Origin of the sequence: Methanobrevibacter sp., from assembly GCF_015062935.1 — an archaeon.
GTDB lineage: Archaea > Methanobacteriota > Methanobacteria > Methanobacteriales > Methanobacteriaceae > Methanocatella.
The window spans coordinates 56,736-106,360 of the sequence record NZ_SUTM01000008.1 but is presented as its reverse complement, the minus strand read 5'-3'; the positions used below and the strand labels follow the sequence as shown (position 1 = coordinate 106,360).

General features: G+C 35.4%; 46 protein-coding genes and 2 pseudogenes (1 of these 48 only partly in view). 26 read left to right on the top strand and 22 right to left on the bottom strand.

The genetic code is table 11. From position 1 onward, the window contains the following. The first annotated feature begins 157 nt into the window (after positions 1–157). Entirely contained in the window at positions 158–1,168 is a 1,011-nt protein-coding gene (locus tag E7Z81_RS05430) for an SIS domain-containing protein (protein ID WP_292745102.1), read from the top strand. A gap of 70 nt (positions 1,169–1,238) precedes the next feature. Here the strand turns inward: E7Z81_RS05430 and E7Z81_RS05425 are convergent. After that, positions 1,239–1,445, bottom strand: a pseudogene (locus tag E7Z81_RS05425) (hypothetical protein); the annotation flags it as partial. A 238-nt stretch (positions 1,446–1,683) separates the two neighbouring features. Between E7Z81_RS05425 and E7Z81_RS05420 the strand changes: the two are divergent. Both E7Z81_RS05420 and E7Z81_RS05415 read left to right on the top strand, forming a co-directional pair. Continuing rightward, positions 1,684–1,977 carry a nucleotidyltransferase domain-containing protein gene (locus tag E7Z81_RS05420; RefSeq protein ID WP_292745100.1) on the top strand — a complete coding sequence of 98 codons (294 nt, stop codon included), beginning with the start codon at positions 1,684–1,686 and terminating at the stop codon, positions 1,975–1,977. Beyond that, positions 1,967–2,302, top strand: coding sequence for a HepT-like ribonuclease domain-containing protein (locus E7Z81_RS05415; protein ID WP_292745098.1), 336 nt, complete (start codon positions 1,967–1,969; stop codon positions 2,300–2,302). The genes E7Z81_RS05420 and E7Z81_RS05415 overlap by 11 nt, the downstream gene beginning before the upstream one ends. Positions 2,303–2,507: 205 nt before the next feature. On the opposite strand, the gene E7Z81_RS05410 is transcribed toward E7Z81_RS05415, so the two are convergent. Further along, positions 2,508–3,101, bottom strand: a complete 594-nt coding sequence (locus E7Z81_RS05410) for an Hsp20/alpha crystallin family protein (RefSeq protein ID WP_292745096.1) — start codon at positions 3,099–3,101, stop codon at positions 2,508–2,510. 278 nt (positions 3,102–3,379) lie between these two features. On the opposite strand from E7Z81_RS05410, the gene E7Z81_RS05405 reads away from it, so the two are divergent. After that, complete coding sequence (locus tag E7Z81_RS05405; protein ID WP_292745095.1) at positions 3,380–4,408, top strand: tRNA-dihydrouridine synthase; 1,029 nt, start codon at positions 3,380–3,382, stop codon at positions 4,406–4,408. Positions 4,409–4,638: 230 nt separating this feature from the next. Here the strand turns inward: E7Z81_RS05405 and E7Z81_RS05400 are convergent, their stop codons facing one another. The 6 genes from E7Z81_RS05400 to E7Z81_RS05375 form a co-directional block, all read right to left on the bottom strand. Next, a complete protein-coding gene (locus E7Z81_RS05400) occupies positions 4,639–4,800 on the bottom strand; it encodes a hypothetical protein (RefSeq protein WP_292745093.1) in 162 nt (53 codons plus the stop codon). Between the two features lie 166 nt (positions 4,801–4,966). Then, positions 4,967–6,190, bottom strand: a complete 1,224-nt coding sequence (locus tag E7Z81_RS05395; protein ID WP_292745091.1) for a nucleotide sugar dehydrogenase — start codon at positions 6,188–6,190, stop codon at positions 4,967–4,969. A 192-nt stretch (positions 6,191–6,382) separates the two neighbouring features. Continuing rightward, positions 6,383–7,408 (bottom strand): NOG1 family protein, encoded by a 1,026-nt coding sequence (locus tag E7Z81_RS05390; protein WP_292745089.1) that lies wholly within the window; start codon positions 7,406–7,408, stop codon positions 6,383–6,385. An 8-nt stretch (positions 7,409–7,416) separates the two neighbouring features. Next, positions 7,417–7,974, bottom strand: coding sequence for a TIGR00296 family protein (locus tag E7Z81_RS05385; RefSeq protein WP_292745087.1), 558 nt, complete (start codon positions 7,972–7,974; stop codon positions 7,417–7,419). Next, the gene (locus E7Z81_RS05380; RefSeq protein ID WP_292745086.1) at positions 7,971–9,344 is read right to left on the bottom strand and encodes a TldD/PmbA family protein; all 1,374 of its coding nucleotides are present in this window, start codon (positions 9,342–9,344) and stop codon (positions 7,971–7,973) included. The genes E7Z81_RS05385 and E7Z81_RS05380 overlap by 4 nt, the downstream gene beginning before the upstream one ends. A gap of 138 nt (positions 9,345–9,482) precedes the next feature. After that, positions 9,483–9,917, bottom strand: coding sequence for a hypothetical protein (locus tag E7Z81_RS05375; protein WP_292745085.1), 435 nt, complete (start codon positions 9,915–9,917; stop codon positions 9,483–9,485). Between the two features lie 114 nt (positions 9,918–10,031). Between E7Z81_RS05375 and E7Z81_RS05370 the strand changes: the two genes are divergently transcribed. Next, positions 10,032–11,243 carry an FAD-dependent oxidoreductase gene (locus tag E7Z81_RS05370; protein WP_292745084.1) on the top strand — a complete coding sequence of 404 codons (1,212 nt, stop codon included), beginning with the start codon at positions 10,032–10,034 and terminating at the stop codon, positions 11,241–11,243. Between the two features lie 5 nt (positions 11,244–11,248). Here E7Z81_RS05370 and pyrI read toward each other — a convergent pair whose 3' ends face one another. The 5 genes from pyrI to hisA are packed head-to-tail and all read right to left on the bottom strand — an operon-like array spanning position 11,249 to position 14,485. Beyond that, positions 11,249–11,725 (bottom strand): aspartate carbamoyltransferase regulatory subunit, encoded by a 477-nt coding sequence (pyrI, locus tag E7Z81_RS05365; protein ID WP_292745082.1) that lies wholly within the window; start codon positions 11,723–11,725, stop codon positions 11,249–11,251. Positions 11,726–11,737: 12 nt separating this feature from the next. Continuing rightward, positions 11,738–12,226: a flavodoxin domain-containing protein gene (locus E7Z81_RS05360; protein ID WP_292745080.1), complete on the bottom strand. Its 489-nt coding sequence runs from the start codon at positions 12,224–12,226 to the stop codon at positions 11,738–11,740. A 17-nt stretch (positions 12,227–12,243) separates the two neighbouring features. Then, positions 12,244–13,266 carry an N-acetyl-gamma-glutamyl-phosphate reductase gene (argC, locus tag E7Z81_RS05355; protein ID WP_292745078.1) on the bottom strand — a complete coding sequence of 341 codons (1,023 nt, stop codon included), beginning with the start codon at positions 13,264–13,266 and terminating at the stop codon, positions 12,244–12,246. A 14-nt stretch (positions 13,267–13,280) separates the two neighbouring features. Continuing rightward, complete coding sequence (locus E7Z81_RS05350; RefSeq protein WP_292745111.1) at positions 13,281–13,745, bottom strand: FAD synthase; 465 nt, start codon at positions 13,743–13,745, stop codon at positions 13,281–13,283. Continuing rightward, positions 13,742–14,485: a 1-(5-phosphoribosyl)-5-[(5-phosphoribosylamino)methylideneamino]imidazole-4-carboxamide isomerase gene (gene hisA, locus E7Z81_RS05345; RefSeq protein ID WP_292745076.1), complete on the bottom strand. Its 744-nt coding sequence runs from the start codon at positions 14,483–14,485 to the stop codon at positions 13,742–13,744. Before hisA ends, E7Z81_RS05350 begins: the two co-directional genes overlap by 4 nt. Before the next feature lie 108 nt (positions 14,486–14,593). On the opposite strand from hisA, the gene E7Z81_RS05340 reads away from it, so the two are divergent. The 11 genes and pseudogenes from E7Z81_RS05340 to E7Z81_RS05290 all read left to right on the top strand — a co-directional run bounded on the left by E7Z81_RS05340 (position 14,594) and on the right by E7Z81_RS05290 (position 30,505). Further along, positions 14,594–15,544, top strand: a complete 951-nt coding sequence (locus tag E7Z81_RS05340; protein WP_292745074.1) for an AraC family transcriptional regulator — start codon at positions 14,594–14,596, stop codon at positions 15,542–15,544. A 221-nt stretch (positions 15,545–15,765) separates the two neighbouring features. Beyond that, a pseudogene (locus E7Z81_RS05335) lies at positions 15,766–17,556 on the top strand (ABC transporter ATP-binding protein). After that, positions 17,556–19,301 (top strand): ABC transporter ATP-binding protein, encoded by a 1,746-nt coding sequence (locus E7Z81_RS05330; RefSeq protein ID WP_292745072.1) that lies wholly within the window; start codon positions 17,556–17,558, stop codon positions 19,299–19,301. The pseudogene E7Z81_RS05335 and the gene E7Z81_RS05330 overlap by 1 nt, the downstream one beginning before the upstream one ends. A gap of 49 nt (positions 19,302–19,350) precedes the next feature. Beyond that, positions 19,351–19,932: an MptD family putative ECF transporter S component gene (locus tag E7Z81_RS05325; protein WP_292745070.1), complete on the top strand. Its 582-nt coding sequence runs from the start codon at positions 19,351–19,353 to the stop codon at positions 19,930–19,932. Between the two features lie 9 nt (positions 19,933–19,941). Then, on the top strand, positions 19,942–20,661 hold the full coding sequence (locus E7Z81_RS05320; RefSeq protein WP_292745068.1) for an energy-coupling factor transporter transmembrane component T: 720 nt from the start codon (positions 19,942–19,944) through the stop codon (positions 20,659–20,661). Further along, entirely contained in the window at positions 20,654–22,084 is a 1,431-nt protein-coding gene (locus tag E7Z81_RS05315) for an ABC transporter ATP-binding protein (RefSeq protein WP_367263007.1), read from the top strand. Before E7Z81_RS05320 ends, E7Z81_RS05315 begins: the two co-directional genes overlap by 8 nt. A gap of 440 nt (positions 22,085–22,524) precedes the next feature. Further along, positions 22,525–23,229 (top strand): ABC transporter ATP-binding protein, encoded by a 705-nt coding sequence (locus tag E7Z81_RS05310; RefSeq protein WP_292745066.1) that lies wholly within the window; start codon positions 22,525–22,527, stop codon positions 23,227–23,229. A gap of 4 nt (positions 23,230–23,233) precedes the next feature. Further along, entirely contained in the window at positions 23,234–25,504 is a 2,271-nt protein-coding gene (locus E7Z81_RS05305; RefSeq protein ID WP_292745064.1) for an ABC transporter permease, read from the top strand. Further along, on the top strand, positions 25,505–27,775 hold the full coding sequence (locus E7Z81_RS05300) for an ABC transporter permease (protein WP_292745062.1): 2,271 nt from the start codon (positions 25,505–25,507) through the stop codon (positions 27,773–27,775). An 84-nt stretch (positions 27,776–27,859) separates the two neighbouring features. Beyond that, the gene (locus E7Z81_RS05295) at positions 27,860–28,081 is read left to right on the top strand and encodes a hypothetical protein (protein WP_292745060.1); all 222 of its coding nucleotides are present in this window, start codon (positions 27,860–27,862) and stop codon (positions 28,079–28,081) included. Between the two features lie 234 nt (positions 28,082–28,315). Next, positions 28,316–30,505 carry an ABC transporter permease gene (locus E7Z81_RS05290; RefSeq protein ID WP_292745058.1) on the top strand — a complete coding sequence of 730 codons (2,190 nt, stop codon included), beginning with the start codon at positions 28,316–28,318 and terminating at the stop codon, positions 30,503–30,505. Between the two features lie 109 nt (positions 30,506–30,614). Here E7Z81_RS05290 and E7Z81_RS05285 read toward each other — a convergent pair whose 3' ends face one another. Beyond that, positions 30,615–31,334 (bottom strand): DUF4012 domain-containing protein, encoded by a 720-nt coding sequence (locus tag E7Z81_RS05285; RefSeq protein ID WP_292745056.1) that lies wholly within the window; start codon positions 31,332–31,334, stop codon positions 30,615–30,617. Between the two features lie 273 nt (positions 31,335–31,607). Between E7Z81_RS05285 and E7Z81_RS05280 the strand changes: the two genes are divergently transcribed. The 5 genes from E7Z81_RS05280 to E7Z81_RS05260 all read left to right on the top strand — a co-directional run bounded on the left by E7Z81_RS05280 (position 31,608) and on the right by E7Z81_RS05260 (position 36,949). Then, the gene (locus E7Z81_RS05280) at positions 31,608–31,982 is read left to right on the top strand and encodes a helix-turn-helix transcriptional regulator (RefSeq protein WP_292745054.1); all 375 of its coding nucleotides are present in this window, start codon (positions 31,608–31,610) and stop codon (positions 31,980–31,982) included. An 18-nt stretch (positions 31,983–32,000) separates the two neighbouring features. Next, positions 32,001–34,604: a cation-translocating P-type ATPase gene (locus tag E7Z81_RS05275; protein ID WP_292745052.1), complete on the top strand. Its 2,604-nt coding sequence runs from the start codon at positions 32,001–32,003 to the stop codon at positions 34,602–34,604. 275 nt (positions 34,605–34,879) lie between these two features. After that, positions 34,880–35,209 carry a hypothetical protein gene (locus E7Z81_RS05270; RefSeq protein ID WP_292745050.1) on the top strand — a complete coding sequence of 110 codons (330 nt, stop codon included), beginning with the start codon at positions 34,880–34,882 and terminating at the stop codon, positions 35,207–35,209. 24 nt (positions 35,210–35,233) lie between these two features. Continuing rightward, positions 35,234–35,503 (top strand): DUF6110 family protein, encoded by a 270-nt coding sequence (locus tag E7Z81_RS05265; protein ID WP_292745048.1) that lies wholly within the window; start codon positions 35,234–35,236, stop codon positions 35,501–35,503. A 75-nt stretch (positions 35,504–35,578) separates the two neighbouring features. Beyond that, positions 35,579–36,949 (top strand): MATE family efflux transporter, encoded by a 1,371-nt coding sequence (locus tag E7Z81_RS05260; protein WP_292745046.1) that lies wholly within the window; start codon positions 35,579–35,581, stop codon positions 36,947–36,949. Here the strand turns inward: E7Z81_RS05260 and E7Z81_RS05255 are convergent. From E7Z81_RS05255 to E7Z81_RS05225, 7 genes are all read right to left on the bottom strand, one after another. Next, entirely contained in the window at positions 36,946–37,560 is a 615-nt protein-coding gene (locus tag E7Z81_RS05255) for an ABC transporter ATP-binding protein (protein WP_292745044.1), read from the bottom strand. The genes E7Z81_RS05260 and E7Z81_RS05255 overlap by 4 nt on opposite strands. Then, positions 37,550–38,509, bottom strand: coding sequence for an ABC transporter ATP-binding protein (locus E7Z81_RS05250; RefSeq protein WP_292745042.1), 960 nt, complete (start codon positions 38,507–38,509; stop codon positions 37,550–37,552). Before E7Z81_RS05250 ends, E7Z81_RS05255 begins: the two co-directional genes overlap by 11 nt. A 9-nt stretch (positions 38,510–38,518) precedes the next feature. Beyond that, complete coding sequence (locus tag E7Z81_RS05245; RefSeq protein ID WP_292745040.1) at positions 38,519–39,382, bottom strand: ABC transporter permease; 864 nt, start codon at positions 39,380–39,382, stop codon at positions 38,519–38,521. After that, a complete protein-coding gene (locus E7Z81_RS05240; protein ID WP_292745106.1) occupies positions 39,372–40,364 on the bottom strand; it encodes an ABC transporter permease in 993 nt (330 codons plus the stop codon). Before E7Z81_RS05240 ends, E7Z81_RS05245 begins: the two co-directional genes overlap by 11 nt. Before the next feature lie 66 nt (positions 40,365–40,430). Beyond that, complete coding sequence (locus E7Z81_RS05235; protein ID WP_292745038.1) at positions 40,431–42,056, bottom strand: ABC transporter substrate-binding protein; 1,626 nt, start codon at positions 42,054–42,056, stop codon at positions 40,431–40,433. Positions 42,057–42,316: 260 nt separating this feature from the next. Then, positions 42,317–42,931, bottom strand: a complete 615-nt coding sequence (locus E7Z81_RS05230; protein ID WP_292745036.1) for an ABC transporter ATP-binding protein — start codon at positions 42,929–42,931, stop codon at positions 42,317–42,319. A gap of 2 nt (positions 42,932–42,933) precedes the next feature. Next, complete coding sequence (locus E7Z81_RS05225; RefSeq protein ID WP_292745034.1) at positions 42,934–43,881, bottom strand: ABC transporter ATP-binding protein; 948 nt, start codon at positions 43,879–43,881, stop codon at positions 42,934–42,936. Positions 43,882–44,022: 141 nt separating this feature from the next. Between E7Z81_RS05225 and E7Z81_RS05220 the strand changes: the two genes are divergently transcribed. Continuing rightward, positions 44,023–44,583 (top strand): GNAT family N-acetyltransferase, encoded by a 561-nt coding sequence (locus tag E7Z81_RS05220; RefSeq protein ID WP_292745032.1) that lies wholly within the window; start codon positions 44,023–44,025, stop codon positions 44,581–44,583. Here the strand turns inward: E7Z81_RS05220 and E7Z81_RS05215 are convergent. Further along, positions 44,578–45,270, bottom strand: coding sequence for a 4Fe-4S double cluster binding domain-containing protein (locus E7Z81_RS05215; protein WP_292745030.1), 693 nt, complete (start codon positions 45,268–45,270; stop codon positions 44,578–44,580). The genes E7Z81_RS05220 and E7Z81_RS05215 overlap by 6 nt on opposite strands. Positions 45,271–45,614: 344 nt before the next feature. Here E7Z81_RS05215 and E7Z81_RS05210 point away from each other — a divergent pair, with 344 nt between their 5' ends. The 4 genes in view from E7Z81_RS05210 to E7Z81_RS05195 are tightly spaced (at most 53 nt apart) and all read left to right on the top strand, a layout consistent with a single transcriptional unit that may run on beyond the window. Further along, positions 45,615–47,231, top strand: a complete 1,617-nt coding sequence (locus E7Z81_RS05210; protein ID WP_292745028.1) for an ABC transporter substrate-binding protein — start codon at positions 45,615–45,617, stop codon at positions 47,229–47,231. A 52-nt stretch (positions 47,232–47,283) separates the two neighbouring features. Beyond that, on the top strand, positions 47,284–48,273 hold the full coding sequence (locus E7Z81_RS05205) for an ABC transporter permease (RefSeq protein WP_292745026.1): 990 nt from the start codon (positions 47,284–47,286) through the stop codon (positions 48,271–48,273). Then, positions 48,266–49,120 (top strand): ABC transporter permease, encoded by an 855-nt coding sequence (locus E7Z81_RS05200; RefSeq protein WP_292745024.1) that lies wholly within the window; start codon positions 48,266–48,268, stop codon positions 49,118–49,120. The genes E7Z81_RS05205 and E7Z81_RS05200 overlap by 8 nt, the downstream gene beginning before the upstream one ends. Positions 49,121–49,173: 53 nt before the next feature. After that, a protein-coding gene (locus E7Z81_RS05195; protein ID WP_292745022.1) for a GNAT family N-acetyltransferase crosses the window boundary here: on the top strand, positions 49,174–49,625 show its 5' portion. It continues 55 nt past the right edge of the window; the window shows 452 of its 507 coding nt (coding positions 1–452); it begins with the start codon at positions 49,174–49,176; the stop codon falls past the right edge of the window.

Sequence of the window (49,625 nt, the reverse complement as noted above, 5' to 3'; positions counted from 1 at the left end):
ATTTGACTTAAAACTGAGGTATTGGGATGAGGACAATGCGATTTTCTAAAAATCACTTAAGTTTTTGAAAGTGCCGTAATATTTTTTTAAAAAACCTTTTTATATGTTAATTAACAATATATTAATTATAATATTTAATTTTAAAGGAGTTTAAGCTATGAAATATAAAATGTATGACGAAATGATGGAACAGCCAGATTCACTTCAGAGGACTTTCGAAAGTGAACTTCCAAAAATGGATGAAGTTTCACAGCTTGTCATGGATGCGGATAAAGTTTATCTGGTGGGATGCGGAAGCTCAATTTCCACCTGCTACAGCGTTCGTGACGCAATCAGAATGTCCAGTACAAATATAGACATTGAAGTGTATGCTGGTTATGAATTCTGCTACAACAAGAAATTAATTGAAAACGAGAATTCAATAGCAATATTTACATCCCAGTCAGGTGAAACCGCAGATACTTTAGCAGCATTAAGGAAAGCTAATGAGTATGGACTGCACACAGTTTCTATTTCAAACGAACCTGAAAGCTCAATGATAAAAGAAGCTAAAACTCCAATCGCAACCAGGTGTGAAACAGAAACAGCTATTTTAGGTACAAAAACCTACATTACCCAATTAGCAAGTCTTTATTACATCCTGTTTAAAGCATCAGATTATGAAAACAAGACAGAACTTATAGCTGAATTGCTTGACATGCCGAAAATGCTTGAAAAACTTCTTTTAATGACAGAAGATGAAAACAGAGAACTTGCCGAAAAATATGCAGGTGAAGACATCTTCTACTGTTTAGGAAGCGGTCCGAACTTCGGTCTTGCATACAAGCTTGCAATGACAATGCTCATGGAAGGAGCCATCAAACATGCATGCCCTGAATATTCTGCCGAATTCAGGCACGGCCTTATTGAAAGGGCTGAAAAAGATGTTCCGATTATAATTTTAAGGTCTGATTTGGAATCTGACGTAATAACCCAAAAAGCTATTGACTTTTGTGAAAATCTTGAAGCAAAAACAATATTGTTTGACCTGAAAGACTATGCAGATGTGGACAAACTGTTATCTCCATTCATAATGGTAATTCCACTTGAATGGTTCGTATATTACCTTGCACACTTTAACGGAGAAGATCCAGGTGCAACAAGACACATCGGAAAAGTCAGATACTAAAAAATGTAGTTTTACTACATTTACTATTTTTATTTTTTAAAAAAGGAGTCTGTAAAATTTTATAGGCTTATTTAATTATTTTATGGCTTCCACAAACTGGACAAATTGGATTATTATATTTAAAAGTGTTATTTTCATCTAAAAATAGTTTTTGATTTGTATTTTATATTTTTGGTTTTTTATTGAGTCTTTCTGAAATGATTTTTTCTTGATCAATTTTTTCCTCAGAAAAATCAAAAAGTTTAAGTTGTATAAAGTCTATATTACTATTGAAGATAGATTTGTTTGTTTAATCATAAAATATTATTTATCATAACTTATTTTAGTAATTTACTATTTTTTAATTGTTTATTTTCAAATTAAATAAAAATTAGGAAGAATTTTTACCGAAGTGAAATTTCAAGTGTAAAAAAAATAAAATTTGAAAAAAGCCTATAAAATTTTACAGACTCGAATTTTCAAAGAATTTATTATAGATGAAAATGAATATATTATCACTGAAAAGGTGGTTTTTCATGATTTATACCATTGAAGAAATTAAAGAAAAAGCTATTCCAATCGCTCAGGCATATGGTGTTGATAGTATGAGTTTATTTGGGTCTTATGCTCGAGGTGAAGCTAAAGAGGATAGTGACTTGGATTTTTTCATTGATCGTGGAGACATTAAAGGGTTATTGGATTATATGGGCTTTGTTCAAGATTTGGAGGATATTTTTCATTGTCATGTTGATGTTGTATCAACGGGAATTGAAGATAAAAAATTTTTAGCAATAATAAAAAAAGATGGAGTTCTTATTTATGAAAAATAATGACATTTTCTATATTCAAAAGATTATTGAATACTGTGATATTGTTGACAGTCTATTGGATGAATATGAAAGAGATTATGCAGTATTTCAATCATCAAAATCTTTTCAGTTATCAACAAGCATGTGCATTGTTCAAATTGGGGAATATGTTTCAAGATTATCTGATGAATTTAAACAAGAGAATGATAATATCCCGTGGAGGCAAATAAAAGGTATGAGAAACTTTGCGGCTCATCAATATGAACATTTTGAATTTGAGGTATTATGGCACACCATAACTGATGAACTTCCAGAATTAAAACAAAGCTTGTTGCCATTATTATAGAAACTATTTTTACTTTACTTTCTTTATAAAAGAGTATAAAATCTATAAATTAAATATCAAAAATAACTAATTGAAAATTCATAATGTTACATGAAATAACTGATTGGAAAATCATTTACTTACTACTTTTATGTGTAAAAAATTAAAATAAAATAAGCCTATAAAATTTTCACGCTTAAAAAAAAGAGAAAATAATGTAGAATAATTATTCTACAGTTACTTTATGTTTTGGTATGATTAATTTTGGTAAGGTAATTTTAATAATTCCTTTAGCGTATTTTGCTTTGATGTTTTCAATATCAATGCTGTTTTCAAACCTTACGGTTTTAACACATCTTCCAGTTTTTATAGCTGAAACGATTTCTTCTGCTTCATCTTCTTCATCGAATTCATCAATGAAAGGTTCGAATGTAGCTTCGATAGTAATGTCGTTGTCGCCTGCTTCGATGATTACATCTTTTTTAGCAACGCCTGGGACTGCAGCTTTGATGTAGTAAACATCAGGAGTTTCAACGAGGTCGATGTCTAAGGTTTGTACAGTAGCCTTTTTGTAGTCTTTGTATTTTTGATCAGCATTTTTTTGCATGTTTTTAAGGCTGTCTTTGATTTCATCAATAGTTTTACCTAAATCGTTAATCATGTTGTCAGCAATGTTTTTGCTTTTTTCTTTTCTTTCTTCGTATTTTTCCCATGTTTCTTCTTTCATTTCATCGAATTTGTCTTTAGTTTCATCAACTTTTTCATCAAATTCTTCTTTTTTGTCTGAAATTTTAGTTTCGATTGTTTCGGAATCAACCATAATTTCACATCCTAAATATTAATTATGTTTTATTTACTTTTTGTTAGTATATAAACTTATCGATTAAATTTACTTAAAGTTACTAAAAAATAATTCTATTCATATTTTATCATATGTGGTTGTAGCACTTTATTTTTTTTATCATCTGTGTATTGTAGAGATTACTGTGCAATAAGACATTAATTTGATTTTTTTATTATTATTCATTTTTTTACATAAAATCACATTTAAATAAGATTTATCAAATTCTTTAATATGAATAAATCTTAATTATAATTATGAAAGATTTGTTTGATTACTGTGATTTTGGAGATTTAAAGCTTAACAGCAGAGTCATCAGAACCGGTTTGTGGGAATCAGAAAGGGAATCTGCAGGTAATTTTACTCCTGAAATATATACTAGATATGAAAACATCGCTGCAAGCGGTGTTGGATTGATAATTACTGAACTGTTCACTTTCATTGCCCGTGATGCCTATTCGAAATATGCTCTTACAACCAACTACACCCGTTTTGTGCGTGAAGCTAAGGATTTGACTGAAATGGTTCATATCTATGGAGTTCCAATTTTCGCCCAATTGGGTTTCGTTGAGTGCAACAAAAGACTGGAACAAAACGTTAGTGTGAATGACTTGTCAGTTGAGGATATAAGAAAAATACAAACTGATTTCATTATTGCTGCTCAAAAATTTGATTTTGCAGGTTTTGACGGTATCCAAATTGCAATGGGTAACAGTTTTTTCTTCAGTCATTTTTTAAACCCCTCAGTTAACAGGCGTGAGGATAATTATGGTGGAAACACACTGAATCGCCTGCGCATGATTCTTGAAATAATTAAAGTTTTAAAACAGAACACTAAACTCCATATAAACTGCAGAATCAATGCATTTGATAGAGACGGATTGACCGTTGATGAAGCAATTGAAATTGCAAAATTGCTTGAAAAACATGGTGCAGATTCACTTCAGATTACCTGTCCTCATTCCCAGTATGTTTTAACTCGTGATAATGCTGGTGAAATTCCGCTGGTGGAAGCGGCAGAAAGAATTATAAAAGAAGTGGATATTCCTGTAATTTACGGTGGAGGGCTTAACACCCAAAATAAAATTAATGAAATTTTAAATCAAACAGATATTGATTTCATTTCAATGCAAAGGCCATTTATAGCCGATCCCAGCTTTCTTGTTGAATGGCAGGTCAGCGGGAATGGTGAAAGCTTTTGTCAGACATGTCACAACTGCTATGCGAAAAAAACAAGCACCTGTCATTTAAAGCCATGCAGTCCAGAATATTACAAAAAATCATAATTGATTTTTAATAGGTAGTTTTAAAAAAAGAAAAAAATAAGGAAAATGAATTCCTTAATTTTGAATTTATCGTTATTTTAACATTTGTATGAAAAATAATCAGTTTATCGCAAAATTATGGTAAAAAGAGATATGGAATGAAGTTTAAATAGCCAGAATTTAAATTGTGGGGTGGTGTTGTAAATATGAAAAAAAATAGATTGAAAGTTATTTTTAGTCGATGATTAAGGCTAATTTTTCGGCTTTAATCTCATTGCATTGGCCATGCCTATAAGGGTTAGTATGAGCATTGCAATTGTTCCGGCAGTGATTTTTCCGTTATATATCGCTAAAGCTATTGCAAGTATCAAAAAGAATATTCCTGTAAGCATGCTGCTTTTCCAGCTTTCCATTTTTTTACCTCCATAATATTTTCAATGTTATATATGAAGTTAATAATATTTAAATTATTCATTAATTTGTATAATTTTGACTTTTATGTTCAATAATTATGGTGGGCAGGTGGAAAAAAATAAAAAATAGTTAGTGTTTAAGGGTATTAAACACTTTTAAATTTGTTCAGTCTCTTCTGAATAAATCTCTTGTGTAAACCTTGTCTGCAACATCTCCGAGAATATCTGCATCAAAACGGTTTGCAAGGATTACATCACTTTCTGACTTGAAACGGTCAATGTCATTTACAACTTCTGATTTGAAAAATTCGCTTCCGTCATCAAGTGTAGGTTCGTAGATGATAATTGGTATTCCTTCCGCTTTGATACGTTTCATGACGCCCTGAATAGCGGATGCACGGAAATTGTCACTGTTACTCTTCATGGTAAGTCTGTAAACGCCGACTGTTTTAGGATTTCTTGAAATGATTTGATCGGCAATGAATTCCTTACGAACAGAGTTGGAATGTACTACAGCTTCAATCATGGTCTGTGGAACGTCCTTATAGTTTGCAAGTAACTGTTTTGTATCTTTAGGAAGACAGTATCCGCCGTATCCGAATGAAGGGTTGTTGTAGTGTCCTCCGATACGTGGGTCCATACATACTCCGTCAATAATCATCTGTGTGTCCAAACCTTTGGTCTGTGCATAGGTATCAAGCTCATTGAAGTAGCTGACCCTGACTGCGAGATATGTGTTTGCAAACAGTTTGATAGCTTCAGCTTCTGTTAGATGGGCAAGTAAAATAGGAATGTCCTGTTCAGCCAGTCCTGCTCTTTTTTCCTCTTCTCTTGCACCTTCTAAAAGGAGGTCTGCAAACATCTGTCCTTCTTCTTTCTGGTCATCGTCACATCCGACAACGATTCTGCTTGGATGGAGGTTGTCATAAAGTGCTTTTGACTCACGAAGGAATTCAGGTGAGAATATGATGTTTTTGATTCCGTACTTTTCACGGACGGATTCGGTGTATCCTACTGGAATTGTGGATTTGATAACCATTAAAACATCAGGATTTACTTTAAGTGTCCATTCAATTGCATCCTCAACTGCGGAGGTGTCAAAGAAATGGTTAACGTCATCATAATTTGTTGGTGTAGCAATAATGACAAGATCAGCACTCTTGTAGGCCGCTTCCTTGTCGGTGGTTGTGTGAAGATGTAGTTCACGTTTGCCTTCACGGGTTTCTTTAAAGAATCTTTCTATTTCATCATCCTGAATCGGGCTGTAAAACTGATTTAATTTTTCTGCTTTTGATTCAGTTGTTGTAATTGCAGTAACGTCATGTTTTTGAGCTAGTAGAACAGCAAGGGAAAGCCCTACATATCCTACACCGGCAACTGTAATTTTCATTTTAAATTGTCTCCTTTCATACATTTTATTTTATTCCCATTTTTATTTTTAAATGGAAATATTCATTTGATAGTTTATTGTTCTTATTTTAAAAACTTTATGAGTATTATTTAAGTATAAAATAAGCATTAAAATTGAATGATGTTGAAAGCATGCGATTTTTCAACCGCATACAAAAGTTTCTGAATTTAATCAGTAATATTCATCATCATCTTCTTCATCAACTGTGCGGTCAATTTTCTTTATAGTACGTATGACCTTGTTGATTTCATCAATTCCTTCACCTTCAATTGCAGAGATGAAAATTGAGTTTTCTTCATTGTCAATATATTCATTGAGATACTCTGAATCCTCAACCAGATCCATTTTGTTGAAAAGGTAATATACCGGAATTTCAGAGAAAATCTTTTCAATCTGCTTTAACAGGTTATACTGGTTGTCCAGATGGAAACCGCAGGTCTCGGATGCATCAAATATAAATAAGATTGCATCAGCCAAATGTTCAAGTGCAACAATAGCGTTCATCTCAATGTCATTCATTTCGAGAACCGGCCTGTCGAGAAGCCCAGGTGTGTCGATAATCTGTATGCTTCTCCAGTGCATCTCGGTATGTCCAATCTGAATACCTTTTGTGGTAAACGGATAGTTTGCAACCTGAGGGTCAGCACCTGTAATCTGTCTTAGAAGTGTGGATTTGCCCACATTCGGAAAACCGGCTATTACAATGGTTGTTGCATCAAAATCAATTGTAGGCATGTTTCTTAAATTCTGTTTTGCAAAATCTAAAAAGTCCAGATTCTTTTCAATTTTACCTACAACTGAAGCGATTCTACCGTAAGCTTCCTTTTGAATTGAAGTTGCTCTTTCAGAAGGATTTTTCCTGATTTTAGCACCGTATTCTTTTTCAAGTTGGGTGATAATTCCATAAGCCCAGTTAAGTCCTCCAAGAGCCTGTTTCATATCATCCACTCCTACGGTAATGTCAATGTAGTCCTGATAAAAGGGATGAAGGCTTTCAATTTCAGGAACTGAATCCAGTATTGATTTTAGTTTATCTTTAATAACCTGACAGGAAGTAACAACTCTTCTCTCTTCAATTCTTTTACCTTTCAAGTGTTTAGGTATCTTTTGACCTCTCAATAAGTCAGCTTGTTTTTTTCCTCGACTAAATCCCTTGTCCAACAGTTCTTTAGTCGTAGGTATGGTTGGTATCATCATTTTTATCACTATTTAAATATCTGTCCCTGGAATCTGTACACGTCACAGCTTTCATCCATCCAGCTGTCTGCGCTGATTCCTGCCTTCATGCATGTCTGTTCTAAAAACTCTTCAACTCCAAATGCGTTTTCAACAGCTACCTGCGGAAGTAAAAGGCCTCTTGAATATCCTTTTTGGATAATCAGTCCGTCAACTCCAATTTCAATTTCTTCAAAGTACTGGTCCGGATGTGCCACTTCAATCAGTTCAGGTCTGGTTAAAACGGTCACTTCAAAATCAAGAATTTGGAATTCGTCTTTTGTAACTGCACTGAATCTTGGATCGTTGAAAGCGGCGGCAATAGCCACATCGATTGTTGCATTGATTGCAGTTTCAATAGGTTCTGCATAACCGATACAGCCTCTTAGTGCATTGTTTTTGTTTAATGTAACAAAAACTCCTAGTTTTTCATCCAGTTCAATAGGGTAATCTTCAGGTATTTCCAGTCTTTCTTTAGTTTCTATGTAATGTCCGATAGCCTCTTTAGCTAGGTTCACCAAATAATTTCCTGCTCTTTCTGATATCATTGTCCCATTCCTCCAACTAAAGCGTTCAATATTCTTGTGTGAGGTCCTCCGTCACCTACTGGTGCGGTCTGGCCGTCTTTTCCACAGAATCCTACACTTAATCTAAAGTCATTTCCAATGGCGTCAATGTTTTTCAGGGTTTCTAAAATGTTTCCTGAAAGTGAAACGTCTCTTAGAGGTGTTTTCAACTCTCCGTTTTCAATCATGTATCCTTCTGCAGCATTGAACTGGAATATTCCTTTACCTGTGTCCACTTGCCCTCCTCTGGAACCTTTAAGATATATTCCGTTAGGAATGTCTTCAAGCAGTTCCTCAAAGCTATTGTCTCCAGGCTGCAGGTAGGTATTACTCATTCTGACGATTGGTTTGTCTGCAATGATTGATCTTGCATTTCCTGATGATTGCATGCCTAACTGGGATGCTGTTTCTCTTGAATTTAAAAGGGATATCAGTTTCCCGTCCTTAACCAGCTGGTTAGGTTTTGTTTTTACACCTTCAACATCATACGGGTAGTATCCGAATCCGTCCTTGCGGCTTGCATCATCGAAGATATTGACAATGTCTGATGCTATCTGCTCACCGACTCTGTCTTTAAGGATTGAATCGTTTTGAAGTATTAAATCCCCTTCAGTGGCGTGTCCAAGTGCTTCGTGAATCAGGACTCCTGTAAGTTCTGGGTCAGCCACTACTGTAAACTGTCCTGAAGGTGCAGGTTTTGCATCAAGCAGTCTAACTGCTTTTTCGCCGATGTTTCTTCCAAATTCTTCAATGTCGGTATCTGCAATCACTTCAAATCCTTTAACTCCACCAAGGCTTCCGTGGCCGAATTGGATTATTTCACCGTCAGTTGCAGATGCGTTCAATGCCATTCTGATTCTTGATGTCTTGACCTGGATTTCGGATCCTTCGCTGTTCATGAACAGTTCGTTTATTTCACTGTCATTGTATCCCACTGTGGTACTGTTTACCTTTTCGATAGTGGCGGCATCACTTGCGTCTTTCATTATTTCCTTTTTCTCATCAATTGAAACGTCTTTGAATGGTATTTTTACATCGACTGCAAGTTTGTCTTTAATTACCTCACTTTCACTTAGTTTAACGTCTCCTTTAAGTGATTTGGATAATTTGATTGCAGTTTCAGTAATGTCATTGATTTTTGATAAGTCTGTTGTGTATGCAAATCCCCAAGCTCCATTGTTCAACACTCTTATTCTTGCACCTAAACTCATTCCAGTGTTGATTTCATCTACATTTCCGTCTTTCATCAATATGGATGTGTTATCACTAATTCCGGAACGGATATCAATGTAATCTACTTTGGGGGCTGTTTTTTCTATAACTTTTTCAAATAAAGAAATATATTCATCCATTTAAATCCCTCAAACTTTTATTAATGTAATATATATAGTTTTTAATGCTTAATAAAAGTTTTTTTCAATGATTTTTAGTGATGAATTTGGGTTGAAAAATTAAAAAAAGAAATTGAAATAATGTCAGATGACATTATCTCATAAGGTTGATGCGTCTTCAGGGGTTATGTTGTTTAATTTGTTTACTTGTTCCAGTGCATCGTAGAATCTGTCTAAACTGGTGTCGCTTGAATCGCTGTTGGCCCAAACTTGTATTACGTATTGGTCATCGTTGATTTTTACCAGTTCGCAAATTCCAAATAATTCGTTTACGCCGTCGGTGAAATTATAGGTATTGTTGATTTTTCCAGGAGTAACTGTTAGTTTTGTTGCTGTATCGTTTGTGAAATAGCTTTTCAAGTCAGTATCATTGAATATGTCTATTTCTATGTCGTCTGCTTCATTGCTGTAACTTCCACCGCCTAGGTCTTTGAATGTATCAGGCACTTGCAGGTTAGGTAATTCTGCAGCGGATACGATTCCTATTGCGCAAATTAAAATTAAAGCTGCAATCAATATTTTTGAAATTTTCATTTTATCACCATTTAAATATTTTTAGGAATGCCTAAATAAATTTGCCGATTTGTTTTGCCAAGTTTTTTATATTAAAAACGAGTTATATAACAAGTGATATATACTGGTGAGAATATGATTGTCATTGTCGGGACCGGTGCTGGTGGTGGGATTCTAGCTCGTGAACTAGCCAAAAACGGTCAAAAAGTAGTAATTCTAGAAAAAGGTCCATATGCAGAAACAAGGGATGCGGCCAATTATTATGATAAATATACTCCTGATGTTGATTTGCTGTCAACAACCTGTGTAGGTGGTTCTACAGTCGTATCAATGGCCAATATGGTAAGAGCTCTTGATGAAGAACTCCATGAATTCGGCATAGATTTGACTGAAGAATATGAATACGTGGAAAATTTAATTGGTGTACATGAACTTGATGATTCCCATATTGGAAAAGGCAGTCAGATGTTTTTGGATGCCGCCCGTGATCTGGGTCTGGATGTTGTAAAAATGCCGAAAGCTATCCGTGAAGAGGACTGTATCCAATGCGGTAAATGTGCATTCGGATGTCCTGTAGATGCAAAATGGACAGCAAAGGATTTCATTGACGAAGCGGTCGAAGCAGGTGCCGAACTGATTTGCGGCGCTGAAGTGACAGACATAATCCTGTGCAATATGGCTGCAAGCGGTGTAAAATATGTCAAGGACAATGAAGAGCATCTCATTAAATCCAATAAAATCGTATTATGTGCCGGTGCAATACAGACTCCCGTAATCATGAAAAATATGGGACTGACCGGAATAGGCCGTGAACTTTTCTTTGATCCATTTGTAAGTGTGGGAGGATATCTTAAAGACATCAATTTCAACACTGAAGTTCAAATGACCGGTCTTGTTAAAGGCAAAAACTTCGTTTTGTCCCCTCATTTCTCATCATTCATTAAAGGCAACATTGACAATCCCGATGTCGAAGATAAGGACATATTTTCAATAATGGTTAAAACACCTGACGAGTCCAAAGGATATGTTAGCAGTGACGGATTTGTCCAGAAGGTCAATACAATTGAAGATATAAGATATCTGGCTGAAGGTGTGGCAACAGCAGGTTTTATTTTAGAAAAAATGGGAGTTGACCCTAATACAATCGGTTCAACCGTTTACAGGGGAGCTCACCCTGGCGGAACAGTAAAAATAGGAAAAGCGGTTGACAGCAATCTTGAAAGTGAAATACATAACCTGTTTGTATGTGATGCAAGTGTGCTTCCGGTTTCTCCGGGAAAACCTCCAATTTTAACAATTCTTGCATTGGCTAAAAGACTGGCTGATTATCTATTAAAAAATAAATAAGAAGATTATTCGAATTGTTTTTCGATATCTTCTGTTTTTATTAATTTTTCACAGTAATGACACCTGACAACAGGAGGATTTTTTTCAATTACATTAAAAATAGGTGTTATAGGCTCATTTTCATAATTTGTAATGCATTTAGGATTTGTACACTTAAGGATAGAAGTGATTTTTTCAGGAAGCAGGATTTTATCTTTTTTAACAGGTTCGTAATCCCTGATAATGTTAATGGTAGCCTTTGGAGCAATCAATGCAACCTGATTAAGTTCCCTGTGGTCCAGTTCTCTGTTTTCAATTTTTAAAATGTCTTTTCTTCCAATTTCAGATGAAGAAACATTCATAGCTATTGTAACATTCTGAGTGTCTTCATCTGGAAGCCCTAACACATTAAGGATGTGCAGCGCCTTATTTGCAGTAATGTGGTCTATCACTGTACCGTTTTCAATAGCCTTGATTTTTAGTTCGGATTTATCTTTTGACATTTAATCCACCAGTTAATACATTTTCAAATCTTTTATTTCAATAACCGCTTCGGTATCATGCGCCAGTTTTTCAGGTGTTTTATCTTTTGTTGCAATTGTAAAGCTTTCAATAACTCTTGCTCCACGCATTTTAACTTTTTCTTCAAGCCTTTTAACGTTTGACTCTCCTCTGTTGGAATCCATGGTTGCAAACAGAATAACGTCCTTTCCTTTTAAATCACATCTGTCAATCATGGTTATGATTGCAGGTGTAGGATTCCCGTTCCATGTTGGAGTTCCAAAGTAAATTGTACTGTATGGTGTCAAATCAACACTTTTAGGTGCAATTTCAGTTTTGGTTTCTCTAAATGCATTAATTGAAGCAAATAATTTATTTTTAAAACCTTCACGATTTTTCAAGTCAATGACTCTGAGCAAATCTGCATGCAAGTTTTTAGCTAATGTTCTTGCAACCAAATCGGTTTTTCCTCCTTGCGAGTAATAAATTATTAATTTTTTCATCATATCCCTCTTTTTGATTAAGGATGCAGTCCGAAATGTGTTAAACCTAAAGTTTCGTCAATTCCGAGGATAATGTTCATGTTCTGTATTGCCTGACCGGATGCTCCTTTAACGAGATTGTCGATTACTGAAAGCATAACCAGTCTTCCGGTTTCATCTATTTCAAATCCTCCGATATGTACAAAGTTGGATCCTCTGACTGAACTCAGGTGTGGAATTTCGCCTTCATCCATAAGTTTAATAAAGAATTCTTCACCGTATTCCTTGATGTAAAGTTCACGAATTTCTTCTGCTGTAATATCTATATTTTCATCATTTAAAAAGCTATGGCTTGTAGTTTGAATGCCTCTGATAACAGGTACAAGGTGCGGTGTGAATGATACTTTAACGTCTTCAAAACCGTGAAGTTCCTGCTGGATTTCAGACATGTGTCTGTGTGAAGATATTTTGTACGGATTAACGTTGTCTGCAATATTAGGATAATGTGTGGTTGCTGACGGATTAACCCCTGCTCCGCTAACTCCTGTTTTTGAATCGATGATGATTCTGTCAACCAGATTGTTTTTAACTAACGGATAGGATGATAAGATTGCTCCTGTCGGGAAGCATCCCGGATTTGCTACAAGGTCTGTTTTTTTGATTTCATCCCTGTAAAGTTCAGGAAGACCGAAAACTCCCTTGTTTTCCTTGTCGGTATGTTCCATTCCATACCATTTTTCATATACTGCAGTGTCACGGTATCTGTAGTCTCCGCTTAAGTCAACTACTTTCATTCCTGCATCCAGAAGTTCCGGAACGATTTTCATTGATGCTCCGTGAGGAGTTGCTGTAAATGCAACATCCGCATCCAAATCCCCTGGACTTTTGTTTGTAAATGTGAGTCCTGAATCTCTAATGTGGGGGTGGATTTTATGTGCTGGAACTCCATCATATTGTCTTGAAGTGATGTCTGTTACTTCCACTTCAGGATGGTTTAAAAGCATTCTTAAAAGTTCTCCTCCAGTATATCCGCTTGCTCCTATTATAGCTACTTTAAACATATTTATTTTCCTCCTTAATCATCACAATGATCCATTATTTTTCCTTTAAAATCGGTATTTTGAATTTTACGAATAATCTTGCAGCTGCTGTCAAGCTGGCAGTCCCTGTACTTTTCAATACGCACTGCCTTGGCTTTCAAACCTCTTTTGTCAATAGCTGCCTGCAGTTTAGCAATGTCATGATTTTGATCTGCGCCGACGGTTATGATGTCAGGGTCGATTTCTCGAACTATCTTGAAAACATCCCCATTTGCATCTCCCAGAAATGCGTCAGTAACAGGTTTAAGCATTTTGATTAACTCCAATCTTTGCTCTTCACCTACAATCGGCACTCTTTTGCGTCTTTCAACGGTAGCGTCTCTTGCTACAACAACATAAAGCTCAGCATCTTCTCCACCTAATTTCTTGGATTCTTCCAGGTAAACACCGTGGCCAGGGTGGAGTATATCGAATGTTCCGGTCGCCATTACTTTCATTATATTATCCTCTTTTGATATTTTAAAGCTTCAGTCAAATCAATTTTATTTTTATAAAGGGCGGAACCGATAACTATTCCTTCAACACCACTTTCATTCAGCTTTTTAATGTCGTCTATTGTGGTGATTCCGCCTGAATAAACAATAGGTAAATCCACTGATTTTTTAAGCTCTTCAACAGGGTCTGTGTAAAATCCGCCTAAAAGGCCTTCAACGTCAACGTTTGTAAACAGAATGCTTCCTGCGCCATGTTCCTTGAACTCGGCTGAAAGCTCAACAGGACTTTTGTCTATCTTTTCCTGCCAGCCTTTAATAACAACCTTGTTGTCCTTGCTGTCAAGGGAAATCATTATCCTGTCGGAACCGTATTCATCTGATAATGCAGTAATTGTCTCAGGATGCTGAATCCCCATGGTTCCGATGATTAGTCTTTCTATGTCAAGGTCCAATAGTTGGCGGGCATATTCAAGGCTTCTGATTCCTCCTCCAAGCTGGATTGGAACTGATACTTCTTTCAATATCTTTTTGATAATATCAAAACTTGCCACGCCATTGATGGTTCCATCCAAATCAATAACATGGATGTTTTTAGCTCCCAAATCTTCCCAGTGCTTAGCGACTTTTTCGGGATTTTCTATTTCAACCATTTCACTTCCAGGTTCGCCCTGAACTAGCTGCACGCATTTTCCATTCTTAATGTCTACAGCAGGCATTATTAACATTTCATCGTTTTTAAATGACATTTACATTTTCCCTGTAATATTTTATTATAATATAATTTTTTGTTTTGAAATCATTTATATGTATTGTTTCTGTTCATTTTAAATAAAATCGAACTCAAAAATATTCTCATGAATGAAAATCTCTACAACATGTTTGATGATATTCTTGTTTCTGATTTCAATATTATAGATGAAGGAATCAAAAAGGTTGTTGAACTGGGAAAAAATGCGGAATACGGCAAAATGGAAACCTATTCAATATTTCCCGGAATAATCTTGTCCTATATTGATATGCACGTTGAAAATATGGAAAATGTTTTTTTCGAGGATAACATCTCATCAAGGATGCTTGAAATCAACCACTGTGCTTCAGGCAGATATGCCTATCAGGTCGGGGATGACAGGATAATATACTTTGAAAAAGGAGATTTGTGCATAAGCATTTCCGATGTTACAAAATCTGTTTCCGATTTTCCGCTGGGATATTATAAGGGTTTGGAGATTTTCATGGACATTGATGTTGCAAATGAATACATCAAAAGATATCTTCCCGATTTTGATATAGTTGAGTTTTATGAAGGTTTAATGAAAAACAACGGTTATGTTTTAGTAAGGGCCAATGAACGCATTGACCATGTAATCGGTGAGCTTTATGATGTTGATGAGCGTATTAAACTGGATTATTTCAGACTGAAATGCATCGAGCTGCTTTTGTTTTTCTCAATTACCGAGTTCAGGGACAATGATAAAATCTCTCTTTCAAGAAAACAGGCAGATATTGTTGAAAACGTTAAGAATGATTTAATAAATGACCTGGAAAGTCAAATCACCATTGATGAGCTGGCTTCAAAATATGCAATCAGCAAGACCTCACTTAAAAATTGTTTCAGGGAAGTTTACGGAAAGCCGATTTTTAGATGGAGAAAGGAGTACCGGCTTGATTATGCCTGCAAACTGATTGAACAGGATGAGCTGACAATTTCTGAAATTTCAAAAAGGGTAGGTTATTCATCACCTTCCAAATTTAGTCAGGCATTCAAGGATTATATCGGCTGCACACCTTCCGAATTTAGAAAATAATCTTTTGTCTTTTTGGTATAGTAATCGCCTTTTCAGTTCAAAAATATTTATATACTAATTTTATTCATACTTTAAATTGAATATTGGTTCACCTAATTAATTTTAACAAAACTACTTTAATTTAGGCTTTTATTTCTTTTTTAAGCAATTTTAGTGTTTTGTCTTTTCAGATTAATTTTAATTTTTTAGGTATACCTAAATTAACTTATTAGGAGATTTAAATGTCAAAAACTCAAAGTAAAAATAAATTTATACGATTACTTAACTTTTCTGGTAACTATAAATATCTGTCCATCATTGGGATGGTGTTATCAGCTTTAAGTGCTATATGTTTATTGATTCCATTCATTTATATCTGGGATGTGGTTAATGCATTATTGACTGTCGCCCCGGATTTCACAAAAGCCCAAAACCTGGGAGAATACGCATTCAATGCATTCTTTTTTGCAGTTTTGGGAATAGCACTAAACTTCTGTGGATTGATGGGAACACACTTATCAGCATTTAAAAATGAAAAGAACATGAAAGATGCAGCAGTCAGACACCTGCTCAAACTCCCTCTAGGATACTTTTCAAACCACACAAGCGGAGGACTTAGAAAGGTAATTGACTAATCAACTGCAAAGACAGAAACATTTCTGGCTCACCAGCTGTTTGACCTTACCGGAGCCATTGTAACTCCAATAGCATTTCTAATATTGCTGTTCAGCTTTGACTGGATTTTAGGATTAATCTGTCTTATTCCGATAATATTATGTTTCCTTTTTATGTATCCGATGTTTTCAAAGGAATCCCAGAATATCATGGCCGAATATCAGATGTATCTTGAAAAGATGAACGGCGAAGCGGTTGAATATGTAAGGGGAATACCTGTTACCAAGGCATTTCAGCAAAGTGTCTATTCATTTAAAAACTTCATAACAGCAATCAGAAACTACGGTAAATTCTCAGCAGAATATTCACTGTCCACACAGCTTCCGATGACTGCATTTACAGTATCAATCAACGGATTTTTCGCATTGCTGATTCCTGCAGGAATACTTCTTGCAGGATCTCTGGTGGATGTGAAATTCTTTGCCAATTTCATGTTTTACATAATATTCACTCCAATATGCGCCGTTATGATGAACAGGATAATGACAGTTTCACAGGATTGGATGATGGCAAGCTATGCACTGGACGGCATTGAAGCTATTCTAAACGAAAAACCTCTTCCAGAAGCTATTAATCCTCAAAAGCCTAAAAACCATTCAATTTCATTTGAAGGAGTCTATTTTGACTATGACGATACAGACTCAGATGAACACATCCTGAATGATGTAAATCTCAAGATAGATGAAAACGATTCAGTTGCACTGGTCGGACCTTCAGGTGGTGGAAAAACCACAATAGCATCATTGATTCCAAGATTCTGGGACGTTAAAGAAGGTTCAATCAAGGTCGGTGATGTGGATGTAAGGGACATCTCAACAAGGGAACTTATGGAAAACATCTCATTCGTATTTCAGAACACTACACTGTTCAAGGATTCAATTTACAATAACGTGGCAATAGGCCGAAAAGGTGCTTCAAGGGAAGATGTCAAAAAGGCACTGAGCCTTGCCCAATGCGATGACATTATCGACGAGCTTCCGGATGGAATCGATACAGTTATCGGAAGTGAAGGAACCTATCTTTCTGGAGGCCAGCAGCAGAGAATTGCACTTGCAAGGGCGATACTGAAAGATGCTCCAATAATCATTCTCGATGAAGCAACAGCGCTGGCTGACCCCGAAAATGAATACATGATTCAAAAGGCGATTTCTGAAATTACAAAGGACAAGACTGTAATCATGATTGCCCACAGGCTGTCAACTGTCAGAAACGTGGATAAGATTTATGTTGTTGACAGCGGAAGGATTGTTGAACAGGGAAATCACGATTCATTGGTTGAGGAAAATGGACTTTATTCAAGAATGTGGGATGAATTCAACCAGTCCATCCAATGGAAAGTAAAAAGCGAGGCGATATAATGATATCTGAATTTTTCCAGAAAAGATTCGGACTTACAAAAGACGGATCAGATAACTTAATCAGGGGAATTGTTTACACAATGCTTGTTGACATCTCATTCATGTTTCCTGTAGGATTATATGCCCTTTTAATCTATATGTGGATTGAACCATTGACAGGCGGCGAGATAATCGAACCGAATCTTGGAATGTTTATTCTATTGATATTGATTGTTTTAGGAATAATTTTTGCATTTGCATGGAAACAGTATCATTTCGTTTTCAACACCACCTATGTTGAAAGTGAAAACAGAAGAGTCAATCTTGGTGAAAACTTGAGAAAACTGCCTCTGTCCTTTTTTGAAAACAGGGATCTTGCAGATTTGACATCAACAATAATGAATGACTGCACTGATTTGGAGCATGTCTTCTCACATGCTGTTCCGCAGTTGCTTGGTTCCATTCTTTCACTTTGTCTTGTTTCAATAGGTATGTTTGTATTTGACTGGAGATTGGCCATAGCGCTCCTGTGGGTAGTTCCCGTGGCATTTGTCATATTGTATGTCTCAAAAGGACTCATCTATAAAGGTGGAGATTTGGTGATGAAGGATTTGCTCAACTGTGGAGATGCCATGCAGGAATGCATTGAATCCATAAGGGACTTGAAATCCTATAACTACGAAGATGAATATTACGGCAAAATAAGCGGTCTTACATCCATAATCGAAAAGTCAAGACTTAAATCAGAACTCATGTCTGCTGCAGGTGTCATCACAGGCAAAGTTGTTTTAAACCTCGGAATAGTTTCAGTAATTCTTTTAGGTTCCTACCTGATTTTAAACTCACAGGTATCTATTTTCACACTGTTAATCTTCCTTATAGCTTCTGCAACCGTTTATTCACCTCTTGAAAACGGTTTGATGTTTTTAGCTGAAATATTGATGATGGACAATAAGATTGCAAGGGCCCAGGAAATTGAAAGCCTTGTAGTTGAAGGAGGATTAACAGATTATGAACTGGACGGATATGATGTTGAATTCAGAAATGTCAATTTCAATTACGATGATTTAAAGGACGTGCTGACTGATATCTCATTTACTGCACATCAAGGTGAAGTGACTGCTCTTGTCGGACCGTCCGGAGGAGGTAAATCAACAGTTTCAAAACTTGCTGCAAGATTTTGGGATCCCGTTTCAGGTGAGGTCTGCCTTGGAGGTCAGGATTTATCCAAGCTGGACTCAGAAAAACTTCTGGAAAACTTTTCCATAGTGTTCCAGGACGTAATTCTGTTTAACAACACAATTCTGGAAAACATTCGTGTCGGAAGAAAGGATGCAACTGATGAAGAGGTTATTCAGGCCGCTAAACTTGCGGAATGTGATGAATTTGTAGCGAAACTTCCTGACGGATACAATACTGTAATCGGTGAAAACGGAGAGCTTTTATCAGGAGGTCAAAGACAGAGAATATCAATTGCAAGGGCACTTCTAAAGGATGCCAATGTAATTCTATTGGACGAGGCCACATCATTTTTGGATGTTGAAAACGAATCAAAAATCCAAAAGGCACTCTCTGAGCTAATTAAAAACAAAACAGTAATCATCATCGCACACAGAATGCGTACAATCGCCAATGCCGACAAGATTGTTGTTTTGGATGATGGAAGAATTGCAGAGCAGGGTTCACCTGACGAACTGATAGCAAATGACGGGCTGTTTAAAAGAATGGTCGATTTGCAAAACTTAAGCGGAGAATGGAAAATATAATTCTCCCTTTAATTCTCATTACACAATAAAAAATTTAGGAGGAAATTTAATGAGCGAAAGATTTGAAGTAAAAGATTTAATCACTGTAGGGATATTTTCAGTGATAATGATTGTTTTAATTTTCATATGCGGCATGCTGGGATATATTCCAATATTGATGATAGGTCTGCCGGTAATTGGTGCATTGGTTTGCGGAATCCCGTACATGCTGTTTTTAACTAGGGTAAACAAGTTTGGAATGGTTACATTAATGGGTTTGATTTTAGGAATTATAATGTTTTTAAGCGGCCATACCTGGATACCAATAATAGTATTTACCTTATGTGCATTTGTAGCAGACTTAATCCTTAAAATGGGAAATTACTCTTCAATAAAACACTCCATTGTAAGTCATGGTGTTTTCATTTTAGGAGTATTTGGAAACATGCTTCCGTTTTTCATCTTAAGAGATTACTTTGTTGAATCAATTCGTGCATCAATGGGAACAGACTATGTAAATGTAATCCTGCCGTTTTTAACCAATCAGATGTTAATTGTATTGATAATTATTACATTTATAGTTGGAATCTGCAGTGCATATGTTGGAAAAATAGTTTTGAAAAAACATTTTGAAAAAGCAGGAATAGCATAAGGAGATATTATGGGATTGGAACTAGACTTTAAATTGGATCCTAGAACTAAGATAATTATTCTTGCATTAATAAGTTTCATGGTTTTTAATGATACTTCCATATATGTCAGCGGATTATTAGTTTTAATTCCATTTATCTGCCTGTTCTTTTCAAATCATAAAAAATCAGCTTTAATATACATTTTATTGTATATTTTAGCTAAATATATTCAAGTTAACATTCTCCCTACTGCAACAGGAATTTTAGCAATATTGCTGATTACTTTTAGCTACACTGCTTCAAGAATGTTGCCGATAATTATGATGGGATATTATACTATAAGCACTACAAAAGTAAGCGAATTTATAGCTTCAATGGAAAAGAGCAATATTCCTAAAGACATTTCAATTCCATTCTCAGTAATTTTCAGATATATCCCATCAGTTATTGAAGAGATAAAATCAATAACAAATGCAATGAAAATGAGAGGATTTGGCCTGACGGTTAAATCCCTAAAAAACCCTTTAAAATTAATTGAATTTTACATGATTCCAATCCTCATAAGTGCTGTTAAAACTGCAGATGAACTTTCAGCAGCTTCTCTGACAAGAGGATTGAGCAATCCTGAAAAAAGAACTCATCTGGTTCAGGTCAATTTTACCAAATGGGATTTTTTGTTTTTGACCATTTCAATAATAGGCTTTGGAATTTATGCATATAATTTCTTTGGAGGCGTTTTAATTGCTTAGGATGGATAATGTTTCGTTTTCGTATGGTGGCGATAAAAATTTAAGTGATGTTAATGTCAATGTCAAAAAAGGCGAAGTTATGCTGCTTTGCGGTGAATCAGGTTGTGGCAAAACAACCATAACCCGTTTTTTAAATGCATTGATTCCAAACTTCTTCGACGGTAAAAGAGAAGGTAATGTTTATTTAAATTGTGATGAAATAAGCGAGATGCCGATTCATGAAATTTCAAAGCATATAGGTTCTGTCTTTCAAAATCCAAAAACACAATTCTTCAATGTCGACACGACCAGCGAGATAGTTTTCGGATGTGAAAATCTATCTATGGATGTTGAAGAGATAAGAAGAAGGCTTGATTTTGTTGTTGATGACTTTAAGATAAATCATCTTTTGGACAAGAGTATATTCAAACTGTCCGGTGGTGAAAAACAGAAAATAGCCTGTGCATCAGTATCCGCCGTTAATCCGGATATTCTGATTCTTGATGAGCCGTCATCCAATCTTGACTCACAGTCCAGTTGGGATTTGGAGGACATAATCAGAAACTGGAAAAATCAGGGAAAAACAGTAATCATAGCAGAACATAAACTGTTCTTTTTAAGTGATGTTGTTGACAGGGTTCTGTTTTTAAAAAAGGGACGTATTGTTAATGAATGGTCACTTGAAGAGTTTAGACAGGTAAATCACAGGGATTTGGGTTTAAGACAGCTCAATCTGGAAAATATAATCTCTAAAAGAAAGGAATATTATTCTTCAGAAAATGAATTGATGGAACTTAAAAACTTCAAATTCAGCTACGGAAAGACCCAAATTTTGGACATTGATAATGTTAAAATCCCAAAAAATGAGATTATAGCAATTATAGGTAATAATGGGGCCGGAAAATCCACATTTGCAAACTGTTTATGTGGCCTTAAAAGATCATGTAAAGGTGAATTAATTACAGAAGGCAAAGCATTAAAAAGAAAGGATAGGCTTAAAAAAACTTATATGGTGATGCAGGATGTTAATCATCAGCTGTTCACTGAAAGCGTTCTTGATGAAGTTCTGTTGAGTATGGATGAAGAGGATATCAAAAGAGCTGAAGAAATCCTGAAAGATTTAAATTTGATTCATCTCAAAGACGCCCATCCGATGGCATTGTCCGGCGGTGAAAAGCAGAGGGTAGCTATCGCTTCAGCTATTGCTTCCGGAAAGGAACTGCTTATTTTTGACGAGCCGAGAAGCGGATTGGATTTGAAGAATATGATGAAAGTCAGCGATAACTTAAAATATCTTCAAAGCTTGGGCATTACATCATTTATAATTACTCATGATTATGAACTTATAATGGAAGTATGTTCCCATGTTTTGCATTTTGAAGATGGAAAAATAATTGATAACTATAAAATAAATGAAGAAAAGCTTAAAGAGTTTTTCTTATAGGTTTTCATACATTGCAAAATTTTGTCGAAGGATTTATAAATGATAAAAACACATAATTCATACTATATGAAGAGGGATAATTTTGTATTGTCCTCCTTTTATAGTATACAGTAATTGCAGGAATCCAATCCTCATTGAGATGAATTGGAGTGCAATTACTACTTTTGTGCTTTTTTTTCATTTAATCCTCTATGAAACCATTTTAAAAACAGTTCCATAAAGTTATGTTCTTTTTTTCAATTATAAAAATGTTTTTAAATAATTTAAAGTTATTATTCCATGTTTAAAGCAATTTGGAAGAATTTTAACAATTTTTCATATTCAAAACAATTTAACAAAGTCACAATAATTCAAAATAATTTTTAGGTAGGCCTAAATTTAAATACTTTATAAAATATATATTATAACGATTAAAAAAATTAAATAAGAAGGCAATATTAATGAGTACAATTATTGAATTTAAAAATGTGAACAAGGAGTATAAATCCGGAGATCACATTTTAAAAGCTATGGATAATGTAAATTTTACAATTGAAGAAGGAGAATTTGTTGTAATTCTTGGACCGTCAGGTGCGGGTAAATCAACTTTATTAAACCTTCTGGGAGGTTTGGATTCTGTTACTTCAGGTCAGATTATCGTCAATGGCAACCATGTCGAGTCATTCAACGACAATCAGCTTACAAGTTACAGGGCTAAAAACGTTGGTTTTATTTTCCAGTTTTACAATCTGATTCCAAATTTAACCGCTCTAGAAAATGTTGAGCTAATGAAAGACATTGTAGATGTAGATATCAATGGGTTAAATGTCCTTGACTCAGTTGGCCTCAGGGACCATGCAAATCAGTTCCCTGCACAGCTGTCCGGTGGTGAACAGCAAAGAGTATCAATTGCAAGGGCAGTGGCTAAAAGGCCTACAATGCTTTTATGTGATGAGCCAACAGGTGCACTGGACTCAAAAACTGGTGTTTTAATTTTAAACCTGCTTCAGGATATGAGCTACAATCACAATACTACTGTTATTATTGTTACTCACAATGCAATATTGGCTGAAGCCGCCGATAAGGTTATCAGAATCAAGAACGGCCAGATAGAAAATATTGTCGTCAATGAAAATCCAGAGAAGGTCACTGATTTAGAATGGTGAGTGTATGCTTGCTCGAAAGATGTTAAGAGACATCGCCAAGCACAAAGCTCAGTTTATATCTATTTTTTTAATGGCATTTTTAGGAGTATTTGTTTTTGCCGGTGTCGGTGGAGAATCAGTGGGTCTGGAAGTTAATGTCAATAACTTTTATGAAGACACTAATCTGGCTGACGGATGGATTTATTCTTATGGAATAAATGAACTTTTTATGGACCAAGTTAATGCATTGGGCGCAACCACACAAATGGAAAGGCAGCTGGTTGTAGATTCGGTGGCGAACTTCAGCAACGATCCCGATATAACACTGCATTTTGTTGAAAATAACACAATATCAAAATTTTATCTGCTTGAAGGTGAAAAGCTTGACATTAATGACAGTGATGGTGTATGGCTTGACAAGAGCTTTGCAGATGCAAAAGGTCTCAAGGTTGGAGACAACATCAGCTTTGAATTTGAAGGATATGAAATAGAAAAGGAAATCAGGGGACTAGGATATTCTCCGGAATATGTCTATCATGCTTCAACTTCATCAGTAATTCCTGATTTCAACAAAATAGGTTTTGCTTATATGTCATACAGGGCATTTCCTGAAGATAATATCTCATATAATGTTCTGGAAGTCAAGTTTGACGGAACACCTGAAAACTATAACGATATACTGTCTTATCATATGGACGGTTACTACAGCTCTTTTGTTGAAAGATCAGAGCATACAAGCGTCAGTCAATTTGCAGATGAGATGGACCAGCATAGAATGATGGGAGATATTTTCCCTGTTGTATTTATTCTGATTGCAATGTTGATTCTTTTAACAACAATGACAAGGATAATTACACATCAAAGGACACAAATAGGAATTTTAAAGGCCAGTGGATTTAAAAATACCTCAATAATACTGCATTACATATCATATGGTTTCTGGCTGGTGCTTGCAGGTTCCATTCTGGGATTGATATTGGGACCTATGACACTGCCGCAGCTATTTTACCCGTCAATGAGTGCAACATACAAGCTTCCTTCATGGAATCCTGCATGGAGCATGAACTTTGTGTACGTGGCTGTTTTGATGGTGCTGATGTCTCTTGCGGTTTCATACTATTCAGTTAAAAGCATATCAGATGAAAAGCCTGCAGATACAATAAAACCAAAGGTGCCGAAGATTTCCAGTTCAGGATTTTTAGAAAAATTGTCAATCTGGAAACGTCTGTCATTCAACGTTCGCTGGAACTGGCGTGATGCAAAAAGGAATAAATTCCGAGCATTGATGACAATAATTGGTGTAATAGGATGCAGTGCACTTCTCGTATGTGCATTTGGAATGTATGATGGAATGAACGACTTGAAAGAATGGGAATACAATCAGATAAATCATTATGACTCAAAACTTGTGATAGATGAAAATGCAACTGATTCAGTCATTGATGATGTTGCCGAAGCGGTCAACGGTGAAAAGCTAATGGAATCAGCCATTGAAATTGAATCGGATAACGGCAAAAAGTCAGGTTCGCTGACAGTACTGAACAATTCTAAACTGGTTACTCCAACAGATTATGACTGGAATAAGGTTGAAATCGCAGATGATGAGGTTTCAATATCACAGAAGATGGCGGACATGCTTGATGTTAAAGTAGGCGACACTGTAAAATGGCATATCATGGGTTCTGATAAATGGGTCAATACAAAGATTGACAAAATCCACGCAGACCCGATTTCACAGGGATTCATAATGTCTGCAGATAAGCTTGAAGACCTTGACTTGAACTATACTGCAACAAGTATCGTAACAGCAGAACATGTGGACAAGGATTACGATGGAGTTAAGGCGGCCAATTCAATGGCAAACATGACAAGCAGCTGGGATGAGCTTACCGAGTCAATGTGGCTTTTAATATACATATTGATATTCTTTGCCTGCCTTTTAGCAGTAATCGTTCTTTATAATTTGGGATTGCTGTCATTTACTGAAATAGAAAGGGAAATTGCAACACTGAAAGTTTTAGGATTTAAAAGCAGCGCTCTTAGAAGACTCCTTCTAACACAGAACTTATGGTTTACAGCTGTCGGATTTATTTTGGGCCTTCCTGTAGGATATCTGATACTGTCAATAATGTGGGAATCCTCTGGAGATTCATTTTATATCCTGCCTTCCATATCCCTTTCAAACTTCATACTGACTGCAGTGATAACATTCGCATTGTCAATAATCGTCAATCTGATGTTTTCACGTAAAATCAAGAAGCTGGATATGGTCGAATCACTTAAAAGCGGTGAGTAAATGTTAGCAAAAAAGATGATTAGGGATATAAAGAATCATAAGATTCAATTTATCTCTATTTTTTTAATGGCATTTTTAGGTATTTACGTATTTGTAGGATTCGGTGCGGAATCCTTCGGATTTGTAGAAACCGCCGGTGAATATTACAATGAAACAAATTTTGCTGATGGATGGATTTATGCTTCCAACTTAAATGGTGATTTTCAGGATGATGTGAACAGCCTGTCATTGACAAAGGACTCCGAGCGTCAGCTGGTGGTAAACTCGATTGCCGATTTTGACAATGATCCCGACATCACCCTGCACTTTCTGGAGGATGATGACATATCCAAGTTTTATCTGGTAAAAGGCAGTGAATTTAACCTCTCTGATGGTGAAGGGGTATGGCTGGACACCCGTTTTGCAGATGCCAAGAACTTAACTGTCGGGGATAACATAACATTCGAATTCAATGGCATTGAAGTCGAAAAGGAAATTAAGGGATTGGGATATTCTCCAGAGCATCTCTATCAGACTTCAGATTCATCCATGATACCTGACTATAACAAGATGGGCTTTGCTTACATGTCCTATAAGGCATTTCCTATGGGTGAGGTTCCATACAATGTCCTGCTTGTAAAATATGACGGAAACTCTTCAGCATATGAAAAACAGCTTGACAATGATTTGGACAGGGATTATTCTTCATTCCTGCCAAGGGCTCAGCATCCGAGTTTCGCAGAATTTCAGGATGAAACCGAACAGCATCAGATGATGACAGATGTAATTCCGCTCATATTCATCATAATTTCAATGCTGACACTTCTCACAACAATGACAAGAATCATCAACAGTCAAAGAACTCAGATAGGCGTATTGAAGGCATTGGGATTTAAAAACAGGACAATAATGTTCCACTATATCTCATACGGTTTCTGGATGGTACTGGCAGGAACAATTCTGGGATTTATCCTCGGACCTTTGACACTTCCTCAAATAATGTTTGATGAGATGTCAAGCCTATATTCAATTCCGAACTGGATAGTCGGATTTGATATGAGTTTCATCATAGTTTCCGTTTTGATGGTGGGACTGTCAGCAGTTATTTCATACCTCGCCTGCAGAAATATTGTAAATGAATCCCCGTCAAGTGCCATAAGGCCAAAAGTTCCAAAAATCACTACAACAGGATTCATTGAAAGATTTTCATTTTGGAAAAAGTCTTCATTCAATGTACGGTGGAACTATCGTGATGCTAAAAGGAATAAGTTCCGATCTTTAATGAGTATCGTTGGAGTCCTTGCATGCACATTAATCATTGTGGCTTCATTTGGATGCATGGACGGTTTTGATGAGATGAAAGAATGGTCATATGAGGATATTAACCATTATTCATCAAAGCTGGTCCTGGAGGAAAACGCTACTGAATCACAGATTGACAATATCGTTGAGGAGGTTGACGGCGAAAGATTCATGGAGTCATCGATTGAAATAAAGGCAAACGACATTAAAAAATCGGGCGTTATAACAGTACTTGATGATAATGAACTGTATACTCCGACAGATGACAACAAAAATCCGATAAACATTTCTGACAATGAGATATCCATATCCAAGAAGATGGCGCAGCTTTTGGATGTTAAAGTTGGTGACACTGTCAAATGGCACATAATGGATTCAGACAAATGGGTTTCAACAAAGATAGATAACATCCATTCAGACCCGACATCTCAGGGAATAATCCTGACAAAGGAAAAACTTGAAGATTTGGGTTTGAACTACACAGAAACCAGCATAATATCATCTCAGGAGGTCAAGGATAATTTTACTGGTGTAAAGACAGTATTTTCAATGGATTCCTTAACTGACAGCTGGGATGAGATGATGGAATCTTCAATGAGTATAATATATCTTCTTGCAGCTTTTGCTGCAATACTGTCAGTCATCGTATTGTACAATCTTGGATTGCTGTCATTTACTGAAATTAAAAGGGAATTTGCAACACTGAAGGTTTTAGGTTTCAAGTCATCCCATTTAAGGAAGCTATTGTTAACACAAAACCTGTGGTTTACAACAATAGGATTCCTGATTGGTGTTCCGCTGGGCCGTGAAACACTGCAGTATCTGTGGGGAACAATGGGTGATTCATTTTATCTGAAAGCTACAATTTCAATCAAGACATTGGTGATAACATTTTTGATTACCTATGTGGTTTCAATACTTGTCAATCTGATGTTTTCAGGTAAAATTAAAAAATTAAACATGGTGGAATCCTTGAAAGATAATGAATAAGGATTCTGTTTTCCCTTTTTCATACTCGCTTAGTGACAAAAACTTTAAAGATTACAAATTGAGATTATTATTTGGAGGAGTTTAATGGTTGAAGTTACTGGCGAGTCAAAGTATATGGATCTGCTGAATGAGTATCCATTGCTTAAAACAGACTTGGTAAAGAATAATCATAAGTTCAAATTTCTGGTTACTCCTATGGGAAAGATTTCCCTGTGGGAGGCAAATCTTGAGGAAGTAAGCAAGAAAGCTGAAATGAGTGTTGATGAAGTGGTCTCACTTTTCCAAGAACTGATTGATTCTTACTAAGTTCATATATATCCACAATATCATTGAAGTTAAATTTACCTAATCGTTAATGTTAATGTAAATTATGATTAATAATTTTTAATGATATTCAAATTTTCTTTAATTTAATTTATTCTTTTTTTCATTTAGTTAAATTTTTTAATATTTGATTTCCAATATAATAATATGTCACTGTCCAAGAAAATGCTGAGGGATATAAAACTTAATAAAACACAGTTCATTGCTATATTCCTGATGGCATTTATAGGCATTTTCGCTTACTCTGGAATTTATGCCGAATACTACGGATTGGAGCAGACTTCCAATGCATTTTACACAGATACCAATCTGGCTGACGGATGGATTTACAACACTACTTTTGACGATTCGTCAGTAGATAAAATAAGTGAATTTTCAACACAAACAGACAGACAGATTGTCGTCCAGTCTGTTGCGGACATGGAAAACAATCCCGACATTACACTTAATTTTGTAGAAAACGCAACGATTTCAAAGTTCTATTCGACCGAAGGTGAGGACTTCAATCCTTCAGATGATTCTGGCGTATGGCTGGACAAGCGCTTTGCAGACGGGCGTGACCTGCATGTTGGAGATAACATCACCTTCGAATTTGACGGACATACATTAAAAAAGGAAATTAAGGGAATAGGATATTCTCCGGAATATGTATATGAAGTATCTCCAAGTTCACTTATACCTGATTTTTCACAGATGGGCTTTGCATATCTGTCAAGTGAAGTATATCCCGATAATCTGGAATACAATACTCTGCTTGTAAAATATAACATTTCAGACAGTGATTTTAAGGAAAAATTGGATGATTCAGTCAGCTATTTGTCATTTACCAAAAAAGAGGATCATTTAAGCGTTTCCAATTTTGCAAATGAAATGGCACAACACAAAATGATAGGAGATGTTTTCCCGATTGTATTTATCCTGGTTACGTTTTTAACCCTTCTGACAACAATGACAAGGATAGTCACTCATCAGCGTACTCAAATCGGAATATTAAAGGCAGTAGGTTTTAAAGACAGCACAATCATCATGCACTTCATTTCCTATGCATTCTGGCCTGTATTGGCAGGTGCTGTTTTAGGTTTGATTACAGGGCCTATGATAATTCCGCAGATGTTTTATCCGACAATGACAAATCGTTTCAGCATGCCTGTTTGGGAACCTGGCTTTGATATGAGTTTTGTATACATTGCAGTATTGCTGGTGTTATTGTCCGTTTTGGTTACATATGTCACATGCAGGAGAATATCAAAGGAAAATCCTGCAAATACCATGAGGCCAAAAGCTCCGAACATGTCCTCAAAGAGTTTCATTGAAAAATCAAGATTGTGGATTCATTTGAATTTCAATCTGCGCTGGAACTGGAGGGATGCAAGAGGAAATAAGTTCAGGGCATTGATGGCAATAATTGGAGTTATGGGCTGTGTTGCACTTTTAATCGCCGCTTTCGGTATGAATGACAGTCTAAACGAGTTGGAGTCATGGGAATATGATGACATATCTCATTATGGTGCTAAACTGCAGCTTTCCAATAATGCAACTCCACTGGAATTGTACTATATTTTAAATGACACCAACGGAAGCTTTATCATGCAGCAGTCAATTGAAATCAAAGCCAATGATAAGGAGGATACGGTAACGCTTTTAGCTTCAAACAACACTGATTTAATATCATATACTGACAGCGATAGAAATCAGATTGAAATAAAAGAGGGTGATGTTTCAATTTCCGCTAAACTTGCAGATAAATTCGATCTGAAAATAGGTGATGAAATCCGATGGCATATTGTTGGAAGCGATGAATGGGTAACTTCAAAAATAGGTCAGATTCATGCGGAACCTATTTCCCAGGGTTTAATCATGTCTCCGGATACATTGGAAGACCAGGGATTGAATTTCACTCCGACAAACATACTGACTCCTGACAAGTTTGGTGAAAACTACGGTTCAATCAAATCTGTTACAAGTCTGGATAAAATGAGGGATAGCTGGGATGAAATGACAACTTCTGTAATGATGATGGTTTATGTTGTCACAGTTGTTGCGGTAATATTGGCTATTCTGGTAATATATAATTTAGGAATATTGTCATTTACTGAAATGGAAAGAGAAATCGCAACATTAAAAGTTTTGGGTTTTAAAACAAATGTATTGAGAAAACTGCTCCTAACTCAGAATCTGATTTTTACAGCTATAGGATATCTTTTGGGAATTCCTATTGGATTCTATTTCATGACATTGATGCTGGATGCGGCAGGAGATTCCCTTTATTATGTTCCTTCACTGACAGTGGGAAACCTTCTTTTGACAGCAGCAATAACATTTGCAATATCAATTGGTGTTAATCTAATCTTTTCAGATAAAATTCGTGATTTGGATATGGTTGAAGCATTAAAAGACGTTGAATAGTTTCAAATATCTGGACATGTCTATAGGGTCCTTATTAAAAATAGAATTAGATTAAAATAATAAAAAAAGTTCTTTAAAGAATAATGCATTCTTTAAAGATTAAAATATGTTATCCTAGTTGTTCAATTCCTTTGGTTGCAAGCAATTTAGCAAATGAACCTTGTGGTTCCATTAAAATGTTTCCGTTGGAATATTCTTTAAGAGCTTGGTTAATCATGGTACTTTTCTTTTCAGGGTCTTTTGTTACATTAACAAGAGCTTTAACTAATACCATAACAGAATCTCCTCTAGACATGGTTCCTTGAACATTTTCATTACTTGCATAACCGTTATATGCATCGTTTGAACGAACAATATCTGTAGCACTCAGGTTGCTTACTTCACCGTCCACATAAAGTGGTCTGATTGAATCGATAATGTTGTCTAATCCTTCATCGTAAACAACAACTACTGCATCAGCGTGCATTCCTGTATTTGCTTCTACAATTTCTTTAGCATATTCCATACCCTGCTGGGTACCGTCCCACAGACAATCGTGAAGCATCATACGTCCTCCTATGCCTCCGGGTGCGCCTTGTGTTGGGTGAGACATTCCACCAGGATAAACTGGAGTGTAGTTCTTAAGGGATCCGTTTTCCAAACGAACCATAAATCCCATATCTACTGCACCATTTGGCTGTTCGGTTTTATCTGATGCCAATACTAAGATATTCTTACTTTCTTGTGTTAAATCAGGACCGCTAAAGAATAATGCTCCTGCAATCATTATTAACAATCCAATAAGAACAACTAATAAGATAGCTATAATCAATTTCTTAGTTCTTTTCATAAATTCACTTACCTTAAGTTACCTTATTATTTGATAATATTAGTTGCAAAATAATTTGAAAAATATTCAAATGACTAATATAATTTAATATATACATTTTAAAGCATATATATGTTAGCGAAATTAATACTTTTCTTACACATTTTCTTTTAAATTAATACTTTTTTTTAGTTCATTAGAGTTTCAGATTAACATATCACAATATCATGATATGACAACATTTAAATACATAAACATATCATAATATGTAAATATATAATATATGTGATGACTATGGAAAATAATAATCTTGAAAACAATAACGAGGGTATGTGTGAAGTATTCAACTCTCATGAAGACATTGTGGAACGTGTAAAAGAACGCATACCTGATGAAACTGAATTCGCTGAGCTTTCAGAATTTTTCAAAATATTCGGAAATCCCACAAGATTAAAAATTATTTCCCTGCTTTGTCTAGAAGATTTGTGCGTATGCGATATCTGTGAAGCACTTGATTTGAATCAGACAACCGTTTCAAATCAATTGAGGATATTGCGTGCAAACAATGTTGTCAAATATCAAAAAGAAGGAAAAATGGCAAGATATTCTTTAGCAGACCTTCATATTGAAATGATTTACAAAGTAGGTTTAGAACATATATTAGAATAATTTTTAATTGGTGATACTATGGCTGAAAATAGATGTTATGATGCAGATTGTGCAGATGAAAACTGCCGCAATCCTGAGCATTACAATTATATCTGTTTTGATCCAGATTGTGATGAAATTCACTGTACAGATTCTAATCATTATGATAAACAAATATTGAGAGATTTTCAGGAAAAAACTGATTTAAGCGTATATGATCATAGAGAAGAAATAGACTATGATGAAGATGTTGACATAAGCATTTGTGGATGTCCTGATTGTGCAGACGACCATGACCATGACCATGACCATGACCACGATCACGGACACGAGCATCATCATCATGAGCATGAGGAAGCGGATTCTTGTAGTGATCCTGATTGTGGTTGTCATGACCATGAGCATGACCATGAACACGAGCATGAGCATGGCCACGATCACGAGCATGAGCATGAGCATCATCATGAACATGAGCATGGCCACGATCACGAGCATGAGCATGAGCATCATCATGAACATGAGCATGGCCACGATCACGAGCATGAGCATGTTCTAGAGGATTCTTGTAGTGATCCTGATTGTGGTTGTCATGACCATGAGCATGAGCATGAACATGAGGATAAAGATACTTGTTCTGACCCTGATTGTGGTTGTCATGACCACGACGATGATGACGTGAATATAAGTATTTGCGGTTGTCCGGATTGTGCTGATGATGACGATGACGGCGAAGAGGAAGAAGAATTATTAGCAGAAGGAAAACCATTAATATCTAACAGACCAATTCAAATCATTGTAGCAAGCGGTCTTTGTTTTGCTGTGGGTCATATTTTGGAATGGTTATCATTCAATCCGACATTAGTGACTGTAATTTTCATGGTTGGCGCTTTGATTGCAGGTTACGAAATAGCTATTCTTGCATATAAATCATTAGTCAAAAGGCACACTGTCGGTCCTGCAATGCTGATGTGTATCGCATGTGTTGCTTCATTTATAATCGGACATCCTGAAGAAGGTGCCGCAGTAACATTCCTGTACTACATTGCGGAATTCCTTGAAGACTATGCAGAACACAGGGCAAAACGTTCAATCAAATCATTAGTCGAAATAGCTCCTGAAACCGCTAAAGTTAAAGTAGGGGATTCTGAAGTAGAAAGAAAAGTTGATGATGTAAATATTGGTGATATTGTTATTGTAAGACCTGGAGATAAAGTCCCTCTTGACGGTCATGTCGTTTCAGGTTCTTCAAGCATTAACCAAGCTTCAATCACAGGTGAAAGTGTCCCTGTCTTAAAGGAAATTGGTGATGAAGTATTTTCAGGAACCGTTAATGTGGATGGTTATCTGGAAATTGTAGTAACTAAAAAGGCTAAGGATTCAGTAATATCAAAAATTGTTACTTTGGTTAAAAGATCTCAGCTCAACAGGTCTGAAACCGAGTCACTAGTTGAAAAAGTTGCTAAATATTATACCCCTGTCATGATGGTTGCCGCTGCATGTGTGGCATTCGTTCCGCCGCTGTTATTTGGCCAGCCATTGGTTGATTGGATTTATAAAGCACTTTCACTGTTGGTAATTTCATGTCCTTGTGCATTTTTAATTTCCACTCCTGTAGGTATGGTGTCTGCTATTACCTCAGCTACTAAAAACGGGGTATTGATTAAGGGAAGTACATATGTTGAAGAAATGAGAGGCGTTAAAGCAGTAATTTTTGACAAGACAGGTACTTTAACAGAAGGAAAACTGGTTTTAAGTGATGTCGAAGTATTGGATGAAAGCTACTCCAAGGAAGATATCATTGAAATTGCAGCATCTCTTGAACATAACTCTTCACACCCTATTGCACAGGCTATTGTAAATTATGCAACAATGAACGATATTCCGTTTGATGAAATCGGAGAGTTTAGAAATGTTCCTGGAAAAGGTATTGTCGGTAATATAAACAGCAATGAATACTATGCAGCTAACGAGTCATTGATTGAAGGATCTAGCTTTGATATCTCAAGGGATGAAATCAACAGGTACTCTGCTGAAGGTAAAACTATTGTATTTATAGGTAATGCAGAAAAAGTATTGGCTATAATCACAGTATCCGATAAAATCAGGTCAAACGCTCATGAAGTAATAAAAGACTTGAAAGAGCAGGGTGTACAAACTGTAATGCTTACAGGTGACAATAAAATTGCAGCTAAAAGCGTTGCTGATGAAATTGGAATAGATTATGTCTATTCTAATCTGATGCCTGAAGACAAATTAAATATCCTGGATACAATCAGAAACAAATTCGGTGATGTGGCTATGGTTGGTGACGGTATCAACGATGCTCCTGCTCTGGCACGTGCAAACATAGGTATTGCGATGGGTGCGGCAGGTTCCGATGTTGCTATCGAAACAGCTGATGTTGCATTGATGCAGGATGATATATCTAAGCTTCCATATCTGTTCTCATTGTCTCATAAAACAATGGGAATCATTAAACAGAACATTACTGTAGCTATTGCAGTAAAATTATTGTGTGTAGTACTTGCAATTTTAGGTATTATCACACTGATGATGTCTGTCGGTTTTGGAGACTTGGGTTTAACTTTACTGGTTATATTGAATTCATTTAGGATTGGAATGGTGAAAGATCCACTGTTCTAATACTTTTTTATTTTTTTGGCATTGCTAAATTTTAAAAGAATTTAGACGTGCTTAAATTTGGTATAACTAAATATTTTTTCTTTGATAAGCCTAAAAAAGCTTATTAAACCGATTAATTTATATAGTGGAATTAATTTAATGTTATATTAAGTAATATTACTTAATTTCAATTAAAAAATTTAGGTTATGTTAAAAAATATTTGATATCTTTTCGTGCTGAGCTTAAAAGTTAAGTATAAATATTTAGGAATACCTAAATAATTATAGGTGATGATATGGTACACAGAAAAATAATAGATCAAGCAGTACAACATAAAGGACTTTTAATCTTTGCAGCTGGAGTAGCAACTGCAGTAGTAGGTAAAAAAATATTAGAATCAAAAGCTGTCAAAGAAGCAACCACCAATGCTGTTGCTGGTGTTATGGCAGTAAAACAAGATGCTGAAGACAGACTTGAAGAAATTAAAGCAGATGCAGAAGCACAAATAGCAGATGATGAAGATAAAGTTGAAATTGAAGTAGAAGCTGAAGAAGTAGAAGAAGAGGAAGAAGAAGAACCTAAAGCTTCTAAAAAATCCAAAAAATCTAAAAAATCCAAAAAATAGATTTTAATAAACGGGAGTGTTATTATGGCTATTGAAGATCAAATCAAACCTTTTGTAAGAGAACATAAACATGCACTGCTCTTTGCAGGCGGTATTGCAGCAGGTCTTATTGGTGCTCACATTTTAAAATCCAAAACCACAAAAGACTTGGCTACAAAAGGAATGGCTGGAGTAATTTCCACTAAAAAAGATATGGAAGAAACATTCCAGGACATGAAAGAAAACGCCGAAGACATCGTATATGATGCAAACTTCGAAAACAAACAGGAAATATACATTGAGAAAAAAGAATAGTTTCAATCTATTCTATTTTTAACTTTTTTTTTTAACAATTAACTTTATATCTTAATAAACTTTAACTATTAGTTAATGTTAGGTAATGATAATTTGGATAATGTTGATGTAATGCTTGGAAATCCTAAAAAAGCATTAATAAAAATGTCAATTCCGTTGATAGTTTCATTGCTTATCACTAGTTTTTATAATCTGATAGATGCTGCCTGGGTATCTGGTCTTGGTGCAGATGCCTTGGCGGGTGTTGGATTTTTCACGCCCATATTTATGATTCTGGTAGGTTTTGGTAATGGTCTGGGGTCAGGTGCGGCTTTTGCAATATCAAAATACATTGGTGAAGAAAATAAGATTAAAGCGGATAATGCATCAATTCATTCGATTTTGATAGATATTGTCATTTCTATTTTAATAACAGTAATATTGCTGATTTTTCTAAATCCTGTCCTGAATGCGATGGGCGCCGGTCAAACAATTGGCTATGCAACCGATTATGGCGTAATAATTCTTTTAGGGTCAATTTTTATCATATTGTCAAATGCGCTATACGGCATTTTCAGAGGTGAAGGGGACACAAAAAGGCCTATGTATGCCATGATTGCCTCAGCCATATTGAACATGATTTTGGACCCGTTATTTATTTATACATTGAATTTAGGAGTCAAAGGCGCAGCTATTGCAACAGTAATATCTTCAATATTTGTAATTGCAATCCTGATTTATTGGTTCTATATTAAAAAAGACACTTACCTTCATCCCACTTTAACAAATTTTAATTTTAAATCAGATATTTCAGTTGATATAGTTAAGGTGGGCATTCCCGCAAGTGTTCAGCTTTTAAACAATGCATTTTTTGCCGCTGTTTTCTCAGCCCTTTTGGCATATGTCGGAACAACCGATTCGGTTGCAGTATACTCAACAGGATGGAGAATTGTTACCATTGGAACTACTCCATTGCTGGCCATCGGAACTGCGCTGATAAGTGTTACTGCAGCTAATTATGGTGCTAATAACTTCAGAAATATTCAGATTGCACACAGATATTCCATGAAAATATCCATAGTCATTGCAATAGTCATAGCTATTCTGACTAATGTATTTGCAGGAAACATTGCATCAGTATTTGCTTCATCAGGAAGCAGCGTAAGGATTTTAGCCGAACTGACAAGCTTTTTGTCATGGATTGTAATCTATTATCCTACCATGGCTGTCGGTGTTGCTTCAACATATGTCTTTCAGGGTGTTGGCAGGGGAATCACTGCAATGTTTCAGACAATATTGAGAGAAACAGGTTTTACAATATTTTTTGCAGTCCTTTTCAGTATCGTTTTGGGTTATGGCGTATGGGGTGCATGGATGGGCATTGTTTTAGGTGAGGTCATATCCAATAACATTACCTTAATCTGGGCAGACAGGTATGTTAAAAAATTAATAGATATTAATGATTAGACACCATTAATATCCTTTAAATAAATTATGTCATCACAGATTGTATGTACCAAGTCTTTATCGTGACTTACTAGCAGGAATCCCATGTTTCTTTGCCTTACTATTTTCAATACGGAATCTATGATCTGCACTTGTGTGATTGCATCAAGCATTGTGGTCATTTCGTCAGCAATTATGAATTTGGTTTTTGGATTTAATGCTCTTAGAACGGAGAATCTTTGCAATTCTCCTCCTGAAAGCTCTTGGGGAAATCTTGTCATCCAGGATTTTTGTATACCGAATTCAGATAATAATGTATCATCAACTTTCCAGGATTCTTCCAGAACATCTTTCATTTTCCATTTTGGATTCATTACCTTTTCAGGGTGCTGGAAAATTAACTGAACTGGGCAGAATTCTTTTTTAGGCAATTCTTTGCCGTCGAGTGTTACATTGCCTTCGAACTTATTTATGTGGCCTGCAAGTATTTTGCATAGTGTTGATTTTCCGCTACCGCTGTCTCCAACAAAACCTATGATTTTATCGTTGGGGATACATATGTCAATATCCTTTAATATGTAGTTTTTTGCAGAGGGGTATTTATATGAAATATTGGTTCCTTTAAGTTCCATCTTCAACACCTTCTTCGTATTTAAAGCATCTTACTTTTTTGTTTCCTAGGTCGATTAGTTGTGGTCTTTCCTGTTTGCATCTGTCAAAGTGCATGTCGCATCTGTCGTAGTATGGGCATCCGTTTGGTATTTCTCCGTGTAGTGGTTGGTGTCCTTTGGTTAGTTCGAATCCGTTTGCTGGCAGTGCTTTGTATAGTGCTTTTGTGTATGGGTGCAGGAGGTTTTCTCCGTCTCCTGAGAAGTCTTTGTTTTCTGCGATTTCGATTACGTATCCTGAGTAGAATATTCCAATTCTATCTGCTACTTCCAGTGCTGCATGGATGTCATGTGTAATCAATAAGACTCCAATGTTGTCATCTTTCATATGTTTAAAATGATTTAAAGTTTCTTGCACTGTTTTTTCATCCAATCCGGGTGTTGGTTCGTCTGCTACTACCAGTTTTGGGTCTGATAGTAGTGCGGTGGATACGAGTACTCTTCTTGCCATTCCTCCGGATAGTTGGAATGGGTACATTTCGTCGACTTCTGGTCCTAGGTTGTAGTGTTCGAAGATTTCTCTTTGTTTTTGTTTTTTCTCTTTTCTTTCATCATCATTTGCTGTTTGTCCTATTGCTTGGTCGGATATTTTCATTAGGGGATCAAGAAAATTCACTGATTGAGGTACCAGCACCATATCTTTTCCTCTAATTTCTTCTTTGTCTTTTTGGCTTAGTTCTTTTCCTTTGTATTTGATTTTTCCGTTTAGGTTTGCGTTTTCTGGTAGGATTCCGAATATTGCGTGTGCTAGAAGACTTTTTCCTAATCCACTTGAACCTAAAACTGCTAAAATTTCACCTTCAGATATGTCTAGTGTTAAATCGGTGATAACTTTCAGGTCTCTTTGATTTAAACCTTGGGTATATTGAATGAATGAAATTGAAACGTTTTCAACATCTAATAGTTTTTCCATGTTATCACCTTATTCATTTGCACTTGTAGGGTCAAGTATCTTTTTAATGTTTTCTCCAGCAATATCAAATAACAATACCAATATTAATAATGCTAAACCTGGGAACAATGCCAACCACCAGTTACCTGTTGCAAGATATTTCATGGATTCGGATAAAATGATACCGATTGCAGGTTCGTGAGGTGAAAGTCCGAAACCTAAAAATGTTACACTTGCTTCGTGCATAATTGCATGTGGGAAAATTAAAATTGTTCCTACGATAATCTGGGTTGTAACTAACGGCAATATCTGTTTTCTTGCAATCCATAACCTTGATTTTCCAAATCTTTCAGACAATTTTACGAAATCTGATGTCTGAATCTGCTTAATTTCCGCTCTTAAAACTCTTGCAAGGGATGTCCAGTGTGTTATAGCTACTCCTATAGTTACACCGAATGCTCCTCCGCCTAAAGCAATTGAAATTAAGATGATTAATAAAATATGTGGAATGGATAAGAACAAATCAATTAACCATGACATGAAACTGTCTAAATATTTATTTATACTTCCTAAGAATGCTAAAGCAATAGCGATAACACTGCTTAATATAGATGCTCCAGCACCAATCTGAACACTTAAACCTAATCCTTTTAGAGTACGGGTAAACATGTCTCTACCCATCCAGTCAGTACCGAATAAATGTTCAAAGGATGGCGGTTTATTCATTGCTTGGAAGTTGGTTGTTATGTCTGCAGAATTAATAAAGAAGCTAGAAATTACAACAATAACTAAAATAAAAACTGATAATCCGATTGTCAATAATGTTTTAGTTCTTAAATTCATTCTTGCAAATGGATTGTATATGCTCGGACCGTTTTCAGAGTTAGCCATCATTTTCACCTTCTTTAATTCTTGGATCAACGAAATTGTATAATAAATCAGCAATTAAGTTTCCGCAATATACGAATATTGCACTGAATATAACAATTCCTAAAAGAAGCGGAACATCACTTCTAAGTCCTGCTGAAACTGCAGCCTGTCCAATTCCAGGGTATGTGAATATCTGTTCTACTAAAACTGCACCACCGAATAATTCTGAAAATCCTAAGAACTGTAAGGTGATTGCAGGAAGCAAAATATTCCTAATACCATGTCTTTTAATTAAATTCCAACCGCTTTCTCCTCTTGCTTTTGCAAATAAGAAATAATCACTGTTCATTTCATCGATTAACTTATCTCTGGTGTATAATGCAATTGAAGCTACTCCAACGATACTTAGTGTAATCATAGGTAATATTAAACGGTTTAACCAATCCCAAAATGAAACATTTTCACTTAATGTGCCTATAGGAACACCAAGTCCTGTCGGGAACCATCCTAAATAAATACTGAATACCATGAGGATGATTAATGCAATCCAGAATGTTGGTGCAGATTGTAAAACGTAACAGTAAACTTTTATTGCTTTGTCAATTATTGTGTCTTTTTTAAATCCTGCAATAACTCCTAATAGGAATCCTAAAATTCCGGAGAATGCCCATGATGCTAACATCAATACAAGGGATGCTGTAAATCTTTCTAAAATAACATCAATTACAGGTACTCTGAATATTAAAGAGGTACCTAAATTACCTTGTATAACATTTGCAAACCAATTCGCCATTTTGCTTGTAATTGGTTCATTTACACCCCAATAAGCTTCTAACTGGGCAATTTGGTCTTGAGATATCACTACATTGCTGATGTAAGTTTTAACAGGGTTTATAGGTGATAAATCAAGTAATAAAAAACTCAACAATATGACACAAATAAGCAAGATTACAAAACGGACAATTTTTTTTCCTAAAAATTTGAGTAATCTTTCTTTATTCATTATTAAATCTCCTTAAAAAAGGGAAAAAGAGAGAGTTAAATAAAAATTTAACTCTAAAAATTCATCTGTCTATTGTTCTATTGAAGAAACACGATGCCAGTCGTAGATGTTGGAGAAGATGTCTCCACCGTGAGGTTGTAAGAGAGCGGTATCTTCAGAGATATCTAAACTGTTATCTACGAAGTATCCGTATTTGATTTCTCCAGCCCATAACCATGCTGCGTCACCTAATGGGGAAATACCGTTGCTTCCGTCCCATGAAACTGCAGACCATTCGGAGTATGAAGATTCACGGTCCATAGACATTGCATTGTTAATGTGTGCGTCAACAGCACTGTTGTTGATTGAAGCAGGGTTACTGTATCCTTGGCCGATGCCTCCACTGTAGTACTGGTTGTACATGGTGGATGGGTCAGTTGAACCCCAACCCCATACGATAGGGTCACTGTTTACGTGAGATCCCATTTCATCCCAGTTGGAACCAGTAGCGTTTACTTCAATACCGAATTCTTTTGCTTGTTCAGAAATGGTTACAGCAATAGCTTGTCTTTCTGTTGCATCTGATGAATAGTATACATTAATGGATGCTTTCATTCCATCTTTTTCAACAATTCCGTCACCGTCAGTGTCGTTCCATCCGCCTTGTGCTAAGATTTCTTTAGCTCTGTCAACATCACCGTCGGAAATGTTGTTCACTTCAGCATTTGCCCATGGTAATTGGTGTGCAATACCGTCGTAGTTAGGGTATCCGAATCCGTTTAATGCACCTTGTGCAATTGCAGTTCTGTTAATACCGTAGTTTAATGCTTCTCTTATTGCTTTGTCTGCAGTTACGTTGTTACCGATTGGGTTACCGTCTTCGGTAGTGTTACCTGTGTTGTTTACAACTGGTAAGGATAATCCTCTCACGTCAATGGTGTCGAGTAAGCTCATGTTGTATCCTTCGATGGTTTCATTAGCATATGCTAATGGTACTGCAGCTACATCAACTTCGTGGTTTTTAGCAGAGTTAAATGCAGCATCATTCATTTCAAAGAGAATGGTTAATTTGTTAAATTCAGGTTGTTTTCCGTAGTAATCAGGGTTTTTCTCAAGGATTACTTGTTGACCTTTGTCCCATTGTACAAATTTATATGGTCCGGAACCTACAGGGTTGGATCCGTAAGTTTCGTTGTTGTATGAATCTGATGGAACAATACCTAAGTATGCGAATTTATCTACAAAAGTAGAGTCCGGTCTGTTTAATTTGAAAACTACTGTGTTTTTGTCAGTTGCTGTAGCATTTTCCAAACTGGTAAAGTCCAGTTCACTTGCTCCGGTTGTTGCAGCAGTGTTATATGTGAATGCTACGTCTTCAGCATCTAAGGTAGTATTGTCTGTAAATTTAATGCCGTCTTTGATTTTCACTGTATATTCAGTAAAGTTGTCGTTTGCTTCCCAACTTGAGGCCAAATCGTTTTTATAGGTCATGTTAGGGGTCATTTTTAATAATGTTGATTGAATTAAAGGTTCTGCTAAGTAGTTCCACCCAAGTATTGGATCAAAACCAGCTTCTGGTTCTCCTCCGTGACTGTAAGCAGCAACTACGAGTTCGTCGTCAGCTCTTTGTGTGGATGATCCTCCCATGAGGACTGCTCCAGCAATTATAGCTATTAGAATAACAGCTACTATTCCAATAATGTATTTAGTATCCATTATATTATCTCCATAATCATATAAAATATAATTGTCATAATTATTTTAAAAAAAGTATTATTATAATTAATAACAATTATTTAATTATTATTAAATTTAGTTATTTAAAAGTTTCTAAAAAGAGTATTACAAATTTGAATATTTTTTAAAAAAAGTATTATTTTATTACTTATTTTTCATTTATTTATAAACTAAGTATTACTTTATTTATATATTAAAATTTAGAATAGGTGGTGGTTGATTAAAAAAATATATTAATATTAGATGTTGTTGATGTCTTTGAGATAGATTTTTTCATCACAAATGGTTTCCACCAAATCCATGTCATGACTTACAAGTAAAAATCCCATGTTTCTTTGTTTTACTATTTTCAAAACTGAATCTAAAATCTGCACCTGTGTGATTGCATCAAGCATGGTGGTCATTTCATCTGCAATTAAAAATTTGGTATTTGGATTAAGTGACCTTAAAACGGAGAATCTTTGAAGTTCTCCACCGGATAACTCTTGAGGAAATCTTGTCAGCCAGGATTTTTGGATACCGAATTCTGACAGCATTTCATCATTAACATCCCATGATTCTTCCAAAACCTCTTTCATTTTCCATTTTGGATTCATTACCTTTTCAGGGTGTTGATAAATCAATTGTACAGGTTTGAATCCTTTTTTAGGCAATGGATTTCCATCGAATGTAACCCTCCCTTCAAATTTTGTTACATATCCTGATAAGATTTTACATAATGTGGATTTTCCACTTCCACTGTCACCAATTAAACCAATTACCTTATTATTGTCAAGTTCAAGATTAATGTCTTTTAATATGTAATTTTTAGCGGAAGGATATTTGAAAGATATGTTTTCTGCTTTGAGTTTCATTGTTAATCACCTTCTTCGTATTTAAAGCATCTTACTTTTTTGTTTCCCAGGTCGATTAGTTGTGGTCTTTCCTGTTTGCATCTGTCAAAGCGCATTTCGCATCTGTCGTAGTATGGGCATCCGTTTGGTATTTCTCCGTGTAGTGGTTGGTGTCCTTTAGTTAGTTCGAATCCGTTTGCTGGCAGTGCTTTGTATAGTGCTTTTGTGTATGGGTGTAGGAGGTTTTCTCCATCTCCTGTGAAGTCTTTGTTTTCTGCTATTTCTATTACGTATCCTGAGTAGAATATTCCTATTCTATCCGCCACTTCTAGTGCCGCATGAATATCGTGTGTGATTAATAAAACGCCTATGTTGTCATCTTTCATATGTTTAAAATGATTCAGAGTCTCTTTCACAGTTTTTTCATCTAAACCTGGGGTTGGTTCGTCTGCTACCACAAGTTTTGGATTGGATAGTAATGCTGTTGATACCAATACTCTTCTTGCCATTCCTCCTGATAGTTGGAAAGGATACATTTCATCTACTTCTGGTCCAAGATTGTAATGTTCAAATATTTTTCTTTGTTTCTGTTTCTTTTCATTTCTTTCCGCATCATTTTCTGTATGGCCAATTGCCTGGTCGGATATTTTCATTAAGGGGTCAAGGAAGTTAACAGATTGTGGTACAAGAACCATATCTTTTCCTCTTATCTCTTCCTTGTCTTTTTGAGACAGTTCTTTTCCTTTGAATTTTATCTTTCCGTTTAGTTTTGCATTTTCTGGAAGAATTCCGAAAATTGCATGTGCAAGAAGGCTTTTTCCAGATCCACTTGAGCCTAAAACTGCTAAAATTTCACCTTCGGAGATATCTAATGTTAAATCGGTGATAACTTGCAGGTTTTGCTGATTCAAACCTTTTGTGTATTGTATAAATGAAATTGAAACGTTTTCTACATCTAGTAATTTCTCCATATATTCACCTTACATAATCAAATGGTAATCTTTAAATACTAATTTGTACTTTATCAATATTAAAGTTAATCAAAATATTTAAAAAAGTATTACTAATAACATATATTTTGTAATAAATGTAATACTTTTACGGGTGTTTTCATGAATGTTATAATTAAACCGTTAGGCAATGATTCAAAACAGATTAGGGATGTTCAAGAATTTTTGTTTAAAATGATTAAAAAAGAATTTGGGTATGATTATGTTCCTGAATGGCATGAAGATATTATAAAAATGGAGGATTATTACATTAATCCTGAACGTAATAATTTTTTCGTCGCTTATTTTAAATCTGGTGAAATTATTGGAACAATTGGCATTAGAGCTTATGACAAAGATTTTTCTGAATTTGGATCTCTGTATTCGAAAGATGCAACCTCCAGTATTTGGAGACTGTTTGTTGATGAGGAATATCGTCGTTGCGGTTTAGCTTCAAAATTATTCAGTATTGCAGAAAATTTTGCCAATGATGCCGATTTTGAAAAAATTTACTTGCATACTCATAAGAATTTAAATGGTGCTTTGGAATTCTGGACAAAGATGGGTTTTGTTGTTGTTCTGGATGCAAATGATGAGCTTGAAACAGTTCATATGGATAAAACTATTAGGGGATTAGAAATTAATCCTTCAGCGAATGATTTTCGCTATGCTGTAAAATTATGATTTTTTAATATATCTTTGTGTATGTGGACATGCATAGATACATTTTCCACATACCGTATCTGCTTTTCCCAGATTTTCTTCTGAAACTTTTAATGCATATTTTTCACATTTTTTATCGTCGTAAAATTCGTTACGTTTAAGTCTGTAGTTCCATTCTTTCCCGCTTATGGCGCCTCCGGGACATGCATTTCTACATTCCATACATTTTCCACATTGGGATTTTAGTATTGGAGTTCCAATTTTTAAAGGTGCATCAGTTAAAACAGAGGATAATCTTAAGGCGGATCCGTATTTTTTTGTTGTAAATAGTGCTGATTTTCCAATCCAGCCAAGACCTGCACGTGTGGCTATGGTTTTATGTGGTAGCTCAAAGGAATTAAATTCACCAAAATCAGTTCCCAATCTTTTTTTTGTTTGGGCATATGCATTAAAACCTTTATTTATCAGATATTCTTCACATTTCATACCTAATTCATCTAAACGTGTGTTTAAACTAACTAATTCTTCTACATATTCTTTTGTGGGTGCATTTTTCATATTTTTTATTATTTCCTTGGGGTATGTGATATAAAAAACAATGCCTGTATTTAAGTCTTTTTTGGGTGTGAAATTTTCTATATCTGCATATCCTACCTCTATTGCACCGTTTTTCAGCAAATAGTTTTTTAGTTCAAAAGAAATAGTCATGAGCCAATATTTAACTGTGATGTTATTTAAATTTAATTTTTGTATTACTTTTGATAATTTTCTTGTATATGTTTCTGTTTTATTTTTCTGATTATTTTCTTTTAATTAGGGGATTTTTCTTTTTTTATTTGTCTATCTGTTATTTTTTATCTGCTAAGTTTGAATATTTTTTAGTTTATCAATAATAATTTAGAAGTAATAAATATGTTTTTATATGTTGTTTTTGTAAATTATAAAACATATTAAAATAAATCAAATTAGTATTACTTATTAAGTAAAATTATTCTTAAAAGTATTACTTTTATTTTAATAATAATTTAATGATTTTTTATGGTGAAAAAGATATGGATAAAAAAATATTAATTGGTGGGGTTGTAGCTTTAGTGGTTATTGTTGCTGCAGCATTCGCATTTATGGGAGGTTCTGCTGACAGCGATCCTACTCATTTAACTGTAGCTGCTCACAGTAACATTAAAGAACCTGAAGCAGGTTTTAATCCTCTCACGGGTTGGGGATGCGGACACCAAAACTATAATCCTTTAGTACAAAGCTGTTTATTTAAAACAGGCGAAAATGGAACTATGGAACCGGACCTTGCTACTGATTACTCAATCAGCAGTGACGGAAAAACATGGACAGTAAATATAAGAAATGATGTTAAATTTTCAGATAATTCCACTTTTGATGCAGAAGATGTAGCATTTACATTCAACACTGCAAAAGCAACAGAATCTGATTTAGATTTAACCAATCTTGAAAATGCAACTGCAGTTAATGCTACCACAGTAGAATTTAATTTAGTTGAACCAAGATCAACTTTTATTTATGATTTAAGATATTTGGGTATTGTTCCTTCTGATTCATACGATAACAATACCTACGGTGAAAACCCAATCGGTACTGGACCTTATGTTTTAGACCACTGGGATAAAGGCCAACAAGCAATATTCAAAATCAACGATAATTACTATGGTGAAAAACCATACTTTACTCAATTAACCTTATTGTTCCCTGAAGAATCTACATGGTTAGAATTAGCTAAATCAAACGAAATTGATGTAGTGCCTGTTGCTACTTCAGCATTGAACCAATCTGTTGACGGATATCAATTCATTGAAAAATCAGCAGGTAGGGCACAGGGTGTATCTTTACCTTATCTCCCTGACAATGGTGATTCTTACAATGGTACCTATAAAATAGGAAACAATGTAACTTCCGATAAAGCAATCAGAGAAGCATTAAACGTTGGTGTTGATCGTCAAAAAATGTGTGATGAAATTTTCTCCGGACACGCTACTCCTGAATATACAAGTGTAGATACCAGGGATTATGCAAATCCTGATGCTAAAGTCAATGACAGTAATGTTGATGAAGCTAAAAGGATATTGGCTGAAGGCGGATGGAACGATACTAATGGTGATGGAATAGTTGAAAAAGATGGTGTAAAAGCATCATTTGATTTATACTACCCGCCAGATTATCTTGACAGACAATCTTTATCCACAGTATTCGCTGAACAAGCAAAAGAAATTGGAATTGAAGTTAATTTAGTAGGTGCTGACTGGGATACTATTTACCAAAACATGTACTGCTCAGCTGCATTAATGCAACAAACTTCTCCAGACCCATATAAATCCATCTACCAACAATACCACAGTAAAGAGGCAGACGGATTCTATATGAACCCTAACTTATATAACAATACTGATTCCGATAACTTAATGGATGAAGCAATGCATTCCAGTGATTTAAGTACTGCAAACGATTTATGGTCTCAATCCGCTTTAGTTAATGGCGGAGGTTGGGGTCCTGCTGGTGACGCTCCATTTGTATGGTTAGTCAATTATGACTACAACTACTTCATCAAAGATGGAATCGATATTGGTAATCAACCTGACGGTTTAGGAAACGATGTATTAATTAACATCTGTGATTGGACAAGAACCAACTCTACAGCTTAATTAATCCTTTTTCCTTTTTTTATTTTTTTAAATACTTTAAGGGGGTTTATTATTGAATAAAAATCAAATTTTAAAATTCTTTGGTTATAAATTAATAAGATTTATAATTTTGATGATTGTTGTTGCAATTTTCAGTTTTATTTTATTAGATTTATCCCCTATTAATCCTGTAACTACTTATCTGAAAGGAGCTGCTGTTTCTGAAGGTCAGAGAGCTATTTTGGAAAGTTATTTCGGTGTAAATGTTCCTTTACCAACAAAAATTTATCACTGGTTATTGGATTTGGTTCAAGGTAACCTGGGTACATCCTTAATTTATCGTGCTCCTGTTATTGACATTATTTTCGAGAAATTTATGGCTTCAATTGTATTGATGGCAATATCATGGATATTAAGTGGTGTATTAGGTTTTGTTTTCGGAGTGGTTGCTGGTAAAAATAAAGGATCTTTGATAGATAAAGCAGTAAAAGTTTATTGTTATGCAATTCAATCTGCTCCCTCCTTTTGGGTTGGAATGCTTATTTTAATGGTATTTTCAGTCTATTTAGGTTGGTTCCCAATTGGTTTTGGAGTCCCTATCGGTGTTAGAAGTACTGATGCTACATTTATGGAATGGGCAACAAGGCTTGTGCTTCCTACTTTAACATTAAGTTTGGTCGGTCTTGCACCTATTGCAATGTATACTCGTAACGAGTTAATCCAAGTTTTATCCTCTGATTATGTTTTATTTGCTAAATCAAGAGGAGAAAAAGGTTGGGATTTAGTCAAAAATCATGGAATAAGAAATATCCTGCTTCCTGCAATAACTCTACAATTCTTATCATTCAGTGAGTTATTTGGCGGTGCTGTTTTAGTGGAACAGGTATTTTCATATCCTGGAATCGGACAGACGGCTGTTGCCGCAGGACTTCAAAGTGATGTGCCGCTGTTTTTAGGAATTGTAATTTTCAGTGCAATATTTGTGTTTGTAGGTAATTTGCTTGCGGATCTCTCCTATTACCTGATTGACCCAAGAATTAAGGAGAGTGAGTTCAGTGATTAAAAAGAAAACTGATGAAAAAAGGCAATGGTTTTTATATCCTGCAAATCTTAGGACTAAAACTCTTGTGATAATTATTATTTCAGCTTTAGTTATTATTTCTGTATTTGTTTCAGGATACTTTGTCAGGGATATTCCTACAAGTTTCATTAGTGCAAATCAGATGCCTTCCTTTGAACATCTTTTCGGTACAGACTGGATGGGAAGAGACATGTTTCAAAGAACTATTGCAGGTCTCGGGTTAAGTTTGATGGTAGGATTCATTGCATCGGTGGTCAGTACAATTATTTCTATAATTTTAGGTTTATTTTCAAGTTTCAACAGACTTGCAGATGAAATTGTTGCTGGAATAATTGATTTATTCGGTTCCATTCCACATATTCTTTTAATTATTCTTGTTTCCATCATGTTCGGTGGTGGAGTGTTTGGTGTTGTAATGGGTGTTGGTTTAACTCATTGGACTCCTTTGGCAAGAGTTCTCAGGTCTGAAGTAAAAGAGATTAAAACTAAAGAATATGTCCATCTGGCTGAAAATCTTGGAAGATCTAAAATATGGGTTGCTACCAAACATATTTTGCCATTGGTGGTATCTCAGATTATTGTTGGTGTAATTTTAATGTTCCCTCATGCTATTATGCACGAAGCGGCTATTACATTTTTAGGATTCGGATTACCTCCTCATGAACCTGCAATTGGAGTTATCTTATCAGAGTCCATGCATTATCTGTCATCCGGATACTGGTGGCTAGCATTTTATCCTGGTATGTCATTACTGATTGTTGTATTATTATTTGACCTTATTGGGGAAAATGTGGAAAAATTACTTAATCCTGAAACTGCTCAAGAATAAGGGAAATTAATTTTATTTTCCTTATTATTTTTTTTTATTTTTCATGTGATATTATGAATGTTGTTATTAGAGAAATTAGTGATGATATAAATGAAATAGAGGACGTTAAGGAATTCTTATATGGCCAAATTATGATTGAATATGGTATAGGTCCCACTCCAAAATTTCACTATGATATCGACGGTATGAAGGAATATTACATTTCACCTGACTGCAATTGCATGTTTGTTGCTTGGGATGGTGATAAGATTGTAGCTACAGCAGGAATCAGGGCATATGATAAGGATTATGACTTATTCAAGGGTGTTTATTCAAAAGATGATACTGCAAGTATTTGGAGACTTATGGTTGATGGAAACTACAGGCGACATGGTATTGCCCGCCGGCTTGTCAATGTAATGGAAGACTTTGCAAAAAATGCAGGTTATTCAAAAATTTACTTGCATACTCACAGGTATCTTGATGCAGCACTGCCTTTCTGGAAATCATTGGGTTATAAAATAAC

Excerpts from the sequence above, each read along its gene's own strand:
- E7Z81_RS05250 (WP_292745042.1), bottom strand. The coding sequence starts at position 38,509 with ATGGAAAAACTATTAGATGTTGAAAACGTTTCAATTTCATTCATTCAA.
- E7Z81_RS05420 (WP_292745100.1), top strand. The coding sequence starts at position 1,684 with ATGATTTATACCATTGAAGAAATTAAAGAAAAAGCTATTCCAATCGCT.
- E7Z81_RS05330 (WP_292745072.1), top strand. The coding sequence starts at position 17,556 with ATGATATCTGAATTTTTCCAGAAAAGATTCGGACTTACAAAAGACGGA.
- E7Z81_RS05285 (WP_292745056.1), bottom strand. The coding sequence starts at position 31,334 with ATGAAAAGAACTAAGAAATTGATTATAGCTATCTTATTAGTTGTTCTT.
- E7Z81_RS05370 (WP_292745084.1), top strand. The coding sequence starts at position 10,032 with ATGATTGTCATTGTCGGGACCGGTGCTGGTGGTGGGATTCTAGCTCGT.
- E7Z81_RS05405 (WP_292745095.1), top strand. The coding sequence starts at position 3,380 with ATGAAAGATTTGTTTGATTACTGTGATTTTGGAGATTTAAAGCTTAAC.
- E7Z81_RS05300 (WP_292745062.1), top strand. The coding sequence starts at position 25,505 with ATGTTAGCAAAAAAGATGATTAGGGATATAAAGAATCATAAGATTCAA.
- argC (WP_292745078.1), bottom strand. The coding sequence starts at position 13,266 with ATGTTTAAAGTAGCTATAATAGGAGCAAGCGGATATACTGGAGGAGAA.
- E7Z81_RS05220 (WP_292745032.1), top strand. The coding sequence starts at position 44,023 with ATGAATGTTATAATTAAACCGTTAGGCAATGATTCAAAACAGATTAGG.
- E7Z81_RS05235 (WP_292745038.1), bottom strand. The coding sequence starts at position 42,056 with ATGGATACTAAATACATTATTGGAATAGTAGCTGTTATTCTAATAGCT.
- E7Z81_RS05385 (WP_292745087.1), bottom strand. The coding sequence starts at position 7,974 with ATGATATCAGAAAGAGCAGGAAATTATTTGGTGAACCTAGCTAAAGAG.
- E7Z81_RS05305 (WP_292745064.1), top strand. The coding sequence starts at position 23,234 with ATGCTTGCTCGAAAGATGTTAAGAGACATCGCCAAGCACAAAGCTCAG.
- E7Z81_RS05395 (WP_292745091.1), bottom strand. The coding sequence starts at position 6,190 with ATGAAAATTACAGTTGCCGGTGTAGGATATGTAGGGCTTTCCCTTGCT.
- E7Z81_RS05375 (WP_292745085.1), bottom strand. The coding sequence starts at position 9,917 with ATGAAAATTTCAAAAATATTGATTGCAGCTTTAATTTTAATTTGCGCA.
- E7Z81_RS05380 (WP_292745086.1), bottom strand. The coding sequence starts at position 9,344 with ATGGATGAATATATTTCTTTATTTGAAAAAGTTATAGAAAAAACAGCC.
- E7Z81_RS05430 (WP_292745102.1), top strand. The coding sequence starts at position 158 with ATGAAATATAAAATGTATGACGAAATGATGGAACAGCCAGATTCACTT.
- hisA (WP_292745076.1), bottom strand. The coding sequence starts at position 14,485 with ATGTCATTTAAAAACGATGAAATGTTAATAATGCCTGCTGTAGACATT.
- pyrI (WP_292745082.1), bottom strand. The coding sequence starts at position 11,725 with ATGTCAAAAGATAAATCCGAACTAAAAATCAAGGCTATTGAAAACGGT.
- E7Z81_RS05230 (WP_292745036.1), bottom strand. The coding sequence starts at position 42,931 with ATGAAACTCAAAGCAGAAAACATATCTTTCAAATATCCTTCCGCTAAA.
- E7Z81_RS05390 (WP_292745089.1), bottom strand. The coding sequence starts at position 7,408 with ATGATGATACCAACCATACCTACGACTAAAGAACTGTTGGACAAGGGA.
- E7Z81_RS05320 (WP_292745068.1), top strand. The coding sequence starts at position 19,942 with ATGGGATTGGAACTAGACTTTAAATTGGATCCTAGAACTAAGATAATT.
- E7Z81_RS05215 (WP_292745030.1), bottom strand. The coding sequence starts at position 45,270 with ATGACTATTTCTTTTGAACTAAAAAACTATTTGCTGAAAAACGGTGCA.
- E7Z81_RS05255 (WP_292745044.1), bottom strand. The coding sequence starts at position 37,560 with ATGGAACTTAAAGGAACCAATATTTCATATAAATACCCCTCTGCAAAA.
- E7Z81_RS05225 (WP_292745034.1), bottom strand. The coding sequence starts at position 43,881 with ATGGAGAAATTACTAGATGTAGAAAACGTTTCAATTTCATTTATACAA.
- E7Z81_RS05410 (WP_292745096.1), bottom strand. The coding sequence starts at position 3,101 with ATGGTTGATTCCGAAACAATCGAAACTAAAATTTCAGACAAAAAAGAA.
- E7Z81_RS05325 (WP_292745070.1), top strand. The coding sequence starts at position 19,351 with ATGAGCGAAAGATTTGAAGTAAAAGATTTAATCACTGTAGGGATATTT.
- E7Z81_RS05400 (WP_292745093.1), bottom strand. The coding sequence starts at position 4,800 with ATGGAAAGCTGGAAAAGCAGCATGCTTACAGGAATATTCTTTTTGATA.
- E7Z81_RS05265 (WP_292745048.1), top strand. The coding sequence starts at position 35,234 with ATGGCTATTGAAGATCAAATCAAACCTTTTGTAAGAGAACATAAACAT.
- E7Z81_RS05280 (WP_292745054.1), top strand. The coding sequence starts at position 31,608 with ATGGAAAATAATAATCTTGAAAACAATAACGAGGGTATGTGTGAAGTA.
- E7Z81_RS05270 (WP_292745050.1), top strand. The coding sequence starts at position 34,880 with ATGGTACACAGAAAAATAATAGATCAAGCAGTACAACATAAAGGACTT.
- E7Z81_RS05290 (WP_292745058.1), top strand. The coding sequence starts at position 28,316 with ATGGCATTTATAGGCATTTTCGCTTACTCTGGAATTTATGCCGAATAC.
- E7Z81_RS05295 (WP_292745060.1), top strand. The coding sequence starts at position 27,860 with ATGGTTGAAGTTACTGGCGAGTCAAAGTATATGGATCTGCTGAATGAG.
- E7Z81_RS05310 (WP_292745066.1), top strand. The coding sequence starts at position 22,525 with ATGAGTACAATTATTGAATTTAAAAATGTGAACAAGGAGTATAAATCC.
- E7Z81_RS05275 (WP_292745052.1), top strand. The coding sequence starts at position 32,001 with ATGGCTGAAAATAGATGTTATGATGCAGATTGTGCAGATGAAAACTGC.
- E7Z81_RS05210 (WP_292745028.1), top strand. The coding sequence starts at position 45,615 with ATGGATAAAAAAATATTAATTGGTGGGGTTGTAGCTTTAGTGGTTATT.
- E7Z81_RS05245 (WP_292745040.1), bottom strand. The coding sequence starts at position 39,382 with ATGATGGCTAACTCTGAAAACGGTCCGAGCATATACAATCCATTTGCA.
- E7Z81_RS05260 (WP_292745046.1), top strand. The coding sequence starts at position 35,579 with ATGTTAGGTAATGATAATTTGGATAATGTTGATGTAATGCTTGGAAAT.
- E7Z81_RS05415 (WP_292745098.1), top strand. The coding sequence starts at position 1,967 with ATGAAAAATAATGACATTTTCTATATTCAAAAGATTATTGAATACTGT.
- E7Z81_RS05340 (WP_292745074.1), top strand. The coding sequence starts at position 14,594 with ATGAATGAAAATCTCTACAACATGTTTGATGATATTCTTGTTTCTGAT.
- E7Z81_RS05360 (WP_292745080.1), bottom strand. The coding sequence starts at position 12,226 with ATGAAAAAATTAATAATTTATTACTCGCAAGGAGGAAAAACCGATTTG.